Genomic DNA, 53213 nt, shown 5'->3' on the forward strand with positions numbered 1-53213 from the left:
GGTGTAATTTTATTCACACTCTCGTGAAAAAATTATGATTTTGAAAAAGCGCTTTGGAGAACCTGAGTTGTCACAAAGGATTATATAATTATAGACTATATGCAATCTAATTCAAAAGGATTTAGCATCAGATGTATAAAGAACTAAATTTAATAAGAATATCGGTTGCTAATACGTTATTATAGCATACGCTATCGCACAGTTCCATATAACGATGCGGTTGTATAGCCAAAGATTGGCAAGCGATCAAAGGTGCTATGTTACAAAGCTATGGTACTGAGTTTTTGCGGTAAGAAGCGTTATCGACCATACGCTTACTGCCTTAATAACTTCTCAGATAAAACAGCAGGAGCGCATAGGTGCTTCGGTAGTAAATGCTCATGACTCACCCTGACAGGGCAGATGTCAATCCCTCCGCGGCGTGTGTAAATACAGCTGACAGCCAACTCTTCCGGTTCGAAAATGTCCCATAAGCGCTTGTAAATCATCTCGCATATTTCTTCGTGGAAATGATTCTCATTACGAATGGATATCAGGTATTTGAGTAAGTCACTCGTGTTGGGTAGTGACTCGCTTTTAAGGTGAATAAAGCAGCTTCCCCAATCGGGCTGATTGGTTATTTTGCAATTGCTGCGTAATAGGTGAGAGGCTATTTTTATTTCACCCGAATGGCCTGTTTTGCTTAGTAATTCGGGTGCTTCGTTATAATGCGTGAATTCAATAGTGTCGGTGTTTATTGAATTTTCAAGGACTGTATACTCAGAAAAATCATATGCAGCTGCCTGTTTTTCGTGTTTAAAGAAGCCTATGCGAACATCTGTTTCTAACAGTTTGTGTAAGTCGCTTTTTATCACTTTCAGTACTTCATTCAGGCCTTCTTCGGCAGTATTGCCAAAGCGATGCATGTTGAAAGAATTTAGGTAGAGTTTTAATGATTTGCTTTCGACTATCGAATAATTGGTAGCCGGGTAAACAATCTTTAATAAGCCGGTAACGGGTAAGCCCTTATTACTTAGAAAGCTTAACTCGTAGGCATGCCATACATCGTAGCCAATAAAAGGTAAATCGCTTGCATCGAGCTGATATTGCTCACGATTGAAGTGACGTGGCACAGCCACTAACATTTCCGGTGCATATTGTTGTGGATAATCAACTTGTTTGCCTAAGAATCTATCTTCCAAAATAATGGTGATTTAAATGGTTAATGATGAATTGTTAATGATTAAATGTGAATTGTTAATTATAAGTTGTTAATGATGAAATGTGAATGGTTAATTATAAGTTGTAAATGGTTAATTATCTCAGGTTTGCCTTACTGCTTTTGATGATGGAGGTGATGAGTTTTAGTAGTTCTATGGCATCATGTTCTAGCTTGTTAAAGGCAGTTTCTGAGATGTATTTTGTAGCAATAAGTAATTGCAGCCAATATAGCGTTTCGTTACATTCCTTTTGAGCAATAGCGAATTTATGGATAAAGTCTTTTTTGCTTTCAGCATGTTCAGCTTCACGAATAAGCGCCCCAACTGCCGTTCCGGAACGAATCAATTGTTTTGATATTGCAAATTCTTTCTGCTCTTGTAATTCGCGACATAAATTGACTATCTCAACGGCAAATGCAAAGCTCTTTTCTTTGACAATGTTTTTCATAGTAAATGATTTATCAGAGTTAAGATATTCAAATTAAGAAAAATTAATTTACCGCTAACCGCCAACCATTAATAATTACTCACTAACAATTTATCCCTAACAATTAACCATTCACAATTAATCATTAACCACTAACCTTTAACAATTTATCCCTAACAATTAACCATTTATCATTAGCCATTAACCATTAATAATTACTCATTAACCATTAAACACCTGATTTAGATCCAAACAATTCAATATGAACCCGTGGGCTAAAACGCCAACCATTTTCAATAGCCATTTTCAACACCATTGGTGAAGAGCGTGATATTTCAACTTTTGTTGCCCCAAGTGGCATGAGTAATATGTCACTCGCTTTGCAATTATTTAATTGGCCAATAAAATCAGCTTGAATCTCTTTGTAATCCTCTTTTCGTCCAACTACAAACTTTAACTGAAGCTCTTTGTCGCTAGTATTACATAGGTCAATGTAGGATTGTAGGGCTTCTATGTTTAAGCGTGTTTGATTGTGCTTGCGAAAAACGACACCTTCTTTTAAACCAAACATTGCTAGTTTATCGGCGTTTGGCACCGAGTTGCTTAGTTTTGGTGATATACTGAATAAATCAACCCAGGCAGCCACATCTGCATCATAAATAGAACCATTAGATTCAATAGTGATGTGTACCTGAAGCTGTTCTTTTAACTTTTGACACAACTGGCTGAGTGCTCTTTTTTGTAGCAAAGGTTCTCCACCGGTAATCACCACATGTTTGGTGTTGCCGAGGTTATGCCTAACCCAGTCAACAACTTTGTCAACTTCCAGTTCAATGGTTTCATTGGGTTGGAATGAAGCATAGCGCGTATCGCAGCGCGAATATGTGCCATCTTCCATTTGCCATATGCAACGTAAATTACATCCTGAAAATCGTATAAATAAAGATGGGACACCGGCCAGCTTGCCTTCGCCCTGAATGGTGCCGGGGATTTGCAAACCTGTTTTGGGAGTATCTTCCAATAGCTCGCCATTCCAATCTTTTACAACCGGGAAAACACCTTCTTTAGCTAATATCAACTTCTCCATTTTCAACTACGCTCTTTATGATTATAATGAGGTATCAATTACGCCTGCTTCGGCAAATGCTTTAGCTCTTAACAGGCAACTATCGCACGTGCCACATGGTTTATCACCACCACGATAACAGCTCCATGTTAAACCAAAGTCAACACCCAACTCTTCGCCAAGCTTAATTTCTTCCGCTTTCGTTTTGTTTACAAAAGGTGCGTGAATTTTAATGGGTTGATTCTTTTCAGCACCCATAACTGTTCCAAGGTTAATGGCTTTTTCCATGCCATCGATAAACTCCTGGCGGCAATCGACATAGCCTGAGTAATCAACCTGACTAACACCTATGAAAATGTCCTGAGCACCTATGGCTTCGGCTAATGAGGCAGCAACAGATAGAAATACCATATTTCGTGCAGGTACATAAGTAACCGGGATATCAGTTCGCTCAACATTACCATCTTCAACCTCGAGCTTTGAATCGGTTAACGATGAACCGCCCCATTTGTCAAGTTTTAGGGTGACAATTTGGTGATTAGAAACCTTAACTTTTTTAGCGATTGATTTAGCAGCTTCTAGCTCCCGATTGTGTCTTTGTCCATAATCAAAAGAAATGGCATGTACATCAAAGCCTTGGCTTTGTGCCAAATATAAAGCGACTGCTGAATCTAATCCTCCGGATAATAATACGACTGCTTTTTTCATTAATTAAATGATTTAACAGTTGTTCATCGTATTGAAACAAAATAGGAAGCACGCGAATAAGAAAAACTATCGCGATTAAAAATTGAAAAACGTCTCCTAGTTTTGTTTTACAACAGGATGGTTACGAACTGTTGGTATTAAAATACGGGGCAAAGATACAACAGTTCGTTAGTTTATAGACTGAATGAAGAGATTTTTTTAATGTTTCGAACAATAGCGTCCTAAAAGTTTTTGTTCGTGCCTCGATAGTTCTTTTTGCGAACTGGCCTCAGCAGATGAGTCAAAAAACAAGGTTGAAATGACGCTTAAGAATTGTTTTCTGTTTGAGTTTTTTGGAGGCACGGAAAAAGGCGAGTTTAAAACAATTACAGTCATCAACCGTAGTTTTTTTGAACGAAGCTGATGCAGCCTTGATGTTTTTTCCTTAGTTTTTGACATTATCGGAACGATTGAGAATTGAGTATTCTTAATTGTTTCAGTGGTAAGTCGGGTTTGGGCGGAAAGCCCAATTGATAAAATATTTAGGACAACATTTGTTTCGAAAAGCTACATTCTAATTCCCATTACCAATACATCATCGATCTGGTCATTAATGCCTTTCCACATATCGAAAAACTTATTGAAGATATCGCCTTGTTGTGGCATTGGATATTGGTGGTTGTCAAGTAACAAGTTTCTAAAGCCTTTTTGCATCAGTTTCTTATCATTTGGTCCTCCAAATTGTGATGGGTAGCCGTCAGAATATAAATACACACAATCATTGTCTTGATATGGAATCGTATGATTGGTATATGGTTTGTCCGATTCGCCGATGGATACAGGCATGTGATCGGCCTGAAATATTTGCATTTCCTTATTTCGAACCAATAAAAGATCGTTAAAGGCTCCCGCGAATTCAATCACCTTGTTCGTTTTATCAATGCTGATAATGCTGATGTCCATGCCATCTTTTACCTCGCTACCTTCTTCTTGCTTGAGTGATTCTATAACGATACGACGTAGTTTATTAATGATTTCTGCTGGTTGGGTAATACCATTTTTACCAACAATCTCATGTAGGTATGCCACACCATACATACTCATAAATGCGCCCGGAACACCATGTCCGGTGCAGTCTGCTGCCACAATTATTAGTTTGTTATTAGTTTCTTCCACCCAGTAAAAATCGCCACTTACGATATCACGAGGTCTAAGCATGATAAAATGCTCAGGCATTATTTTGTTTAGGAAATCTTCATGAGGTAAGCTTGCATTTTGTATTTTTTGTGCATACTCAATGCTGTCGGTCAATTTCTTATTTACTGTGCGTATTTTCTGTATTAATCGCTGGTTTTGGTCGCGAGCCATTTTAATTGAAAGCTGTGTTTTAACCCTGGCTTTTAATTCCATGATGTTAAAAGGCTTTGTAATATAATCTATCGCACCAGCTTCAAAACCCTTAAGAATGCTCTCTGAATCATTTTGTCCGGTTATGAAAATGATAGGAATATCTTTCGATAAGTCATTGTTTTTTAATATTCGGCACACTTCATAGCCATTCATGCCCGGCATAACTATGTCAAGCAGTATTAAATCTGGTTTCTCTCGCGAAAATGCAATTTCCATTGCTTCATCACCGTTACTGGCAGTAATAGTATTGTAACGTGCCAGAGCCTCTTTTAAAATCTCCAGATTTACCGCAGAATCATCCACTAATAATATGCTAGGGTCGAGCTGTGTCATTTTTTAAAATTACCAAAAAAATGTTTCTATAGGTTTAATTACGTAGAAAATGTGTTAAGGTTGTCTTTTATTGCCAATCAATCTTTCCATTTGAGAGAATTGAACAAAGAATCAATCATAATTAGAAATACGTGGTGAGTTTAAGGTTAATGCGTCGCGAAGTAAGGTAGTTAGGTACAGCGTATTGTCTGTTATGAATGTCTCTAACCCAATAATAGGAAATTGTGTTGCTGATGTCAAATAGGTTAAAAACTTCGAGCCCTATCCAGCAATCTTTCACGATAGTATTTTTCTTATTAATCCATTTTGTCAGATCTTTTGAAAAGCCAATGTCAACTCTTCTGTAGGCCGGCATTCGGTTTGTAGCCAGATACCTTGGTGATTGTGGCGGACCAAATGGAAGTCCGGTTGCAAATAACAGGTTGAGGTTTACCCTGAAACTGGGGTTGTTAGGGAGGTAATCCTGAAAAAAGAGTGAAAACGAAACACGTTGGTCCGATGGTCGTGGTATGTAACCTGGGTATACAATATTCTCATTTCCTTCTTCGTCGGTTTCGATATAATAATCATCCAGAATATCTTCTTCCGTTTTCATAATTGACAAATTGGCCCAGGACTCAACACCCTTTACAAATTCGCCATGTAGTTTGAAGTCAATACCAGTGGCATATCCTTTTGCATTGTTCTCGCCCGAATAACGAATACGCACATTATCGACCTGATAGGGGTTTAAGTTGGTCATGTGCTTATAATAAGCCTCACTGGTAAATTTAAATTCCCGATTCATCGCTTCAAACAGGTGGTCGATACCCGCAACGAGTTGAATCGATTTTTGCGATTTTATATTTTCATTAATGCTGCCTTCAGGCGTTCGCATTTCACGATATAAAGGACTTTGGTAATAGACGCCTCCTGCCAAACGGTAACGCGTTGTTTTGTTGGTGTTAGGGTAAAATAAGAGGTTAACGCGCGGACTAATTAACAGCTCATTGTTGAAATCCCAGTAATTGGCTCTGATACCTGCGTTTATAAGTATGTAACCGTTTGTGGTATTAAGTTTAAACTCATCTTGTAAATAAGAGGTCAGGCGATTGCTGGAAGTTTTCAAATCGGCATTGTATGAGTATACAAATTTCACTTCTTTATCGGAGTATGGGAGTGAATAACCGGCCGAATCACGCATTTCCCATTCGTTTATATAGTCCTTAAAGTATTCATGCTGATACTTTACTTGCCATGAAAGCAAATGTTTATTAAGCTGATGCTTACCTTGAAATGATACGTTCTGGATAATGCCAAATAAATCATTTCTAGCATGTTCCAGATTGGTTCCAACGCCAATGTTCTGGACGCCATCTTCTTGTGGGTTTGATGTTGTGCCATCTGGATTTTCAATATTTTGCAGCCAATACTGGCCCATAATGTCATACGTTACTTCTTCGTAGGTGCGATAACCCATCGCAGTAATCTTGTATTGGTTGTTGCTGTTGGGCATAAACTTTAATGATACAGCACCTAAGCCAGTCTGAAAAAGGTCTTTTTCCTGTCCTTCAAAATAGATTTTTAACTTCTTAGCTTCGTTAATGGTTCCAAAAGAAGTTTCGCGATCGACTGGTTCAAAACTATAATTGTTTTGAGAATAATAGCCGAGAGCTTCTAATTGCCATTTATCGCTTAAACGATACGTTAAAAATGTTTGAGCATCAAAAAAACTCGGGTTGTAATCGCCGCTAACATCCAGAGTCCCTAATAAATATTGGTTGGTTTTGTAACGAACACCGCTAATAGCTGTAAAGCGTTCATCTTTAGAGCGACCTTCAATATGACCTGAGGCTCCGAGAAAACTAGCACTAACACTTCCCTGAACAGCCTTAGGTTTTTTATATCTTACATCTAATACTGAGGACATTTTATCTCCGTATTGAGCTTCAAAACCACCTGGTGAGAATTTTAATGAAGAAATCAGATTGGGGTTCACAAAACTTAGTCCCTCTTGCTGTCCAGAGCGGATAAGAAAAGGGCGGTAAATTTCAATGTCATTGACATATACGAGGTTTTCATCATAATTACCACCCCGCACTCGATATTGAGAGCTGAGTTCATTATTGGAGGAAACACCCATCTGACTTTTGACCAAGCCTTCAATGTTACCACCCCCTGCATCTGGCAGTCGATCGATTAGTTTGTGGTCTATTTTATTGAATGACTGATCAGTGATTTGTCCTTCAACATCAACTTGGCCCAGACTCTCTTGTTTTTCGCTAAGCTTAAAATGGATGTTCTTAGCTTGCTGTTCATTTTTAACTGTAATAGTGATGGTTTGATAACCAATGGATGAAGCTTGTAATTGAAAAGGTAATGCCTGAGTGGCTGAAAAGGAGAATTGCCCCTTGTTATCACTCACACTACCTGCTCTGCCATCAACAATACTAATGTTGGCAAATGGTATTGCCTGGTTAATACTATCTGTTACAATGCCCTCAATTTTAATCTGATTTTGTGCTAATGTTGAACAACTAAGCAATAAGAATAAGAGAGTATATAATTGATTAAGATTGTTTTTCACGTGTAAGTTGTTTTTCTGTCACTGTCAGCAAAAATGCCAATTAGGGCTTTGTAATGAATTCGTAAAATTAGAAAGAAAAATGTATCTGAAAAATAATGGAATGAAACATAAATCCCCTTGTTAAGTATTAACGAAAACAATTGATTTTTCGTATCTTTATAACACTATGGAGACAAAAATTATTGATACCCATCCTTCCTTAAAAAATAAAGATAAACGATTTGAATTAATGCTTGAGTCCCTGCTTGATTCTTTCCAAATAGAGGGTATTTGTTTCTCGAAGGAAGAATTACTACAAATTGTTAATGTTGTGGAAGCCGAAATTAAAAAATAGCTTCAATTATTTGTGTCATTGGTTTGTAGTTTTGATCGGCCGCAGCCTGAACGGCAATGATGTATTCTTTAAATTGACGTTGAGTAATTTTATAAAAACCCAAAAAATCATAACCTTGTTTAATGGCCATCATATTGGCCAGCACGCGGGCTGCACGCCCATTGGCTTCTCTAAAGGGATGGATAAAAAGTAGTTCGGCATGTACTTTAGCGATATCTCTAATTAAGGCCGCTTTGTCTTTGTAATAATTAGGTAGCTGGGAGAGAATGCTTTGATCGAAATCGTGACTTATTTTAGGTAAAAACTTAGCGGTTGGAAAGAGAAAGCCTCCTTTGGTCATATTTACTGTTCTGAACTGGCCGGCAAAATCATATACTTTATTGAGTGAAAGCTGATGGATACGTTGTATGTATGAGAAATTAAATTTAGTATGTGTTGTTAACTCTTCCAGAAGTTGGTGTTGAGCCTTTAAAAAACCTTCAAATTCGACCTTGTGAATTTCCTTAATACTTGTAATATCCAAGAGGTTTGGCAACACTTCATGTTGTCCATCATCGCCAGGTATTTCATATTTTGAATGTAAATAAGGCATTGAATTAAAGTTTGTAACGAAAAGGATGATCAAATTAGCCCTAAAAAAGCGAATTGGCAAGTTTTAATCATCTATTGGCTTTGCAATAGAATGATTTTATCTTTACGCATCACATAATTAAAAACTAAGTGATGAAAAAAACAAGTAAAATTGATTCAACAGATTAACACCTATTGAAGAATTATAGTTACTTAAGAGTTTTACATGACTATAAAAATATATAGCAAGAGATGAAAAAAGTACTAATCATGTTGGGTGTTCCTCGCCAGCAATTTGAGCATATATTAAAAGGTTGGGAAATTGTATATCCTGTAAGTGGTTCATTTACAGACGAAGAGTTAATTGAAAAAGTATCTGATGTAGATGCCATTGTTACTGTTTACGGTAATAAACTAAGTAATGAGGTAATTGATGCAGCACCAAATCTAAAGATGATCGCCAACTTCGGAGCGGGGTACGATAATATAGACATGGCTTATGTCGGAAAAAGAGGGATTGTTGTCACTAATAGCCCGGATCCTGTTACAGAGCCAACGGCTGAATTAGCCATGGGATTAATGATTTCGGTAGCACGCAGAATGGGAGAGATGAACAATATTCTTAAGAATAAAGAGGAGCTGCAATGGGGGGTAATGCGTAATTTAAGTACAACCCTTGTAGGCAAACAGCTTGGTATAGTCGGAATGGGTGCTATAGGTAAGGCTTTAGCTCGCCGCGCAGTAGCTTCAGGAATGTCAATTGTATATCATAACCGTAATGAAGTAGATGAGCAAACAGCAAATGCGCTAGATGCTAAATACGTTTCCTTAGAAGAGTTATTAAAAACTTCAGACGTGGTATCGCTAAATATGCCACTTACGGCCGATACGAAAGCAATGATTGGTCAAGAGCAATTGCACCAAATGAAATCAACATCTTATTTAATTAATACGGCACGTGGGCCTGTTGTTGATGAAGAGGCATTGATTAAAGCCCTAGAAGAAAACGTGATTGCAGGTGCAGGTTTAGACGTATTCGAAAATGAACCAAATATACCAGATGCTTTAAAAGAGTTACCGAATGTTGTGCTAATGCCGCATTTGGGAACTGCCACGCACGAAACGCGAGGTGAAATGTCAGCCTTGGTTGCTCAAAATATCAAAGCATACTTTGAGGGTATGACACCTCCAAATCAGGTTAACTAATTTGGAGAAGTGCATGACGTTGCTTACGATTTGATACTAAAGAGATGCTAAATTGTTATTGGTCATAAAGTATTGTTATTGTGATTGAACAGGTTGAATTAAGGTTGAGAGAATACTCAAGAGGTTTCCATTTGATAACAAGGGAGGTGGAATCTGCATTATCGAAATTACCTAAAACGGGTTTGTTGAATGTTTTTATTAAACATTCTTCCGCAGGATTAACTTTGAATGAAAATGCGGATTATACGGTGCGCGAAGATTTTGAAACGGTTTTTAATAAGATGGTGCCCGAAAATGATCCTGATTATGAGCATACTCTCGAAGGAGATGATGATATGCCGGCTCATATAAAATCATCTTTGGTAGGAGCATCACTGACTATTCCTATAACAAATGGTCGATTAAATCTGGGTACGTGGCAAGGTATTTACCTATGTGAATTTCGAAATTATGGGGGCTCCAGAAAGCTTGTGCTGACACTTTATTATTAAGAATGGTTTCAAATTGTAACCGTTGATAAATGTCATTATTAAAGGGTTTAGATATTTGTTACTTAGCGAACCGAAGCAAATAAGTAATAATATAAAACCAAATAAGCACAATGCAAAAGTTATTATTGTTAGGAGATGAGGCTATTGCTCAGGGAGCCATCGATGCCGGATTATCAGGCGTTTATGCCTACCCAGGTACGCCCTCGACTGAAATTACTGAGTATATTCAGGATTCAAAGATTGCTAATGAACGTAGGATTCACAGCAAATGGTCGAGTAATGAGAAGACGGCTATGGAATCGGCTTTAGGTATGGCTTATGCCGGTAAGCGTGCCATGACTTGTATGAAACATGTAGGTTTGAACGTTGCTGCTGATGCCTTTATTAATGCCGCTATTACTGGTGTAAATGGTGGATTCGTAGTAGTTGCTGCTGATGACCCATCAATGCACTCAAGCCAGAATGAGCAGGATAGTCGGGTGTATGGTAAGTTTGCCATGATTCCAATTTTGGAGCCTGTAAATCAACAGGAAGCTTACGATATGACATATGCCGCTTTTGAAATGTCAGAAAGGTTCAATGTACCGGTAATGATTCGTATAACCACTCGTTTAGCGCACTCTCGCGCTGGTGTTGTTCGAAAAGAATTATTGGCTGAGAAAGAAGTGAGCCTGCCAAAAGATCCAACGCAGTTTGTGTTGCTTCCATCTATCGCTCGTCGTAATTATAAAAAACTAATTGAGACGCGTCCTGATTTGGAGAAAATCTCAATGGAATCACCATATAATACATATACCGATGCACCTGACCGTTCATTGGGTATTATTGCCTGTGGTATTGCTCACAATTACCTGATGGAGAATTTCCAGGACAGAGAGTTAAATCATCCTGTTTTAAAATTATCACAATACCCAATGCCGCGTAAAGATATTGAACGCATGGTTGAAGAATGTGATAAGATACTGGTATTAGAAGATGGTTATCCGGTTATTGAAGAATTATTGAAAGGCTATCAAGAAGCAGGTACTCCAGTTACTGGTCGTTTAGACGGAACACTGCCACGTGATGGTGAATTAACGCCAAATATTGTAGCCAATTCTTTAGGTTTTCCTTTCGAAGAAGGTGCTGATGTGCCTGACTTAATGGTTGGTCGTCCGCCGGCAATGTGTAAAGGTTGTGGGCATATTGATGCTTACCAGGCGCTTAATATTGCACTTGAAGAACATGGTCCGGGTCGCGTATTTGCTGATATTGGATGTTACACATTAGGTGCATTGCCTCCGTATAATGCAGTAAACTCTTGTGTTGATATGGGTGCTTCAATTACCATGGCTAAAGGTGCTGCTGACGCTGGCTTGCTACCTGCTGTGGCGGTTATTGGTGACTCTACGTTTACCCACTCTGGGATGACAGGCTTATTGGATGCAGTTAACGAAAAAACGCCAATCACGGTTATTCTTTCTGATAATTATACCACTGGTATGACCGGAGGGCAAGATTCACAGGCATTAGGTCATTTAGAACAAATCATAGAAGGACTAGGCGTTGAGCCAGAGCACATTCGTGTATTTAAGCCTACTGCTGCTAATCTTGATGACATGGTCAATATTATTAAAGAAGAATTTGCTTACGAAGGTGTATCGGTAATTATTCCTCGTCGCCAGTGTATTCAAACGCTTCGTAATAAGAGTTTGGTCATGAAAGTTAAAGAGTTAGGATTGTAAAATATTAGTGCTTGGTATTCAGTGCACTGTGCATTGACTTTGGGCACAATTAAAATAAACTTAAACAGATGAAATCAGATATAATTTTAGCAGGAGTTGGCGGACAGGGTATCTTGTCGATTGCTGCAACCATTGGCATGGCAGCTGTTGATAAAGATTTAAATCTTAAACAGGCTGAGGTGCATGGTATGAGTCAGCGCGGTGGTGATGTGCAATCGCACCTACGTGTTAGTAGCAAGCCGATTGCATCAGATCTAATTCCTAAAGGAAAAGCCGATATTATTCTGTCGGTAGAGCCAATGGAATCATTACGTTACCTGCCATATTTGTCGAAAACCGGATGGGTGGTGACCAATACAACGCCGTTTGTCAATATTCCTAATTATCCAGAGATGGATACAGTGATGGCTAAAATTGCTGAGCAGCCTAATCACATTGCTATTGATGCTGATAAAATTGCAGCTGAAGTGGCGACGAAACGTTCTTCTAATATTGTGATGTTAGGTGCAGCTTCTCAATTTATTGATATTGAGTTCGAAGCTTTGGAAGAAGGTTTGCGCAAGATTTTTGAGCGTAAGGGTGATGCAATTGTAGAATCAAATATTAATGCTTTGCGTGCCGGGCGCGCAGCAGCTGAGGAGATTTTAGCAAGTCGAAATTAAGCTCACACAATCAATAATTATAAACTTAAGAACCGGTTGCAGTAATGTAACCGGTTTTTTTATCAAATAGCTTCTTTACTTTTACAAAAATGACAAGATAGACATAAGGGGAAAAACTGGCATAAGTGTCTTTTAATTGCAGTTTTGAGTTCATAACATGGGCTATACAATTAGTACCGAAAAAGACGATTTCAGTTTGTATCTATCGGACGATGGTGTTAATGGGTACTTTGCATCCAATCGTGAAGGAAGTAAAGGCGAAGATGATTTTTATCGCTTTAAGATATTTAACGCCGTGAGTTTTTAAAAGCATCTCAATAATGAATCGGGAATGGAAAGTGTAGAGCCTGAGAGTTGTTTTTCAGGCTCTTTTTTATAATTGTATTTTTTATTGCTTAAAAGATTGTACAGTAGACGATACAATTTCTGTTAATTCCACCAAAGTTTCATGTTGATAAAACAATGTGTCGTTCAACGATGCAGTATTTTAATGCTTAAGCCTTTTTGTGTTGACCAGCCTTCATGGTCTGTCAGACTGATGAAAAAATGATAATCGCCCTCGTCATACAAACCATCATTATTACCACTTGGGATAGTGACTAAGTCGCTGGTTGTATATCTTCTTAAATTGTCAGGAATCGTGTAGTCCTCAGTCAGTATAAAAGGATTTACAGCTTCTTTTACTTCATCAAATTCACATTGCGTTACTTCTGTGCTATGCGAGTGTTGATTAAAGTTATGATGGATATTGACGCTGTACGAGCCCAGCTCAACATTATCCGTGAGCAACATTTTTAACTCAAAAGCTTCACCAAAATACAGTGTTTCACAGTTAATGGGTTTAGCTCCTTCAAAACTTATATCAATAACAGGCTTCTCTGTGTCAATATCTTTGTCAGTTTCGCAAGCATTAAAAACCATACTTAATGCTAATGATACGAGTAAATAAATTTGAATCTTCATAATAATTATTTTAAAAGAAGGCAGCCTAATTGTAGGTAATACAATCAGGCAGCCTCAATACATTTTTTAGTGATTGTGTTCTTCACCATCGCCTTATTCGATGTCAACGTGTTCTTCCATTATTGCTTGATTGCCTTCCATGTCGGTAACGACAAGATGAAAATGGTACTCCCCAGTCATAAATGTTTCCGGAATTTCAACATGCTCATGAAATTCTGCATTTTTTAGTCCTTCATATCCATCAACAAATTCAACTTCTATTTCATTATCAGAACTTTCAGAATGTAGTTCAATAACAATTTTGGCAATCTTTCCTTCTGCTACAATTTCAGCATCAATGTGTAAATCTCCGCCTATATGTGCTTCGTGGCTATTGTCAATGCCAAGTTCATGAAGAACAATTACTGGTTTGGCCGTTGTTTCATCATCTTCACATGCTGTTAAAAATCCGATGCTTGCAATACTTACAAGAAGAAAAAGAGGATTTAAAATAGTTTTCATAAGTGTCATGTTTGAATGTTCTTGTTATTATCTTTTTGCTATATGGCTCCAGAAAATGGTATGGAAATATTGACTATAAAGTTCCGCCCCGCTTCTGGCACATTTATCAAACGGTAAAAACTGGTATGATCTAAGTACTCTCTATTCAATAAGTTTTGTACTTGCATGCTCAGCATTACTTTTTGCCTACCCAACTTTATTTCGCCTCCCATGCCAAGGTTAACCAGTTGGTATCCGGGGGTGACCTCTTCTGGAGGCACAATGTTGTTTTGGGTGGCCGTAAGCCTGTAATCTATTGTTAGGTACGGATTGTCGATAACAGAAATGCGGGTTCTATGGTATTTAAGGTTTATTAGTGCTGAGGCCGGAGGCGAAAATGGAATGGTAAAACCTTCTTTTTTACCAGAAAGTTGCAAAGAGTATACATATTCGGCCATTATGCCTAACTGTAGATGCTTAATTGGTTCATAATGCGCATGAATTTCTCCACCGTACCTGAATACCTCGCTTTGTGTATATTCAAATATTTGGAAGCCGGCACCTTGTTCCCTGTTGTGATAGGGGGTCGGATTCAGATAAATGTAGTTCGGAAAATAGTTAATGAAAGGTGTTGTGCCAATGGCGAATGTCTGATTGGCAAATTCTATTCCGGCATCTAACTGATATGATGTTTCGGGCGAAAGATTTGAATTACCAACTTCATATCTGAAATAGTGATAATTGACACCGTTGGCTCCCAACTCTTTGGCTGTTGGCATTCGATAGCTTTTGCCAACATTAAATTTATACGACCACTTCCCAGGATTGTAATTGTAGCCAACAGACCAGGAAATGTTTGAGTATTGGCGATCCATGTAGTCTGCTCTTTGCAGATACTGCATTGTTGTATCATTACCTTCAACGACTTGTGTTTGATACCAATCGGTATATTCGTTTATTTGGATACGACCATAATCGTAACGAATACCGGCCTGAATCATACTTTTTTTCGAAATAGCATGTTTGGCAATTGCATACCCGCCCATTGTCAATTGTTGGTAGGCAGGCATTAGAAATCCCCTGCCATCTATTTGATTATCCTGAAATTCACTGTTAAACCCTACAATAAGTTGCGTTTTCTCATTTAATGCGTAGAAGGCTTTTGCATTACCCGAGTAGACTTTTTTATCAAATTCACGTTCAATATTCTTGTGAAAATCCAGAGTATCTGGAAAAACCGGAGGCATCCAGCCGTGGCTACCATAACGACTCCATTCTTGCCTGAAGTTATGTTGGTAACCAATATCAAGCATAAGCTTTAATTTATCGAAGGTGTATGAGCTGGTATTTGTCACCTTAAAATGATTGACCTGTTGATAAGGTAATAAGATATCTCTGTTAGATTTATCATGCATCGCGGTATCAACCTGCTGTGGCTCTAAACCATGTGCATTGGCGAAGAAGCCACTTTTAGTATGCACATTACTAACATTGAACCGACTCTTAAATTTATCCTTAATAATGCCAAAGTTTAAATGTAGGTTCTGTTCTTTTCCTGCCGTATTACGTAACTCGTTGTTGTATAATGGTACCTTGTATCCGTATACATCCACATAGTCGGCTGGCACTTTGTAATCGGCATAATCAAGTAATGTTGCTCGTATGCTTCCAAATAAGGTGTTTTTCCGACCGTAAACCATCACTGAGCTACCCAATAAGTTATTATTAGATTTGCCTGTTATATCAACGACCCCACCATACCTGTTATTGATTGGTGTTTTGCGATTTTTAATGTCAATAACTCCACCAATAGCATCGGCTCCATACATCAATGATGAAGGACCTTTTATCACTTCAATGTTTTCAACAGCATACTGGTCAATTTCCAGACCATGATCAGCTCCCCATTGCTGTGCTTCATGCTTGATATTGTTTTCAACCACCACCACACGGTTAAATCCAAGTCCTCTAATAACCGGTTTAGACTGACCAGAGCCAATATCTATTGTTGTAACACCAGGTAACCTTTCCAGGGAATTCATCAAACTCCCGCCAAGGTTTTGCTTCAGGTACTGGTCGTTTACTATTTCTATATTAAGTGATTCTTCTTTTTTGCGTTTTTCAGCATAATTATCGGTAATGGTTACTTCCTGTAAATTAAGGTATGCAACACTAAGTTTTGCTTTGTAAGTCGTATTGCCATTAAGTTTCACTGTTTCTTCATAAGGCTTGTAGCCAATAAACGAAATGTGAATTGTATATTCACCAGCCTGTAAGTTGGTAAAATGAAAATGTCCAACACTATCGGTAATAGTGCCCTTGTTTGAAGGGTGTAAAACAACTGCCACACTTGTTAAAGCCACATTGTTTTCATCAACCACAATGCCTTTAAGGGTATAACTATCTTGACTGTACGATAGCTTGTAAAAAAGAACCATGCACAGTACGAGCATTAGGGATTTGCTCATATATTTTAAATGAGATTATACTTAAAACTGTTAAAAAAATGTTTTAAGATTGTGCAGGTGGTGCACGTGGAGATTTTTCAGAGTTGACTTGTTCAAGATATAAGCAAGCGGTAAGCTCTGTGTTAGAGCTTTCGGATAACTTATTTTTACTATGAGTGTTTTGCGCTGTAGGTAATATGTTTAATGAAAAGTGAAATTCGCAAATAGGACATGTTTCTTCCTTTTCAGAACCATCATTAATGCCCGGCTTTATATTGTATGTTTTTTCTGATTTTTTTGAATGACAGCAGCCAGAATCGCAATGTGAAACAGGCGAATGCTCTTTAATCAAATGCCAGGACTGATAGGCAATTGGAAAAAAGAAAGTTCCAAATAAAAGGATTGCAATATGTTTTTTTAATGCCGGCATTTCTTACTTTGAATCTTTACAATTTCATTCTCTCACTGCAAGTTCATTATTTTAATAGGTGATGCTTAAATGGGCAACAAGTCGTTTTACCTTAATAACATTTCTAAATGCAACAATGTTGCAAATGTACACTAAATGCAACAATGTTGCAATATGAACGTATTAAAATTCTGTTTGAAATAAAAGATGTAGCAATACAGTCTTAAAAGGTGCAGGAATTTGGAGTCTGTAGCAAGGGAATTATATGAGAAACAAGTTATAGGACAGTCGTATGCTTGTTAATTTTAGAACAAGGAGAATTGGGCAATTGGTATTTCTATTGAAATCGTTAGTCAGTTTTATATGAATTATAGGATTATAAAACCAATCGGCCAATCTTATCTCTGGTCATTCCATGATAGTCAGATAGTGGGTTATCCAGCAATATCAATTCTTCCAATTGGTTGTTTTTCACTTTATCAAACGGGAAGTTTGTCAGTTGATTATTATTCAGATATATGTTCTTTAGTTTTGGTGCACTTAGTAAGGCATCGCATCCGGCATTGATTTGATTGTCACTAAAGTCAATCAGTTCAAGTGCTTTTAATTCACTAATAATCTCGGGAACACTTTTGTAGTCATTCTGCCCAAGGTATAGTCTTTCAAGGTCTTTTAAGTAGCTAATCGATTGAGGTAAATCTGATAACTTATTTATTCTAATGTCAATGTATTTGAGTGATTTTAAACGACTTATATCCTCAGGAATTTTCGTTATTTCATTGTCGCGAATATCGATGTATTTAAGCTTTGTTAGTTCAAATAATTCTTGAGGAATATGACCTTTTAACCTGCTTTTGAATATACTGAGATGTGTGACCTCACTATTGTCATTCAATACATAGCCTTTTGTAATCCAACTAATTTTTTTTAATTGTTTGAGAGGCCTGGTTAAGTGTTTGTTTAATTCTTTTATAAGCTCAATGTCCGACATGGAAATTAATTTTATTCGAAGTTAAGAAACAGCGATAAATAAATCCCTAACAAAGCTTAAAGAAAGGCTTTAAAGTGACGAAAAACAGTACTAAAGTATTGATTTTGCAATGCTCATCATGCCTTTTTATCGTTTTTGCATCCCCACATAAGTCTTTGTCATATTTGATGGCACACAAATAATATAGTCTGCTTTTCCAATATAATCTTCATCCAGCTTGTTGATGTGATCTTGTGAAAAAGTAGTTGTGGTTTTATAGTACTTCTTTAATAACTATGTTTTGTTTATTGAAGTGAATAGTATCGCCAGCTTTAGCTCCTTTCAATGCCTGACCTATGGGCGATGCCATTGAAAGAGCATAGTAATCAATACCTTCAACGTTTAACTTGCCGTGTGCAATGGCCATTAAGTAAATGCCTTTGTTGGTTTGAACCAGACTGCCAAATTCCACTGTCGAATAGGTTTTGTTCAGGTTAATTTGTTTTAAATCCTTCTGTAAGTGTAGCTGTTTGCCAAGTTGCACTTGCTGTTTGTTCAGCTCAATCTGCATCATTTCACGACCCGTTTCAAACTTATCACCGGCACTGCTTTTTGTATCATTTTTCATTGATTCAGAAGTGTCTGAAATTGCAGCTTTAATACGCTTAATTTTAGAACCTATCAGTTGGACGAGTTCCGTGATTAGTCTGATTTTAATATTCAAGTCATTCATATTTATCGACTTAAAGAGTTGTGTAAGTCTACTGTATTACCAAATAACTCATTAGCTCCGGCATTTTGTAGAACACTATCATTTAGTTTTCCTGTATTCACAGCAACAGTATAAATACCTGCTGCTTTAGCGGCTTCAACTCCCATAGGTGCATTTTCAACAACCAAACAATTTTTCTTTTCTATACCTGATTTTTTCCAGGCCATCAGATATGGCTCGGGGTGTGGTTTGCCTTGTTTAACATCTGCACCGCTTACAATGTTACTTTTCCTTACCCCAAAGTTGGCACTTAACTTTTCAACCAACGAGGGTTGTTTGGAGCCAGTAACTACAAAAACCTGAACGCCATTGTTTCTTAGGTTCTGAACAAGCTCTTGCATTTTAGGCAGAAGCGGCGCTTTTGGGCGTTTGCTCATCAGTTTGGTCTTGAGTGCATATACTGCTTCTTGCTCCTCTTTACTAGCCGTTCGATTGAGGTATTTCTCGAAGGCCATACGGATAGTGGAAAATCCAGTTCGCCCTTCATTCATATAGGCTTGCTCTGGCGGAAAGTCAATACCGTATTCTTTCAGACTGTGAATCCAGGTATATTCATGGTTTGGCATCGAATCGTAAAGAACGCCATCCATGTCAAAAAAGACAGCTTGTATGTTGTTTGGTCTTGGCATAGCAGAAATTTCCGGCTAAAGTAATGTAATTTTATTCAGATTGAAATTACTGTAATATTACAGTAAGTGTTAAGTATTTGCTAGTTAGAGGTTAGTGTTTGTTCTTGGTTGTTTGTTTCGTACTGTTTTAGTGCCTAAGCGTTAGCAATTTTAGATGAAAACAAGAAAAATGACCTATAATGAAGCATGTTTTAGATTTTTGTCTAAAACTTTTAAATTATTCGGGTTATCAACGATACTTCATCGTATCAGCATCGATACATCATCGTGTTGCGTTCGTATCTATAGTAACCGAAGAACTATCGAAGAAGATACGATGCTGCTACCTTTATGAATCGATACACAATCGATGCTAGGGCATTGCTAAATGCATTAACAACATTCTGAAAATATATCATTATGTGATTAATAGCGGTTTAAAGATGATTATAAAAAAGTAACAAGGTATTTTTTTATTTATTTTGCAAATTCAAAATCGTGACAATGACCATTACAATTGATCAAAAATTAAAAGAGCATTTACCTGACCTTTTGCTGGGAGGTATTATCATTGATGTTAAAGTTAATGAGCCTCAATCTGAATTATTAACCATACTAAATGATGAGGTGAAAAAGCTAGAAGCGATTCATACCCCAGAAACAATTCGGGAGATGGCAACAGTGAAGGCTAATAAGAATGCTTATCGAAGCCTGGGCAAGGACCCTAATCGTTATCGCCCGGCAGCAGAAGCTCTGTTAAGGCGTGTTGCTAATGGTAAAGGCTTGTATCATATCAATAATGTTGTAGATATTCTTAATCTGATATCTGTTAAAACCGGATACTCCATATGCGGATATAATTACAATGCTATTCAAGGCGATGTGAAAATGGGAATCGGAGAAGAGAAAGAGCCTTACCAGGGAATTGGTCGAGGTGATGTTAATATTGAGAAGTTACCCGTATTTCGGGATGATAAAGGTGCTTTTGGAAATCCTACCAGTGATTCAACGCGTACGATGGTAACTGATGAAACCACTCAATTCCTGATGATAATTATTGGATTTGAAGGCAAAGAGCCGATTAATACTGCTTTAGATGAAGCCAGCGAGTTACTTTCTAAGTTTGCTGAGGGAAGGGAAGCAGAACGGTTTTTTGTTTGATAGTCAGAAGAGAAAAGAGAAGAGTGAATGTTGGGTGAGACGAGGCGAGGGCGCGTCGCATTGTTTTGTGTATTCGATGCTTGTAAAGGCTCTGAAACCCTTGAGAGGACGACATAAATAGTGAGAGGACAAGGTATTTTGTGAGAGGACGAGTCAATCTTTGAGAAGAATAGGTGAAAACTTGAGATGAGCGGGTGAAAACTTGAGAAGGACGACTAAAGTTATGAGACGAACGGGGAGAAATACTGAGAAGATTGGGTAAAATATTGAGAAGAATCCTATAAAGCCTGAGAGGACGGGGGTAATAATTGAGAGGACGGTGTTAGAAGGTGAGAGGGGTGTTGCTGTCTGTTATAATTGTTGATCTTTTTGAGTTGTAACTGTCATTATCTTTAAGCAGTAATGATTATTTTTGTGCCCTTTATTGACTATGGAGGATAAGTGGGTTTAATGAAGGTTACACTTCCAATACTCTTTCTGTCAGGATGAACAGCTTAAAGCTAGAAAGAAATGATTAAAGTTTGTGCCATCGCTTCGGGAAGCAACGGCAATTGTTATTATATCGGAACTGAGAAGGAAGCTATTTTGGTTGATGCCGGTATTTCGCGTCGGCAGGTGATGAAGCGAATGAAGGAATTACGCCTCGACATTAATAAGGTGAAGGCCGTGTTTATTTCGCATGAGCATGCCGATCATATTAGAGGCATGAGAGTGCTGTGTGATACTCATGGTATCGATGCCTATTTAACCAGGGCAACATTGAATAAGGCACATCCTAAGCATCATCCACAAACCGCTCACGTATTTAATGCTGGGGATACTGTATTAGTTGGTGGATTCAAAGTGCACTCTTTTACCAAAGAGCATGATGCCATTGACCCTACGAGTTTCAGGGTGGAAGTAAATGGAAAGAGCGTTGGAGTGATGACCGATATTGGTGTGGCTTGTGTTAATACCAGAGAGCATCTGGCATTGTGTGATATGGTCTTTTTAGAAAGTAATTACGATGAGCAATTACTTGAAGATGGCCCTTATCCATACCATTTAAAACAACGGGTTAAATCAGATAAAGGTCATTTAAGCAATAAGCAAGCAGTAGATTTGGTAGAAGAACTGGATACTACAAGTTTAAAAACCATTTTTTTATCACATATTTCGGCTGATAATAATAGGGTTGAGATAGCTATGAAGGCTTTTGAGCATTTAAAACCTAAGTACCAAATATTGCCAACCAACCGTTATGCACCTTCCGAAATTGTAACGGTGGGAGAAGAGCAGTTGGCATTGTTTGGGCATTAACTAATTGACAGTAGACAGGAGCGTTTATAAGTTTTTTCTTAGTGAATTGCTAAACTGTTGCATTACATTTACAGAGCTAGAACTACGAGCTTCAGACTTTTAATAATATCAATCAAGCTGCTAACACAATTGACGAATGACTAGTAGCTAAAAGCTTTAAATATGAATTCAATAATACAGGCTGATCAACATTTTATAGTATTAACCATGGTGCTAGCTGCTGCTGCTTTTGGCATTTGGTCGGAGCATAAAAAGTGGTTTGGAAAGGTATCAGGCATTTTAGTTACCATGATTTCCATGTCGATTTTAGCCATGGTTGGATTTGTGCCTGTAGGTTCAGGTACTGGTGTTTCAGTGCCGGTTTATGATATGGTATTTGATTATTTTATTCCTATCTCAATTCCTCTCTTGTTATTCAGTTCTAATATTGTAAAGATTATAAAAGAGAGTGGTAAGCTACTGATTGCTTTTGTAATTGGAGCCATAGGAGTGGTGATAGGCTGTTTTATTGCCTTCTACTTTATTGATTTAGGCGATGATGCCGGAAATACAGCTGGTGTAATTGCAGCCACCTTAGTGGGAGGAAGTATCAACTTTGTTGCCACAGGCGAAACGCTGAATTTCAGCACTAACCCTTATTTCTCAGCAACCATTGCAGTGGATAATTTTGCTGCCAACCTATATGTTTTATTTCTGTTTTTGGTACCTGCACTTACCTTTCTTAATCGTTTCTGGAGTAAAAAAGGAAAAATTGATGTTGTCAATACAGAAGTGGCAAGTGAACAAAAAGCAATCTCGATTGAACGCATTGCAGTGGCGCTGTTTTTGGCTGTATTTATTGCAGCGGCAGGAGGGTTTTTTGCGCCATATTTACAGCGTGCAATAGGTACCGATTTGAACCTTAGTATTTTGCTGATAACTGTTTTTTCTCTGGTTGTCGCTAATCTGTTTCCTAAAAAGCTACAAGCATTGGAAAGTACTTCTTTCAGTATTGGCTTATGGATGATGTATGCTTTTTTGGCCGTTATTGGAGCCTCAACCAATATTTATGAAGTTTTAAAGGTTGGGCCCTCATTATTGTTATTCTATATGATTATTATGGCGTTTCACTTTCTGTTCTTAACGCTTACAGCACGTTTCTTTAAGCTCAATGTGTACGAAGTGATAATTTCCTCCGCGGCGAATATCATGGGACCATCTGTTGCAGCGCCAATGGCTGCGTCATTGGGGCAAAAAAGAATGGTAACACCAGCGATTCTTGTTGGTATTCTAGGCTATGTCATTGGCACCTTTATAGGGGTTAGTATTGCCATGGTACTTGGTTAAATTTGTGATTGCTATTGGTATGAAATTCTTATCAATCAATAATTCGAGAAGTTATTATTCCCTTTAATTGATTTAAATTGTAAGGATACAAAAGTATTTTAGATAACTTTCAAAAGGGTTTTATATATTTGAAGTGATGATTGGTGGAATAGCCATCATCAAGAGAGAAAACCAATAAACTAAAATGTTCTTACAATGATTAAAAAAACAATTACAGCCCTTACTTTGGGCATGTTGATGCAATTGGGCGTTTCCTGCCAAAAGCCTATTCCTGCTCAATTAAGCTCAGATAATTTGATTCCTTTACCAGTTCAAATCCAGGCTGATGGAAGCTCTTATTTAATCAATGAAAAAACGATTATTTATATTGATGACACTGAGTTAACTGAGGTGGCGAATCTTTTATCTCAACAGATAAAAGGACGTACAGGTATTACTCCAAAGGTCATGACAACTGAGCAAGCACCTTCAAAAGGCATCTACCTTTCAGCTTCTGGTATCGAAACCAAAGGGGAGGAAGCTTATCAAATAAAAATAGGTGAAAAAGCCATTCAGATTTTAGCTAACCACCCGGCAGGTATTTTCAGGGCAAGTCAAACCATTGAGCAATTGATTAGTAAGCATGTGGCTGAAACAGTCAGTTGGATTATTCCTTCAGGAGCAATATCAGATTATCCTCAATTTGAATATCGTGGAATGATGCTTGATGTATCACGTCATTTTTTTGGCGTTAAGGACGTTAAGCGCGTAATTGATTTAGCAGCTAGTTATAAAATTAATGTTCTTCACATGCATTTAAGCGACGACCAGGGTTGGCGTATTGAAATTAAGTCGTGGCCTAAGTTAACATCAGTAGGTGGTCAAACACAAGTTGGTGGTGGTAAAGGAGGTTTTTATACTCAAGAACAGTTTAAAGACATCGTAGCATATGCCAAACAACGCTATATCACTATCGTTCCTGAAATTGATATGCCAGGTCATACCAACGCTGCAGTGGTGGCTTACCCTGAGTTAAACGGAACAAAAAAGAAGGCTGAGTTATACACTGGTACAAAGGTTGGATTTAGCACATTAGCTACGCGCAAAGAAGTGACTTATCAGTTTGTAGATGATGTGGTACGTGAATTAGCTGCAATAACTGATGGACCATATATTCATATTGGTGGTGATGAATCGCATGTAACCAAGCTCGATGATTATATCTATTTTATCAATCGCACTAAGGAGATTGTAAAGAAATATAATAAAACCATGATTGGCTGGGATGAAATTGCACATGCTGATATAGATGAGACGGATATTGTTCAGTATTGGTCGAGAGAAACCAAGAATGTAAAAATGGGTGTTAATAAAGGTGCTAAAGTATTGTTGTCGCCTAATAAACACACCTATCTGGATATGAAGTATAATAAAGACTCGCGTATTGGTCTTGATTGGGCAGGCTTAGTTGAGGTAGATCAGGCTTATAACTGGAATCCTGAAACACTGGTGGAAGGAGTCGGTAAAGAGAATATTTTGGGCATTGAATCACCTCTATGGACCGAAACTGTTGAAACAATGGATGATATCGAGTATTTAGTATTTCCACGCTTATTGGGGCATGCCGAGCTAGGTTGGTCGCCAGTGGAGAAGCAAAACTGGGAATCATACAAAGTACGCTTAGTTAAACATGGCAAGCGATTAGAAGAGCTTGGAGTTGATTTTTATAAATCGAAGTTGATTCCATGGGATTCGGAATAGCAAGATAGATAACATTAGAATTAGGGGCCTGTAATGAATCGTTACAGGCCTTTTTTTATTACGAACTAAATAACTCATCACTTGTTCTATAAAAAAGTCACAATGATGAAACATAAAATTCTCGCATTTGGTGCGAGCTCAAGTCGACAGTCTATAAACAAGCAATTTGCTGCTTATGTCGCATCTCAATTGGATGATGTGCAAATTAATTTAATTGATTTAAATGATTTTGAAATGCCACTGTTTAGTGTTGATAAGGAGGCGGATATTGGTATTCCTGAATTAGCACATGCTTTTAAGAGGCTAATAAAGGATGCTGATGGAGTAATCATCTCATTGGCTGAGCATAATGGTTCCTATTCGGCGGCATATAAAAATATTTTCGATTGGGTATCACGCATTGAAAAGGAGTTTTGGTACGATAAACCCTTGCTATTATTGGCGACATCACCAGGTCCTCGGGGAGGTATGAGAGTGCTTGACCATGCTTCTAAAGCTTATGGATATGCTAATAAAAGCCTGGTAGGTAGTTTATCACTTCCTATATTTCATAAAAACTTTGATGTGACTAAAGGCATCCTAAATGAAGGGTTAGCCAAAGAGCTACAAGAGTTGTTAATTAAGTTTCATGAGAAAGTGCTTACTACATGAAAAACGAAAAATGAACTTTACCATACTTTTTTACCTCAGTAAATCTGGAGTGTTGCTCAAAACTCATTTTATCTGAATGCTCAAGAATAAAAGTTCCATCAGTTTTTAATAAGGTATTTTCAAAAAAGCGATCGGGAATAGACTCAAAATCTTTTAAATCAAATGGAGGATCGGCAAATACAAGATCGTACTGCAAATTACATTTCTTAATGTATTTAAAAGCATCAGCTTTAATAACTTGAATGTCATCGTCCAAACCAAACTCCTTAATCATTGACTTGATAAAGCTAAAATGCTTGTAGTTCAGCTCAACTGTGGTCACATTAGTGCATCCGCGAGAAGCAAATTCATAGGATATGCTACCAGTGCCACCAAATAAATCCAGTACACTTAATTCATCGAAATCAACCCGATTATTGAGTACATTAAACAAGCTTTCGCGGGCAATATCAGTTGTTGGGCGTGCCGAAAAGCTTTTGGGTGGAGAAAAACGTCTGCCTTTTAATGTGCCACTGATTATACGCATAATGCCAGATTAAATAAATTATGAAACTGTAGAATGTCACCCTCTTTAATACGCATGTTATTGCTGAATTTGAAGTGAGGAGTTGGCGATGTTAGTTTTGTTTGTCTGATGTAATTCTTTAGTTCTTTAAAGATTTCTTTTTGCTTATCAGGCAATCCATGAAGCAGTACATTAGTACTATCAGCTTCAAGTTTTAGTTGCTCAAATGTGAATAAAACAAAATACAGGAAATCATTGATGTTGTCGTACGCATATGAGTTGCATAAGGCCATTTTTCGATCTTTAATGATCAGCAAATCAAAAAACGTATTATGAACCCCAATGTGCATTACCACTTCCTGTTTCTTAAGCTGACTTGCAATTAAACAGCCTTCAACAAAGGGCGAGTAATGCTGGTAAAACTGCACGTTTTCAAACTGCGTTTTTACCAGGTGATACATAAATTGCGGGATGCTAAAAATGTTCCAGGCATCCGCCATTTTTATTTTCTGTGATACTAACTCATAGGGCTCCTCACTTTCTGAATGATTAAATTTATACAATTCAGAAAGTTTAGTCGGATCATACAAAGCTGACGGAACTAAAGTGTTTTTTGTCGATTCATACAAGAAGAATACTTTTTTATAAGGTAGCTGCAACAGTTCTTCCTTTAGAAGCACTTCCTGTGTTTTTATATTGTCTTTGCTATGGTCGCTAAATGGGATATTAGCAAATGCAATATAGGTATTAGTAACCGGGTCTAATACACAAAAAGAAAGTCCACCCGAAGAAGATCGGATGGACAGAAAATAAGATGTTGTAATACTTGCGTCAAACGACTGATCTACAACGTATGTCTTGGTCATAAAAATACTATTCCCAGTTACCTGCGTTATTGTTCGCAGCGTCTAATGAACCTACTTTTAGTCCTGGATATCTCTCCAACTTCCCAGTCTTATCGTTCAGGTTAATAACTTCCTGAGCTTCTAATCCTGCCAAGTAAATGTTGTTATGAACTTTAGCTTCGAAAACCTGTACTTTAACACCAGATCCTGTAACTACTACACCAGCACCCATTTCATACATTTTTCCACCTTCAACAAATGGAACAAACTTTAAAGAATCAACCGGGTAATTAACAGGAAATAACGAATCTTTCACACTCACACGAATTGTATCACGGCTAATGATACCTAATGCAAGAGCTTTAATTTCAGTAATACCAGCTTCTCTCATACTATCGGTTAAACTACCTTCTTTCCTAACCAATGGTAAAGAATCGTTAAGGATGAAGTTAATTAAAGTGTCGTAGCTTCCCGTGTACTTGTTGTGAACCGATTTGTAAGCAACCTGAGCATCTCTGGTATAGATTAACTTTTCAACGTTTGCTTCTTCTCTTAATGCTTGCTGCTCTTGAAAGCGAATTGGTTTATTAATACTCTCAACACAGAACCAGCCTAGCGCAATAATTGCAATAGTAAGAACAATCTGAATAACTGTTTTCATTATCTTCGGAATTTTGTTTTAGTTTGAATGCACAAATTTAAAAAAAAAATCAAATTACAGATTTTAAAAAGCTTTTATCTACACTAAAAATGCTAAATAATCATATATCCAGTCTAATTACGCAAAAGTTTGCTTTTAAACCAACAGATTCACAACAATCACTCATCGATGGTTTGGGCGAATTTATTATGCAAGAAGGATCTCGAAATATATGCCTTATCAAAGGGTACGCAGGTACAGGGAAAACATCCTTGATGAAGGCTTTTACGGATGTATTGGAAGAGTTGAAATTACCAAGCCAATTAATGGCACCAACAGGTAGAGCTGCTAAAGTTTTAAGTAGTTATACTCAAAAACCAGCATATACAATTCATAAGCTCATTTACCGTCGTCAGTCTTCAAACGATGATTTTGGCTCTTTTAACCTTAATTACAATAAGGCCAAAGATGCTATTTTCATTGTGGATGAGGCATCTATGATATCCAATAATAGTATAGATTATACCATGTTTGGCAGTGGCCGACTGCTTGAAGATTTGCTAAATTTTGTTTTTAGAAATGACCGTTGTAAGCTTGTAATAATTGGAGATGTGGCACAGTTACCACCTGTTGGTTTTGACGAGAGTCCGGCACTGGATAAGCTTTATCTTGAGAGTTTAGGGATGCAGGTGAAAGATTATTTCTTGAGTGAGGTTGTGCGTCAGGAAGAAGATAGTGGAATCTTATACAATGCCACCAAGCTACGATTTATGCTTGATGAGGGCTTGTTTGAACCAACTTATCCTGCGCTAGAAGCAAAAGGATATCCTGACTTTAAAAGGCTCTCAGGAGAGGAGCTGATTGATGAACTTAACTGGTGTCAGGAAAATTATGGATTAGATGAAACGCTCGTGGTTTGTCGCTCAAATAAGCGTGCCAACCTTTTTAATCGTGGTATACGTGCGAGTATTTTGTATCGCGAAGAGGAATTGACTGTAACCGACCATTTGTTAATTATGAAAAATAATTACCATTGGTTGAAAGATAGTAAAGAAGCCGATTTTATTGCCAATGGTGATATTGCTGAGGTCGTTCGAATAAATGGCTATGAGGAATTGTACGATCGTCGTTTTGCTAACGTGACTTTGCGATTAACGGATTATGAACATCTGGAGATTGATGTGAAAATTATATTGGATGCTTTGCATACTGACACGGCCGGATTTTCGAAGGAGGAACAAGAGGCTTTTTTTAAGAATGTAATGGAAGATTATGAAGAAGAAAAGTCACAACGAAAGAAGTATGAGAAGGTAAAAGAGAATCCTTACTACAATGCTTTGCAAGTGAAATATGCTTATGCGATGACCTGTCATAAATCTCAAGGTGGTCAGTGGAAAGCCGTGTTTGTTGACCAAGGATATATTCCTGAAGAACAAATGGGAACAGGTTATTTTCGATGGTTATATACTGCTTTGACACGTGCCACCGAACGGGTGTATTTGGTTAATTTCAAAGATGAGTTTTTTGAAGAATAAAATGTTTTTTAGCATGAGAAATCTTGACTTTTCTATGCTGAAAAATATGATGAAAGCTTTGTGTTGATTACCAGATACATCAAGAATAATAACGTTTATTTGACAATAGTAGATGTAACAAAAAATGCTTTTTCTAGTATATTCAGTTGGGGAATATGAATCAAAGTCACATTGACCTGCTACTGGAAATATGTGGGAAGAATGAATTGTAAAAGGAAGTGGGGAGTGACGTTAATGTCAGTATGAATGTTGAATAAAAAATCGGGAAGGAAAGAGGCCGATAGGTACTTTTTTCTGTCAAAAGAAATGAAATGTAAGCTATACCACAGTTTGCTCATGGGGTTTCCAATTGTCGAATCTTGGAAAGAAAATCGAAACTCCTTTTATGAATGTACATATTGTGGCCGAATTTGGAAAGGTAAGGAAGGTGAAAATACAAAGTTAAAGTATCGATTGTTCCGAGGGTAAAATATAAGACAAGAAAAAAGCGAAGCTCACTGATGAACTTCGCTTTTATTGTTTTAAATCGATATTCTATATTCCTAAATCTTTAGCGATGTTGTCAATGATAGCATCTGCCTTTTCATTAGCTGGATAAAACTCATCCTTGCTATTCATTGGAACTTTTACTTCAAAGTAGAATTTAATTTTAGGTTCGGTACCTGACGGGCGAACTGATACTTTGTAACCATTTTCAGTAAAGAACTGAAGTACATTTGACTCACCAGGTAAATCAATGGCTTCGTGTTTATTCTCCAGTACATGGAAGGCATCTAACTTAGAATAGTCTTTGATAATACTTACCTTATCGCCAGCCAATGTTTGAGGTGGAGTACTGCGGAAATTAGCCATTAATTGCTTAATTTCATCAGCGCCTGATTTTCCTTCACGAACAATATAAATCATCTTTTCTTTTGAAAAACCATATTCCATGTAAATGTCTTGTAATACATCAAACAATGTTTTACCATTATCTTTAGCCCAGGCGGCTATTTCGGCTGTGATGGTAATGGCTGCAACAGCATCTTTATCGCGCACGTAGTCACCAGGTAAGAAGCCGTATGACTCTTCGCCACCGCAAATGTATTTTTTCTTTCCTTCAAGCTCCCTGATGACTTTAGCAATCCACTTAAAACCAGTGTAAACATCAAAATATTCAACACCATTTTTAATGGCTATTTCTTTAAGTAATTCAGATGTAACAATGGTTTTTACAATGTATTCTTTACCGGTAAGTAAGCCACGTTCTTTCCATTTTTTAAGCATGTACCAGGTTAAAAGAGTAGCTGTTTGGTTACCGTTAACCAATACAAATTCGTCTTTCTCATTTCTCACAGCAATTCCAAGGCGATCACTGTCCGGATCCGATGCCATCACAATGTCAGCATTCGTCTCACGTGCTTTGTTTAATGCCATTTCAAGCGCAGCAGGCTCTTCCGGATTTGGAGACACAACCGTAGGGAATTCACCACTAACAACATCTTGTTCAGGTACGTTTATCACGTTTTCAAAACCACACTTGCGTAAAGCAGCAGGGATGATTTCAACACCGGTTCCGTGGATAGGAGAATACACAACCTTAAGGTCCTTGTTGCGATCAATTAAATCCTGATCTAACACAAGACTTTTAACGACATCAAGGTATTGGTTATCCATGTCCTTACCAAGTACTTCAATCAGTTCCTTATTGCCCTCAAATTTGATGTCGTCAACCGATGCAATATTCTTAACTTCATCGATAACATTTGTATCGTGCGGAGCGGTTAATTGTGCACCATCATTCCAATAAGCCTTATATCCGTTATATGCTTTGGGGTTGTGAGAAGCGGTGATGATAACACCACTTTGACAGCCTAACTGGCGGATGGCATATGAAACTTCCGGTGTTGGACGTAAATCTTCAAACATGTATGCTTTAATACCGTTGGCGCTAAAAATGTCAGCGACTACTTCAGAAAACAAGCGACTGTTATTACGGCAATCGTGACCGATAACCACACCAATCTGGTCTACATCCGTGAAGTTTTTAAGCAGATAGTTGGCTAAGCCTTGAGTAGCCGCACCTACAGTGTAGATATTCATTCGGTTTGAGCCAGCTCCCATGATGCCACGTAAGCCACCTGTTCCAAACTCCAAATCTTTATAAAATGAGTCGATTAAATCTGTCTTATCCTCGTTGTCCATCATTGCTTTGATGGATGCTTTCGTTTCTGCATCATAGTTGCCATCAAGCCACTCTTGTGCTTTTTTAACAACTGCATTTAATACATCCTGATTTTGCATTTTTCTGTTATTTGTGGTGTTAGATAATCTTCGTTATTTTAAAAGTAACAGGCATTTATCTAAACTATCTTTCCAATAAGGGATAGATACATTATATACCTGTTTAATTTTAGCCTTATTAAGAACACTATAATGCGGTCTTGGTGCTGGCGTTGGATAATCCTTCGTTTCGATCGGATTAACTCTGCAAGATATGTTCATTTTTTGATGAATTGCAAGTGTAAAATCATACCAGCTTGCTACTCCTTCATTGCTATAGTGATAGATACCAGGTTCGAATGTTGTTACTTTAGATATGTCAGCATCTACTATATGCAAAATGATATCGGCCAAATCACCAGCGTAGGTAGGTGTGCCCACCTGATCGAAGATAACGCCTAGTTCATCTCTTTCGTTTCCGAGGCGAATCATCGTTTTAACAAAGTTATTGCCATGTATTGAATAAAGCCACGATGTTCGGATAACCATTGACTCTTTGTTATGAGATAAAAGGGCTCGTTCTCCATTTAACTTGGTTGATCCGTATACTGAATTAGGGTTTGTAGTATCTGTTTCAACATATGGCCGGTGATTACTGCCATCAAATACATAATCTGTTGAAACGTGTATCACCTTCGCGCCAATTTCATTGGCTGATTGACCAATTGTGGCTAAGGCGCTTGTATTTATTTTTGTGGCCAGTTCTACTTCCTCTTCAGCTTTATCAACGGCAGTATACGCTGTGCAATTAACGATGTAATCAAAATTTTTACTTTTGATAGTGTCAACTAATTGTTGTGTATTGGTGACATCAAGTGATTGCAGGCTGGTAAATGTAAAGTTAACTTTATTTAAAACCTTACATTGTTTCTTGATTTCAAGGCCTAATTGTCCTTCTGAACCTATGATGAGTATTTCTTTCATTAAATGCTAAAAACAAAGTTGTGTTCTGCCTCTTTGAATGATGGTAAAATGCTGTCCTTTGATGATATAATAGCTTTGTCGGCTGGAATTTGCCAATTAATATTCAACTTTGCATCGTTATAGACAATCCCTCTTTCAGCCTCCTGACTGTAGTAATTGTCACATTTATAGCTGACAATTGCGGTTTCACTTAAAACTGAAAAGCCATGGGCAAATCCCTGTGGAATAAAAAATTGCAACTTGTTTTCTGCTGATAATTCTACAGCATAATGTTGACCAAATGTTGGTGAATTTTTTCTTAAATCAACTGCCACATCCAGAATTTTACCTTCAAGTGCGTGTATTAATTTTGATTGCGAGTAAGGTGCTAACTGGTAATGTAATCCACGTATAACACCATAGCTTGATTTAGATATATTGTCCTGAACGAAATTTGAGCTTATGCCGGCTTCTTTGTATCTGTTCTCGGCAAACACTTCCAGAAAGAAACCTCTGGGATCGCTAAATACTTCAGGTTTGATGATTAATAAGTTAGGAATGCTGGTTTTAATAATTTCCATATAAAACGATTTATGTGCAAATATAGAAAGATAATAAGTGTATTTATTAATAGTTTAACAAATTAAAAGTAAAACTGTGTTAATATTGTTTAACTGTCAATTGTCCTTATTTCTCATTCGAAATTCTTAATAAGTATTGGCCGTATTCATTCTTTATTAGAGGCTCGGCTAGTTTTAATAATTGTTGTTTGTTGATGAAGCCCATGGTGTAGGCTATTTCTTCAATACAAGCGACCTTTAACCCTTGGCGATTTTCGATGGTTGATATAAAGTTAGAGGCTTGAAGTAAACTATCGTGAGTTCCCGTATCAAGCCAGGCAGCTCCACGCCCAAGGATTGACATCTTTAAGCGTTGTTCATTTAAATAGAGAACATTCAAATCAGTAATTTCAAGTTCACCTCGTTTTGATGGCTTCAAGCTTTTAGCTTTCTGAACAACATCATTACTATAAAAATATAAACCTGTTACTGCATAATGACTTTTGGGTTTTTCTGGTTTTTCTTCCAAGGATAGTACATTACCTGTTGAATCAAACTCAGCAACGCCATAACGTTCGGGATCATTTACATAATAGCCAAAAACAACAGCTCCGTCTTTTGTTTGGGCTGCATCCATTAGGGTGTTGGTAAAATCAAAAGCGTAAAAGATATTATCACCCAAGACCAATGCCACGTCATCATTTCCTATAAATTCTTCACCAATAATAAAGGCTTGTGCCAGTCCATCGGGCGAAGGTTGTTCGGCATAAGAAATGGCTAGTCCTAAATCAGAGCCATCACCAAATAATTCTTTATAAAGAGGTAAATCATGAGGTGTGCTAATAATTAATATCTCCCTTATGCCAGCAAGCATCAAAACTGATAAAGGATAATAAATCATTGGTTTATTATACACCGGTATAATTTGTTTGGATATGCTTTTGGTTATGGGATAAAGGCGTGTGCCTGAACCTCCTGCTAAAATGATACCTTTTCTTTTTGTCATTTTTAGAATGCTGAGTTGGTAAATGATATTTAAGCTTCTTCTCTTTTTAAGAGCTCATCAAAATAATTGATGGTATGAGTTAAACCTTCTTTTAGTTGAACGTTTGGTTCCCAGTTGTTTAGTTTTTCTTTTGCCAATGTGATGTCTGGTTGTCTTTGTAGTGGATCATCAGCTGGCAACGGCATGTAAGTAACTTTAGAATTAGAGTTTGTTAAGTCAATAACTGCTTGAGCAAGTTCAAGCATTGTAAACTCATTAGGGTTACCAATATTAACCGGACCAATAAAATTGTCAGTATTCATCATTCGAATCATCCCTTCTACCAGGTCATCGACATATTGGAAGCTACGTGTTTGTTTTCCATCGCCAAAAATCGTGATGTCTTTGCCTTTTAATGCCTGAACGATAAAATTAGAAACAACACGTCCATCATTCGGGTTCATACGAGGTCCGTAAGTATTAAATATTCGAATGATGCGGATGTCAACACCATTTTGCTCATGATAATTAACAAACAAGCTTTCGGCGCATCGTTTACCTTCATCGTAACAAGAGCGGATTCCTATAGGATTAACATTACCCCAATAGTCTTCTTGTTGCGGATGAACCAGCGGATCACCGTATACTTCGCTGGTTGATGCTTGTAGTATTCTGGCATTGATGCGTTTGGCCAGGCCAAGCATGTTGATGGCACCCATTACCGAGGTTTTAATCGTTTTAATAGAATTGTACTGGTAGTGCACGGGTGAAGCAGGACAAGCCAGGTTATAGATTTGATCAACTTCAACAAAATAAGGATGCGTAACGTCGTGCCTGATGAGCTCAAAATATGGATTATCCATTAGATGAATAACATTGTCTTTACAACCTGTAAAGTAGTTGTCCATACAAATTACTTCGTTACCTTCTTTTAAAAGACGTTCACACAAATGAGATCCAATAAATCCGGCACCTCCTGTTACAAGAATCCTTTTTTTCATTATATATATTCTTTGTAATAAATAAGCTTAAAAATTATTCCCTGATAAATGATAAAGCCTGAAAGGGTAAATAGTCTTTCAGGCTTTAAAGTGTTATTGTAATTATTTAATGACAGGTCGGCCTATGCTGTAATATGTATAACCAAACTCTTTCATTTCCTCAGGATCGTATATGTTTCGCCCATCAAAAACAATTTTGTTTTTCATCAGCTTATCCATCACTTTGTAGTTAGGTACTCTAAACTCTGGCCACTCGGTAATCAAGATTAGCGCATCGGCGTCGATTAATACATCATATTGGTCTTCGCCATAAACAACGGTATCACCAAGTTGATGTTTTGCTTCATCCATTGCTACCGGATCATATGCCTTTACTTTGGCTCCAAGTTCGGTTAATGCTTTAGCAATGACTACTGCAGGAGCTTCTCGCATATCATCGGTGTGTGGCTTGAATGATAAGCCCCACATAGCAAATGTTTTTCCCTTAATATCAGGAAAATGAGCTTTAATTTTCTTAACCACCACCTTCTTCTGATCGTCGTTCACATTTTCAACTGCCTCAAGAATTCGAAGGTTGTAATTGTTTAATTGAGCTGTTTTGATGATTGCCTTTACGTCTTTAGGGAAACATGAGCCGCCGTAACCAGCTCCGGCATAGATGAATTTATTGCCAATTCTTGAGTCAGAACCAATACCCCGTCGAACATTGTTGACATCAGCACCAACAATTTCACACAAGTTGGCAACGTCATTCATAAAGCTAATTTTTGTTGCTAGCATGGCATTGGCTGCATATTTTGTCATTTCGGCCGATGGGATATCCATAAACAATATTGGATGTCCATTTAATACAAATGGTTTGTATAAGCGGTTCATTATCTTTTCGGCACGTTCCGATTCGACTCCAACCACAATTCTATCGGGTTTTAGGAAATCTTCAATGGCATTTCCTTCTTTTAAGAACTCAGGGTTAGACGCCACATCAAAATCCATATCAATGCCACGCTTTTCAATTTCATCCTGAATAGCAGCTTTAACTTTTTTAGCCGTCCCGATTGGTACAGTGCTTTTGGTTACCACTACCATGTAATGGTTCATATGCCTACCAATTTGACGAGCTACTTCAAGTACATGACTCAGATCAGCGCTGCCATCTTCGCCCGGAGGTGTGCCAACAGCAATAAAAATGGCCTCAGAGTGTTCCAGACTTTCTTTTAAGCTGGTGGTGAAATGAAGTCTGTCTTTTTCAACATTATTAAGAACCATTTGATCGAGACCAGGCTCGTAGATAGGAATGACTCCTTCCGAAAGTTTTTTGATTTTTTCCTTGTCAATATCAACGCATGTTACATTAATTCCTGTATCAGCAAAGCATGTGCCCGAAACAAGTCCAACATACCCGGTTCCAACAATTGAAATTTTCATAAGCGATTGTATTTGTGATTTGGCTTATTTTATTAAAAATTAAAGTACGATATTATATAATATATAACAAAAGCCAAAAGTATAATTTTTATTGCTTCTTTAACTTAAAAAAATGATGTTCATTAACATGATTTTAATTGGCTTTTAAGTTAGCCTGCCTAATAGGTTCATCTGTTCTAAAAATATTTAATTTTTGTTTATGTGAACAAGGATTAATGTGACTTGACGTAATCTTTTATCCGCCTTATTTTTAAGAGTTGCTGATTATTTAGTTAGATGCTTTTTTACATCGAAAAAAGTTTCTACTTTTGCAGCGATTTTTTCAATATAATGTCTAACTACTAGATTTTAAACATTTAAACAAAAATGGCAGAAGAAAAAGTAAATGCTGAGGAGCAAGAAAAGGCTCCTGAAGTAAAGGAAACGGTAGCTAACGTACCAATGGAAGATTTTGATTGGGATAGCTATGAAGCAGGTGACGTCTTAGGCGGTGGTGCTTCTAAAGAAGAATTAGCTGAAATGTATGACAAAACATTGTCGACAATTTCAGAAAAAGAAGTTATCGAAGGTGAAGTTATTACTTTAACTAAGCGTGAGGTAGTAATTAACATCGGTTTCAAATCAGATGGTATTGTAAGTCGTAACGAATTCCGTTACAATCCTGAGTTAGCAGTAGGCGACAAAGTTGAAGTTTACGTTGAAAGTCAGGAAGACAAAAAAGGACAGTTAGTACTTTCTCACAAGAAAGCACGTGCATTACGTTCTTGGGACAGAGTAAATGAAGCGTTGGATAACGACGAAGTTATCAAAGGTTACATCAAGTGTCGTACTAAAGGTGGTATGATCGTTGACGTATTTGGTATCGAAGCTTTCTTACCAGGTTCTCAAATTGATGTTAAGCCTATCCGCGATTACGATATGTATGTAGGTAAAACAATGGAATTCAAAGTGGTTAAAATTAACCCTGAGTTCAAAAATGTTGTTGTATCTCACAAAGCGCTTATCGAGGCTGAGCTTGAGCAGCAGAAGAAAGATATCATTTCTAAGCTTGAAAAAGGTCAGGTTCTTGAAGGAACAGTTAAGAATATCACTTCTTACGGTGTATTCATCGACCTTGGTGGCGTAGACGGATTAATTCACATTACTGACCTTTCTTGGGGTCGCGTGAATCATCCTGAAGAAATCGTTCAGTTAGATCAGAAATTGAACGTTGTAATCCTTGATTTTGATGATGAGAAGAAGCGTATTGCTCTTGGATTGAAGCAATTAACGGCTCATCCATGGGATTCATTGGATTCAGAAATGAAAGTTGGTGACATTGTTAAAGGTAAAGTGGTTGTAATGGCTGACTATGGTGCATTCGTTGAGATTGCAGCTGGTGTTGAAGGTCTTATTCATGTATCTGAAATGTCATGGTCGCAGCACTTAAGAAGCGCTCAAGACTTCTTAAAAGTAGGCGACGAAGTAGAAGCTATGGTATTGACATTAGATCGCGACGAGCGTAAGATGTCACTTGGCATCAAGCAGCTTAAGGCTGATCCATGGGAGAAAATTGAAGAGAAGTATGCCGTTGGTAGCAAGCATTCTGCTACTGTTCGTAACTTCACTAACTTCGGTGTTTTCGTAGAAATTGAAGAGGGAATTGACGGATTAATCCACATTTCTGACCTTTCATGGACTAAGAAAATCAAGCATCCTGCAGAATTTACTGCAATTGGAGAAGCTATCGAAGTTGTTGTTCTTGAAATCGACAAAGAAAACCGTCGCTTAAGCCTTGGTCACAAGCAGCTTGAGGAGAATCCATGGGATGTGTTCGAAGGAATCTTTACTGTTGATTCAATTCACGAAGGAACAATTGTTGACATTTTCGACAAAGGTGCCGTAATTGCATTACAGTATGGTGTTGAAGGATTCGCAACGCCTCGTCACTTAACTAAAGAAGATAATTCTCCTGCTAAAGTTGATGAGAAGCTTGATTTTAAAGTAATTGAGTTTAATAAGGCTGCGAAGCGTATTATCCTTTCTCACTCACGAACTTTTGAAGATGCTAATAAGTCTGAAGAAGTAGCTGCTAAGAAAGCTGCCTCAAAAGCAACTAAAAAAGGTGTGAAGAAGTTGAATGATAACTTAGAAAAGACTACTTTAGGTGATATTTCTGAATTAGCAGCACTGAAAAATCAGTTAGAAGCTAACGAAGGAAAACCTGAAGGGGATAAGTAATAAGTTTTAAAACAGCGATTTATGGACTTCAAGATTGATAAATTAGATGATTTTACACTGGTTCAGGTTCTGAAAGAGAAAATGGATACACATGTGGCTCCAACCCTTAAGTCAGAATTGGTACTTTTATCTGGTAACGGCGAAAAGAATATTTTGCTTGACCTGGGTAAGTGCAACTATTGTGACTCGTCTGGTTTGAGTGCGATTTTGGTAGCCAATCGCTTGTGTAAAAATGCTGATGGTGTATTTGTTTTAGCAGGATTGCAGCCGGCAGTTGAAAGACTAATATCGGTATCGCAATTAGATTCTGTATTGAATATTGCACCATCATTAGAGGATGGTATTCAAATGATACGTAAAGCTATTGAAACAGTTTAATGGCATTATCATTAACCATTCTTGGTAGTAATTCAGCATTACCAACATCGGATAGATATCCTACCGCTCAGATACTTAATGTATCTGAGCGTTTTTTTTTAATAGATTGTGGAGAAGGAACGCAAATGCAGTTGCGTCGAAACAAGGTTAACTTCTCTAAAATCAATCATATATTTATTTCTCATCTACATGGCGATCATGTATTTGGCTTAATAGGTTTAATTTCTACATTTGGTCTGTTAGGAAGGCGTAAGGTGTTAACTATTCATGCTCATCAGGATTTAAAAGTTTTGTTGAAGCCGCATCTCGAGTACTTTGTTGCTGATTTGCCATATAGAATTGAATTTAACGATTTAACGTTTGATGAACCTCGTGTTGTATATGAGGATAAAAAAGTAATGGTTGAATCAATCCCATTGTCGCATCGCGTGCCAACCTGTGGCTTTATTTTTAAAGAGAAACCGTTGCAACCGAATATTCAGAAACAGGCAATCGAAAGATTTAAACTTACTGTGCCAGAGATTGTGGCAATTAAGAATGGTGAAGAGTTTATAGGTGTAGATGGTTTACCTGTTAAGCGTAGTGAGCTGCTTCATGAGCCCAGAAAGCCATTGTCTTATGCTTTTTGTTCTGATACACGTTATTATCGGCGGATTATTCCTTTTATCACTAATGTAGATTTGTTATATCATGAAGCAACATTTCTTCATGAATTAAAAGATTTGGCAAAGAGGACCAGTCACACAACGGCTAAGCAAGCAGCAATAATTGCTAAAGATGCCAACATAGGCAAGCTTATACTTGGTCATTTCTCCAGTCGATATAAAGATAAAATGCCATTTCTATCAGAAGCTAAAGCTGTATTTGATAATGTAGAACTTGTTTCTGATAATCAGGTTTATCATCTTGAATAATACTTCTTTAATCTATTATTTAACAGTGCTTACTCTTGCTACCAGAATATAAAATGCTCTTTTTTTGATAGTGTATGAGGTGGAGTTGTAAAAACACCATTCGTAATTGCACTGTGTGAAAAAGAAATGCAAACGCACGTGGTACCTTGTTAACTCTGGAGGATGGTTTAAATGATAAGTTCGGGAATGGTAATCTTATTTATGAAACTACGTTTGCTGGAGATACATTAGTGAAGTTAGAGTATGGTCAGAATGGTTTTGATCGTATGGTGCATCATGATGTTGTTTTGACCCAGCGAGGCACCTGTGCTTTCATTACTAATGTTCATGTTGATGGGCTTATTGTTGATGGAATTACTGAGTTAATCGCTTATGGTAATAAAGTATGGGAATGGGATATGACTAGCCATGTTTTACCAATAAAGCCTGGTACTGAATTTAGTCAGCCATGGGGTAATTCTATTGAAGAAGATGGGAATGGAAATTATTTACTTAGTTTTCGAAATTTATGTCAGATTTGGAAAGTTGATGCTTTGTCTGGTGAAGTAATTATGAAGTTTGGGCAAGGAGAGGGTCTGGGGTTGTCTGATGTGGATTTGCCTTTGTATCAGCATCACGCACAGTGTCTTGGGTGTGATAATTATTTGTTGTATGATAATGGTGATATTGAAAAGCGTAGTTATAGTCGTTTGATAAAATACCATATTGATAGTGAAAATCGATTAGCTAATGTTGATCATGTGGTAGAGTTGCCATCTTCATTATTTTCGCCTTTTATGAGCTCGGTTGAACAATATAATGACGGGTATATAAGTACCTCATCTATTGCTAAAAAAGTAGCTTTTATAAATAAGGATGGACAAGTTAAGTGGACTATGCAATTTGGTGATCGAATGTTTAGAGCTCAGTTAGTCAATGTGTCAAATGTTAGTTGAGTATTATTTTTGTTTCTTTGTATGAAATTAAATACTGACCCAATGGCATTAAAAGAACAAAAGCGCGAGATTACCATAAATGATATTGCAAAAGAGTTAAACATATCACCGTCAACTGTATCGCGTGCTTTAAATGATAATGCTAAAATCAGTGAGGCCACAAAAGAAAAAGTTAAAGCTGTAGCCCAAGATTTAGGTTATGAGCTTAATCTGGTGGCTTCAAGCTTGTCAAAGAATAAAACGAATGTTATTGGAGTGATTATTCCCAACATTGGTTCTCAATTTTTTGCAAAGGCATTAAGTGGCATACAGGAAGTTGCTCGTGCCAATGGTTACAATGTGATTATTTGCCAGACAAATGAAAGTGTTCAGCAGGAAGTGGATATGACACGAGTGATGAATTCGGCCAGGGTAGATGGTCTTGTTTGTTGTTTAACAATGGAGACGAAAGATGTTGGTCATTTTGATGTGTTTACAAAGAAAGGTATTCCGGTTGCTATGTTCGATAGAGTTAGTTATGCTGTGCCTGGTCCAAAAATTGTTGTCGATAATTACGAAGCAGCCTATACTGCTACCGAACATTTGATAAATTTGGGGTGTAAGCGAGTAGCACATTTGGCAGGAACCACGTCTTCCAAGGTCTTTTGTGATAGAACTGAAGGGTTTAAAGATGCTTTGCAGAAGAATGATTTACCGTTGCTTCCTCAATACCTTTTGTCTAGCGATTTAACAGAGCAGGATGCTCGTGATGCAGTTCGTATATGGATGAATTTACCAGATAAACCTGATGGAATTGTTGCGGCTAGTGCGTCTTCTGGTTTAATTATTTCGGCAGCTGCTAAAAGTGCAGGTGTACGATTGCCCGAAGATTTGTCGATTATATCACTAGGAAATGAGCGTTGTAATGAGTTTGTAACGCCATCCTTATCTGCTGTAGATATGCCAGGTTATGATATGGGAAAGTCTGCAGTTGAGCAGCTTATAAAATGTATTAAAAGCGAAAAAGTAGATAGCTCTATTACGCTCAAGCCTATACAATTGCTAATTCGCAATTCTTCATTTAAACATTAATACCAAAATGCTAGCTGATTAGGTGCCTTTGGCAACAATGCTTTACATTACAAATGCAAGCGCTTGCATAAAATAAATACTTTGTGCATCTTTGCTCGAAACCAAAAGATATAACAATGAAACTATCTGTAGAAAATAATTGGTTCCTTGTCGTTTTTGCGATTGCAATGTTGGCTTGTCAACCAGCTGTAAAAACGGATTATGTGAGTAATTTAAACGAGAATTGGCATATTCAATCAGAGGATAAAATTAATGTTGGTGGAGCTGAATTGAGCTTGCCATCGTTTCAAAGTACAAATTGGACCGAAGGTGATATTCCCGCAACGATTATGACGATGTTGATGGAAAACGGTGAGTACCCTGATTTATTTATGGGTGATAACATGGATAAGGTGGATGATGAACGCTTCAAGCAGCCTTGGTGGTATCGCAAAGCTTTTGAGCTTAATAGTTTTGATGCAAAAGCTACTTATCAGTTGCGATTCGAAGGTTTAAATTACAAGGCAAATGTTTGGGTCAATGGAAAGCAAATTGCTGATGAAAAAACAGTTGAAGGACCTTTTAGCAGATGGACATTCAATGCAAGCGAGTATTTAGTCAAAGGTCTAAATGTTATTGCTGTTGAAGTAATTCCTCCTGTACGTGGTGATTTAACTATTGGTTTTGTTGATTGGAATCCGGCAGCGCCTGACCAAAATATGGGATTGTGGCGCGGCGTGGAATTAATCAAAAGTGGTGTTGTTTCAATTGAATCACATTTTGTGTCAACCAAACTTGACCGAAGTAATTGGAGTGATGCAGAATTAACTATTACAACTCTTGTAACTAACTATTCTGATAAAACAGAAAAGGCCTTAGTTGTAGCTAATATTGCTGGTTTAGGAACAGTTAAAAAAGAAGTTGAATTGCAAGCAGGTGAAAGCCGTGATGTATCAATCAGCGCTGTAGATGATTCGCTACTGAAAATTAAAGAAGCAAAGCTGTGGTGGCCTAATAATCTTGGCGATCCGCATATGTACGATATGACTGTTTCTGTAAAAGTTAACGGGGTAGAGTCGCAAAGTATTGATACCCGCTTTGGTATTCGCGAAATTGAGCAATTTATTAATGCTGATGGACATAAAGGTTGGAAGGTAAATGGACAACCATTAACCATTAAAGGTGCTGGCTGGGTAGATGATATGTTTCTGGCCGATAGTAAAGATAAGGTGATTGCTCAGGTTGAGTATGTAAAACATATGAATTTAAACTGCATTCGACTTGAGGGTTTTTGGGGAAGAGATAAGACAATATATGATGCTGCTGATGAAAATGGTTTGTTGGTGATGATTGGTTGGAGCTGTCACTGGGAGTGGGAAGCCTACTGTGGTCGTCCTGAAACTCATTATATGGCTATTACTGGGAAAGAAGAGATTGAGCGCCATGCGCAATCGTACCGCGATCAAGTGTTATACCTGCGTAATCATCCAAGTGTATTTCTTTGGGTGTTTGGAAGCGATAAGTTACCTGTGCCCGAATTGGAAGCAAAACTAAACGACTATATAACAAGTGTTGATGATTCAAGACCTATTTTAGCAGCCTGCAAGTATCAGGATTTTGGTACTGATCACTATAATCACAGTGAGGTGAGTGGTTCTACAGGCGTTAAAATGTTAGGACCTTATGGCTACGTTCCACCAGTTTACTGGTATATTGATACGATCGCAGGTGGTGCATACGGATTTAATACCGAGACAGGTCCCGGACCACAGGTACCACCTGTTGAGAGTATCAAAAAAATGATTCCGGAAGATAAGCTGTGGCCAATTAACGATATGTGGAATTTCCATTGTGGTCGCCACCAGTTTGGTTCATTAGACAGGTATTTAAACTCGTTTAACAAACGTTATGGTGCTGCAAATACCTTGGAAGAGTTCGCATTTAAATCTCAAATAAGTAACTACGAAGCCATCCGCCCGATGTTTGAAGCTTTTCAGTCAAATAAGTTTCATGCAACAGGTGTTATTCAATGGATGTTAAATTCTGCCTGGCCTGAAATGTTCTGGCAGGTGTATGACTATTATTTATTGCCTAATGGTGCATTTTATGGTACAAAAAAAGCTTGTCAGCCTTTGAGTGCAGTTTATAATTACAAAGACAATAACATCTATTGGGTAAACGATTACAATACCAATGTTAATAAACAGGTACTGAGCATTGAGGTGTATGATATCCATTCGAAACTCATTCATCAAAACACGCTTTCATTAAATTTAGCTGCGCATTCATCAGGTTTAGCATACAAAATGCCAAAACTTGAAGGTCTTACTGATACCTATTTTGTTAATCTGGAATTAACAAATAAGGGTGGCGAATTAGTAGCTGATAATTTTTATTGGTTATCAACTAAAGCTGATGAAATGGCCTTTGAGGAAACTACATGGGTTTATACGCCAGCTAAAGATTTTGCCAATTTAAATGCATTGAATGACATTGCCAAAGTGGATGTTGAAGCAAACTGGAGCCAGAAAGTCGAAGGCGATTACACCATCTTTATATGTGAGTTGAAGAACCAAGCATCACAAATAGCGTTCTTTATCGAAGCATCTGTTCTAAATAAGAAGACCAATGAAACAATTGTTCCTGTGTTTTGGGACGATAATTATGTGAGCATCATGCCTGACGAAACAAAAGTTTTAAGAGCAAAAATTGCCACTAAACTATTGCCAAAGACTCTTGATTTCAGAGTTAAGGGCTGGAATATGAAGTAAATTAAAGAAAAAGAAGTCGGCCAATCATTAAGTAATCTAAACCCAACCAAAACAGATGCCGGCTTCTTTTCAGCTAAGTAAGAAATACTGAGAGATAAACTTTTCGCATTTTCATTGAGAGATTAAAAATGCAGAATTGCCAAATAGTTGGCTTACAAAGTGTAAAATTAAAGAATGGAACAAATAAGAACTATAATTGGAGTAGACTTGGGGGGAACTAACATGAGGGCCGGACTTGTTGTGGGAGATAAGATTCAGGAAGTGTCTTCTTGTTTGGTTCCAAAAACGGATGTCGCTGACGAAGTAACGGAGGCTCTGATCAATACCATTAAGGATGTACTAACAAAGGATGTAGAAGGGATTGGTATTGGTGTTCCAAGTCTTGTAAAAGCAAGCAGTGGTATCGTTTATGACGTTCAAAACATCCCATCATGGAATAAAATACCACTTAAGGGAATTCTGGAAAAAGAGTTTAAGCTGCCTGTTTACATAAACAATGATGCCAATTGTTTTGCCGTTGGAGAAAGGGTTTATGGAGCAGGACAGGATTATACCGATTTCGTAGGACTCATAACCGGAACTGGTTTAGGAGGTGGAATAATCAAGAAGGGCCATCTGTTAAGTGATCAGAATTGTGGTGCCGGGGAGTTTGGTATGATGCCTTACCTTGAGCATGATTACGAATATTATTGCAGCGGGCAATTTTTCGAAAATGTACACCAGGTAAATGGTGGCGAATTGGCACAGAGGGCTTCAGAAGGTGATAAAAATGCCTTAGCCATTTTTGCGGAGTATGGAACGCACTTAGGAAAAGCCATTAAGAATATTTTGTTTGCAGTTGATCCAAACGCTATTGTCTTAGGAGGTTCGGTTTCCAAATCATACGCGTATTATAAGGATGCTATGTGGAAAGAAATCTCTACTTTCCCATATCAGTTTGTACTTGAAAATTTCGTAATTGTACCATCTGTCGTTAAGGAAATTGCTATTTTAGGAGCCGCAGCTTTATATGTAGATGCTGCTACTGAAGAATAACCGATAAAGACCAGATATGTTACAGGATATGACTGTTCAGAACCAATGTGCTGTTGGTGTTTACCTTGGAGGAAAGCATCTTCGCGTTGGTCGTGTACGAAATAATGTAGTTGAAGCCTCACTTGCACTAGAGATTGATAACCATAACTCCGAAGAAATAATATTAAAGGAGATTATGGACGCTATTGATCAGGTATTTAATAGTGATGTGGGAGGCATTGGTATTGGTGTGCCAAGTCTTGTTGATATATCAAAAGGTATCGTGTATAATGTAGAGCATATGCCGGCCTGGCGCGAAGTACACCTTGGTGACTTATTGTCCGAGAGATACAAAGTTGGCGTATACGTCAATAACGATGCTAACTGTTTTGCCATTGGTGAAAAGTATTTTGGTAAGGCTAAGAAATATGCTAATGTAGTGGGTGTTGTTGCTGGTGTAGGCTTGGGTTGTGGTGTTATAACCGATAATCATTTGTACTCGGGTACTAATTGTGGAGCTGGTGAATTTGGTTGTATACCTTATCGCGATCATAATTATGAGCATTACTGTACGACACAGTATTTTCAAATAAAATATGGTTTAAAGCCCGATGTACTATTTCGTAGGGCAAAGAAACAGGACAAAATTGCTTTGGCTATTCTAGAGCAATTTGGTTTTGACTTTGGTCAGGCTATGAAAACCATTTTGTATGCTTATGATCCGGAATGCATTGTCATTGGAGGTGATGTGAGTCGATTCTTTCCTTATTTTGAGGAGTTTATGTGGAAAGTCGTTAAGAAGTTTCAGTATGAAAAAACGGTTGAGAAGCTTAAAATTGAGGTGAGCGAACAACCGGATATTGCAGTGTTAGGAGCTGCAGCATTGTATTATGATGCTATTTCTAAATAATAGAGATTAACATTATTCAATTAGCTTGATGATAAGCTACTTAAGTGGCTTAAATGGGAGAGGTACACCCTGCTTCAAAACCACTAAATAATGCAAGAACGTCATATTAATGTGTTAATTGGAAACGTAAATTTTAAAATATGAACAAAACCGTTATTTTATCAATTTTAGTCGGAATGCTTGTGGCTTGTCAGACTAATAAAAAAATTGATGGGGTGTTACTAATCAATCACCTAGGCTATCAAAAAGATGCCTATAAAAGTGCTGTTTATCAATCAAAGGATTTAAGGGCACCTGCTAAATATGTGATAGTTAATGAGCAAAATGAAGACGTTTATTCAGGTGTTTTTGAGTCAGGTGGACAGGTTGATAACTGGCATACCGGTCGTGCATATCGCGCAGTTTTTACAGCGTTTAATAAAGTTGGCACATATGCACTTATTGCGTTAGTTGATGGTCAAAAAGTTGCATCCCATCCATTTGAGATTATGGCTGAACCAATGGGAACGAATGTTCTGCCACTTCTGACCAAGGCTTTTCAATTACAGCGATGTAAGCCGCCTTATGATGATAAAGATAAGAAGATGTCATTTTTTGGAGAGCGTGATGATATCGTTGATGTAAGTGGAGGTTGGTACGATGCATCTGGTGAAAAGGGGAAGTATTTAAGTCATCTTAGTTTCTCAAATTACATGACGCCACAACAATTACCAATGATGGTTTGGAATATGCTTGAGGCTATTGATGTGCTTAATAAAACGCCAGTTAAGAATAAAGCTCAAATCTCTGATGAATTAGGTGTCGAGGCAGCTTTTGGTGCTGATTACCTTGTCCGTATTCAAGATGATAAGGGTTATTTTTATGCAACCGTTTTTGCCGGATGGACCAAAGATCCGGAACAACGTCAGATTTGTGCTTATGAAGGACAGGATGGTCAACGAAATGATAAATACCAGGCTGCTTTTCGCGAAGGTGGTGGAATGGCTATTGCAGCATTAGCACGCAGTTTCTCCAAAGGAATAAGTGGTGAGTTTTCGTCAAAAACATACTTGGAAGTTGCGGAAAAAGCCTTTGCGCATTTAAAAGCGAATAATCTGAAATACTGCGATGATGAAAAAGAAAACATCATTGATGATTATTGTGCCTTAATGGCAGCAACGGAATTGTATAAAGCCACCAATAATGAAAATTACCTTGCGGATGCACGTCAAAGAGCAAGAGCTTTGGAAGGACGTAGTATGAATCAAGGTGCAGTTAAAGGTTGGTTAAGGGTTGATGATTCAGGTCAACGGCCATATTTTCATGGTGCAGAAGCGGGTTTACCGGTTATCGCCATGGGGCGTTATTTATCCATCGAGTCTGAAGAGGAACGAACTAAATCAGTTAAGGCCTTTATTAATCAATCAATTTGTTTTGAAATAGCAGTTACCAATGAAGTGACTAATCCTTTTGGTTATGCACGCCAATACGTTAAAGCTGTTGATGAAGAGCAGTCGCGAACAGCTTTTTTCTTGCCACATGCTAATGAAACGGGATATTGGTGGCAAGGTGAGAATGCTAGGTTGGCATCCTTAGCTACCGCTATGTTTATGGCTCAAGACGTATTAGAAGAAGATTTACAAGCTAAGGCGAAAGCATATGCAGCTGAGCAAATTAATTGGGTGTTTGGTCTTAATCCATATAATGTGTGTATGCTTCATGGAGCCGGCCGAAATAATCCTGATTACAAAGAAGATGGCAAGTCAATGAATTATCTGGGCGGTATTTGTAATGGCATAACCGGCGGTTTCGATGACGAAAGCGATATTGCTTTTCGTCCATTACCATATGATAAGGACCCGGCACAGCGCTGGCGTTGGTCTGAGCAATGGCTTCAGCATGGAGGGTGGATGATTCCGGCAATTGCTTATTCTGCAGTTTATAATTAATACCAACCTTAAGTATGAGAAATGGGGGCAATTCACCGGTAATTGTTCCCTCTTTTTTAAAACCCTATAATTATGCGATATCTACTTTTAATCTATATTTTATGTATTACAGTCACCTCATGCCAAAGTAGTGAAGATGTAAAGCGACCTGAAATTAAAAAAGAATTCACACATGAAGCTTTAGAGGCTAAAATGCCATTTCCTCAAGAGCTTAAAGACTCACATTGTATTGGGCCTAATCATGTTATTCAGAGTGTTTAAAATCAGGATGTGCTCGATTATTATAACTATTGGGTAAAAAAGTATGTGAGAGAATCTAATGGTACAACACCTGGTGGTGGGTATTACGTCAAAATGCAGGGAACAGGTGGTGATGGCAGCGAAATAACCACTTCTGAAGCGCATGGATATGGCATGATTATTTTTGCTTTGATGGCTGGTGAAATTGATGATGCTCAATACTATTTTGATGGCATGCTTAATATGTTTGATGGTCATCGTAGTACAGGCAACCCTGAATGTATGTCGTGGGTGATACATGAAACCGAGTTAAAGCAATATGATCAGGGGAGCGCAACCGATGGCGATATGGATATAGCATATGCATTGCTTTTGGCCGATAAACAATGGGGATCGGATGGTGCTATCAATTATAGAGAAAAGGGCGTTACCATGATTAATGATGGTTTAAAAATGAGTTTGGTGTCGCCATCATCAAAGCGCATTATGTTGGGCGATTGGGATTCGAACCAATATTCAACCCGTTCATCTGATTGGATGACAGGGCACTTTAGGTGTTTCTATAATGTAACAAACGATCAAGTTTGGATGGAGGCTGTTAGCGAGGTTTATAAGCTTATTGAATTGATAAGCGAAAACTATAGTCAGACAACAGGTCTGATGCCTGATTTTGTGGTGAATCACTCTCCAAAACCTGCTGCAGAGTATTATCTGGACGAATACAAAGAAACAGACGAATATAGCTGGAATGCATGTCGGTACCCATGGCGTTTAACATTTGATTACGTGCATTTTCAGTCATCAGAAGCTAAGCAGTCGATGTTAAAATTGATGGATTTTATGGTTGCCGAATGTGAAAATACCCCTGACAATATAAAAGCTGGTTACCGTTTAAATGGTCATCCTTTGGTTGACTATTCAAGTGGTGCCTTTGTCGCCCCTTTGGTAGCAGCTTCAATTGTCGATGAGAAGCATCAGGCTTTCTTAAATAAGGGTTGGGAAACAATAAAATCCAATCGTGAATCTTATTATGGCGATACCATTTGTTTTTTGAATATGATATTGATTTCAGGAAACTGGTGGAATCCTTCAGAATAATTCAATACACAAACACAATGAAAAAGGTGTCTGAAAAGATGGTAGCTTTCAGACACCTTTTTATTTAAAATATTTGGTTTACAATCAATTATTATATTATCCAATTGAATAAATAGCCAAGAATAATTATAAAGATGGTGATGGTGCCAAAGAAGATGCCAATTAGCTTCCATTGCATTACTTTTTTTATCAAGGTTGCTTCAGGTAATGATAGACCTACTACGGCCATCATAAAAGCAATAGCAGTGCCCAGAGGTACGCCTTTGGCGACAAACACCTGAATAACTGGTACAATACCCGCTGCATTAGCATACATTGGTACAGCTAATATTACTGCCAGTGGAATGGCATACCATTTATCTTCCGATAAATACTCCGTAAAGAAATCTTCGGGTACATATCCATGCATGGCCGCACCAATGGCGATTCCGATAATCACATAAAGTAGTACCTTTTTAACAATGCCCCATCCATCGGCAATTATTGCTGGTAATCGGTCAATAAATGGTGTTTTTTCATTATCCCACTGATTGGCTTCCATCTGCGAATTCTGCTGAATCTGCTTTACCCAATCACTCAAATACTTATCAAGCTTAAATTTACCAAGTATGTAGCCTCCAATCATTCCCAATAATATTCCGCTACCTGCATAAATGAGTGTTGCTTTCCAGCCAAATAGACCCAGAAACATGGCTACTGCCACCTCGTTCACTAAAGGGGACGTTATCAAATAAGCGAAGGTAACGCCTAATGGAATGCCTCCTTGTACAAAGCCAATAAACAAAGGAATGGATGAGCAAGAGCAAAATGGCGTGACTGCACCAAAAAATGAGGCAAAGAAATATTGAAGCCCAAACATTTTCTTGGTTGTTAGAAAAACCCGAAGCCTTTCGACCGGAAAGTAGGCATTTACCAAGCCCATTAATGAACTAATGAGAAATAGCAGGATCACAATCTTAATGGTATCGTAAAAGAAGAAGTTAATGGCTTCTCCCAGATGTGTTTCTTGCTTTAAGGGTAATAACTGGTAGGTGAAATAATTGACTAAAGGCTGCAGATAGGTATAAAGTGCCACCATGGCAGGTAAGACAATTGCAATGGTAGCAATTAGTCTGAATTTCTTTTTTTGTTCCATTTTATATTGTTCGTAAAAAGACGAATTAATAAATCAAAAAAATAGTGTTTGCTATTGCCTATTTACAATAGCAAAGTCACTACAAAATATACGCCGATACCAATGAATAAAGTTGCTATCACACGGCGAAACCAGATTTCGAAATTCTTCATCTTATTATAGAAATTGCCAAGTGAACCCACACTGTAGGCTAAAAGCCAGGCAAAAATGATGACAGGAATGCCGGTAGCAATTGCAAATATTATTGGTAAATAAAGTCCACTGGCGCTGGCAACTGTTATTGGTATTAACATGCCAAAATAAAGTACACCGCTATATGGGCAAAAAGCCAATGCAAAAACAATTCCTAATAATAGTGCCCCCCAATAACCATTGCTGGCTTTTTTCTCAAGCTTTTCGTTCAAATAATTAAGGCCTGGAATCGCTATTTTGATAAGGCCAAGCATAAATAGCCCAATGATAATTAATAGTGGTCCCAGTAGTTTTTCACCCCATTCTTGAAAAAAGCCGGATAGCTGAAACTGACTCAATCCAAAAAAGAAGATTAGTCCTAAACCTGTATAGGATATGGCACGCCCAAGAGTGTATACGATCCCATTGACAAAAACACGCTTCTTACTCTTAATATCCTTACTAATAAATCCAATGGCTGTTATATTGGTTGCCATTGGGCATGGGCTAACGGCAGTCATCAGCCCCAATAAAAATGCTGATAGAATCGGAATTTGCGTGCTTTCCAGTAAATTCTGTAATATTTCCATGTTACAACATTGATTCAATGGTTGATTTAATCAATGCCTCAAGCTTTTCTGGCTTTGTGCGTGCATTTAAAAAGGCTTCGTTTGTAATGTTTTTTACATTATCACCTTTCATTATCATTAAAGTTTGCCACTCGATCTTATACTTCTTAGCTAATTCTTTCTCTTCTTCACGGTTGATGGAATGGAATGGAACTGAACCATCAAAGTGTTTGGCCAGGGTTTCTTTCGTTACTTTTTCAACAGCTTCGCAAGTGGCACAGCGACGGGTAGCATGAAAATAAACAACGCTAACTTTACTGGCATCTATTGCAGGTATTTCTGATTTTGAGCTGCAGCAACTTTTTGTTTCATTAGAACAGCATTCTGTGTTCGTTTCGCTCTTCTGCTTGTTTGAATTGCATCCTGTTGTTATTGCCATTGTGGCAACCACAAAAAGTGTGTAAATTAATTTGTTCATAATGTGTTGTTATTGAAAAGGTTATTTAGTGAATTATAAAAGATCTTTAATTTCATCTATGGAAGGAACGCGTCCTTTAATAGCTACTTTACCATCAATTACTAGCGCAGGAGTGGTCATCACACCATATGTCATTATTTGCATAATGTCTTCCACTTTTTCAACAGTTGCATCAACACCTTTTTCTTCAACGGCTTTACGCGTGATGTCTTCCAATGTTTTACATTTGGTACAGCCGGTTCCTAATACTTTAATTTCCATGTCTTATAAATTTAGTTGCGTTTTATTCGTAAAGGGACAAATGATAATATCTGATAGTTTAAAGCTCAATCAGTTCTTTAAGGAGGTTTTGAGCTTCTTTCCAATTCTCTTTGTTAATGCAGTACTTAATTCTTGGCGCTTCTGTTTCGCCTTGAATGAGCCCGGCATCTTTTAATTCTTTTAAATGTTGCGATAAAGTAGACTTTGCGATGGGTAAAACTTCGGTAAGGTCACCACTGTAGCAACAGGCCTGTTTAGCTAATGTTTGCATCACATATATGCGTATAGGATGGCCGAGAGCTTTGGCAAATCGGGCTAAACGCTTATGCTTGTCTTCTATAATTGGTTTTATTTCCATATGTACTGTTCGTAGTTCGTAAAAACACGAACAAAGGTAGTGCATGATTTTATTCTACCAAATAATTAAGTTATTTTCTTGTGTATTTTAAATCGAAATGGATATGACTAATCACTATTTGACTAAACACATTGCAAAAGCACTCAATTCATCTGATATAGAGCAAAGCATGGGCGCTTTGAATTTAAATTCAGGATAAACTTTGTTTTTAAACGGGGCAATGATTGAATCACGATTAACACCATCTTTTCGACCTTTATTAAAAAATACAATGGTGTGATTGTCTTTTGGGAGCTTAAGCGAATGTGCCATCCTTATAAATTTTTCTGTGTCATCCAGTTCGTTAATGAAATAGAAAAGAACTTCAGGTGTTTCGGTTTGTGGTAAATTAAAAACAACTTCTTTGGGAAAATTTACAATTTTAATAGTCCAGGTCACTAGCCTCCGAAAGTCGGAATTTTAAATAGCCCTCAGAATCCTATATTTTTGTTTCGACAAAAAAACTTAAATAATATGGGACTCTTCAGGCGAAATAAAAATACCAATAAACCAATAATCCGACAAATACTGGATTTAGTACCACCTTGGCTGTTTAAAAGTTGTACCAATACTTACAAAACC

General features: G+C 37.6%; 51 protein-coding genes. 22 read left to right on the forward strand and 29 right to left on the reverse strand.

What is annotated here, in order from left to right:
- Positions 1 to 314: 314 nt before the first annotated feature.
- The 7 genes from JIV24_RS13870 to JIV24_RS13900 form a co-directional block, all read right to left on the reverse strand.
- On the reverse strand, positions 315 to 1181 hold the full coding sequence (locus JIV24_RS13870; RefSeq protein ID WP_234445835.1) for an NADPH-dependent 7-cyano-7-deazaguanine reductase QueF: 867 nt from the start codon (positions 1179 to 1181) through the stop codon (positions 315 to 317).
- 115 nt (positions 1182 to 1296) lie between these two features.
- Positions 1297 to 1647 (reverse strand): four helix bundle protein, encoded by a 351-nt coding sequence (locus tag JIV24_RS13875; RefSeq protein ID WP_200465654.1) that lies wholly within the window; start codon positions 1645 to 1647, stop codon positions 1297 to 1299.
- A 208-nt stretch (positions 1648 to 1855) separates the two neighbouring features.
- Positions 1856 to 2713 carry a 7-carboxy-7-deazaguanine synthase QueE gene (locus JIV24_RS13880; protein WP_200465655.1) on the reverse strand — a complete coding sequence of 286 codons (858 nt, stop codon included), beginning with the start codon at positions 2711 to 2713 and terminating at the stop codon, positions 1856 to 1858.
- Between the two features lie 21 nt (positions 2714 to 2734).
- Positions 2735 to 3400, reverse strand: coding sequence for a 7-cyano-7-deazaguanine synthase QueC (queC, locus tag JIV24_RS13885; RefSeq protein ID WP_200465656.1), 666 nt, complete (start codon positions 3398 to 3400; stop codon positions 2735 to 2737).
- A gap of 546 nt (positions 3401 to 3946) precedes the next feature.
- Positions 3947 to 5122 carry a PP2C family protein-serine/threonine phosphatase gene (locus JIV24_RS13890; protein ID WP_200465657.1) on the reverse strand — a complete coding sequence of 392 codons (1176 nt, stop codon included), beginning with the start codon at positions 5120 to 5122 and terminating at the stop codon, positions 3947 to 3949.
- A gap of 121 nt (positions 5123 to 5243) precedes the next feature.
- On the reverse strand, positions 5244 to 7688 hold the full coding sequence (locus JIV24_RS13895; protein ID WP_200465658.1) for a TonB-dependent receptor: 2445 nt from the start codon (positions 7686 to 7688) through the stop codon (positions 5244 to 5246).
- Positions 7689 to 8011: 323 nt separating this feature from the next.
- Entirely contained in the window at positions 8012 to 8614 is a 603-nt protein-coding gene (locus JIV24_RS13900) for a Fic/DOC family protein (protein WP_200465659.1), read from the reverse strand.
- A gap of 230 nt (positions 8615 to 8844) precedes the next feature.
- Here JIV24_RS13900 and JIV24_RS13905 point away from each other — a divergent pair, with 230 nt between their 5' ends.
- The 5 genes from JIV24_RS13905 to JIV24_RS13925 all read left to right on the forward strand — a co-directional run bounded on the left by JIV24_RS13905 (position 8845) and on the right by JIV24_RS13925 (position 12982).
- Positions 8845 to 9798, forward strand: a complete 954-nt coding sequence (locus tag JIV24_RS13905) for an NAD(P)-dependent oxidoreductase (protein ID WP_200465660.1) — start codon at positions 8845 to 8847, stop codon at positions 9796 to 9798.
- 80 nt (positions 9799 to 9878) lie between these two features.
- Positions 9879 to 10289: a secondary thiamine-phosphate synthase enzyme YjbQ gene (locus tag JIV24_RS13910; protein ID WP_200465661.1), complete on the forward strand. Its 411-nt coding sequence runs from the start codon at positions 9879 to 9881 to the stop codon at positions 10287 to 10289.
- A 110-nt stretch (positions 10290 to 10399) separates the two neighbouring features.
- Positions 10400 to 12013, forward strand: coding sequence for a thiamine pyrophosphate-dependent enzyme (locus JIV24_RS13915; RefSeq protein WP_200465662.1), 1614 nt, complete (start codon positions 10400 to 10402; stop codon positions 12011 to 12013).
- A 68-nt stretch (positions 12014 to 12081) separates the two neighbouring features.
- Complete coding sequence (locus JIV24_RS13920) at positions 12082 to 12675, forward strand: indolepyruvate oxidoreductase subunit beta (protein ID WP_200465663.1); 594 nt, start codon at positions 12082 to 12084, stop codon at positions 12673 to 12675.
- A 157-nt stretch (positions 12676 to 12832) separates the two neighbouring features.
- Complete coding sequence (locus JIV24_RS13925; RefSeq protein WP_200465664.1) at positions 12833 to 12982, forward strand: hypothetical protein; 150 nt, start codon at positions 12833 to 12835, stop codon at positions 12980 to 12982.
- A 164-nt stretch (positions 12983 to 13146) separates the two neighbouring features.
- On the opposite strand, the gene JIV24_RS13930 is transcribed toward JIV24_RS13925, so the two are convergent.
- From JIV24_RS13930 to JIV24_RS13960, 7 genes are all read right to left on the reverse strand, one after another.
- Complete coding sequence (locus JIV24_RS13930; protein WP_200465665.1) at positions 13147 to 13638, reverse strand: DUF4625 domain-containing protein; 492 nt, start codon at positions 13636 to 13638, stop codon at positions 13147 to 13149.
- Positions 13639 to 13731: 93 nt separating this feature from the next.
- Complete coding sequence (locus JIV24_RS13935) at positions 13732 to 14139, reverse strand: DUF4625 domain-containing protein (RefSeq protein WP_200465666.1); 408 nt, start codon at positions 14137 to 14139, stop codon at positions 13732 to 13734.
- A 38-nt stretch (positions 14140 to 14177) separates the two neighbouring features.
- Positions 14178 to 16586, reverse strand: a complete 2409-nt coding sequence (locus JIV24_RS13940; protein WP_200465667.1) for a TonB-dependent receptor — start codon at positions 16584 to 16586, stop codon at positions 14178 to 14180.
- A 43-nt stretch (positions 16587 to 16629) separates the two neighbouring features.
- Positions 16630 to 16995 (reverse strand): hypothetical protein, encoded by a 366-nt coding sequence (locus JIV24_RS13945; RefSeq protein WP_200465668.1) that lies wholly within the window; start codon positions 16993 to 16995, stop codon positions 16630 to 16632.
- A 355-nt stretch (positions 16996 to 17350) separates the two neighbouring features.
- Positions 17351 to 17965, reverse strand: coding sequence for a leucine-rich repeat domain-containing protein (locus tag JIV24_RS13950; RefSeq protein WP_200465669.1), 615 nt, complete (start codon positions 17963 to 17965; stop codon positions 17351 to 17353).
- 253 nt (positions 17966 to 18218) lie between these two features.
- A complete protein-coding gene (locus tag JIV24_RS13955) occupies positions 18219 to 18677 on the reverse strand; it encodes a hypothetical protein (protein WP_200465670.1) in 459 nt (152 codons plus the stop codon).
- Between the two features lie 2 nt (positions 18678 to 18679).
- A complete protein-coding gene (locus JIV24_RS13960; RefSeq protein WP_200465671.1) occupies positions 18680 to 19345 on the reverse strand; it encodes an HAD family hydrolase in 666 nt (221 codons plus the stop codon).
- Between the two features lie 483 nt (positions 19346 to 19828).
- On the opposite strand from JIV24_RS13960, the gene JIV24_RS13965 reads away from it, so the two are divergent.
- The 5 genes from JIV24_RS13965 (at position 19829) to JIV24_RS13985 (ending at position 25501) form a co-directional block, all read left to right on the forward strand.
- Positions 19829 to 20485 (forward strand): B3/B4 domain-containing protein, encoded by a 657-nt coding sequence (locus JIV24_RS13965; RefSeq protein WP_200465672.1) that lies wholly within the window; start codon positions 19829 to 19831, stop codon positions 20483 to 20485.
- 510 nt (positions 20486 to 20995) lie between these two features.
- Entirely contained in the window at positions 20996 to 21784 is a 789-nt protein-coding gene (locus tag JIV24_RS13970) for an MBL fold metallo-hydrolase (RefSeq protein ID WP_200465673.1), read from the forward strand.
- A 162-nt stretch (positions 21785 to 21946) separates the two neighbouring features.
- On the forward strand, positions 21947 to 23110 hold the full coding sequence (locus JIV24_RS13975; RefSeq protein ID WP_200465674.1) for a DUF819 family protein: 1164 nt from the start codon (positions 21947 to 21949) through the stop codon (positions 23108 to 23110).
- 195 nt (positions 23111 to 23305) lie between these two features.
- Entirely contained in the window at positions 23306 to 24850 is a 1545-nt protein-coding gene (locus JIV24_RS13980; protein WP_200465675.1) for a beta-N-acetylhexosaminidase, read from the forward strand.
- 102 nt (positions 24851 to 24952) lie between these two features.
- A complete protein-coding gene (locus JIV24_RS13985; RefSeq protein ID WP_200465676.1) occupies positions 24953 to 25501 on the forward strand; it encodes an NADPH-dependent FMN reductase in 549 nt (182 codons plus the stop codon).
- On the opposite strand, the gene JIV24_RS13990 is transcribed toward JIV24_RS13985, so the two are convergent.
- The 3 genes from JIV24_RS13990 to JIV24_RS14000 are packed head-to-tail and all read right to left on the reverse strand — an operon-like array spanning position 25494 to position 27512.
- Positions 25494 to 26027 (reverse strand): RsmD family RNA methyltransferase, encoded by a 534-nt coding sequence (locus tag JIV24_RS13990; protein ID WP_200465677.1) that lies wholly within the window; start codon positions 26025 to 26027, stop codon positions 25494 to 25496. The two genes, JIV24_RS13985 and JIV24_RS13990, sit on opposite strands and share 8 nt — an antisense overlap.
- Positions 26018 to 26872, reverse strand: a complete 855-nt coding sequence (locus tag JIV24_RS13995) for a DUF3822 family protein (protein WP_200465678.1) — start codon at positions 26870 to 26872, stop codon at positions 26018 to 26020. Before JIV24_RS13995 ends, JIV24_RS13990 begins: the two co-directional genes overlap by 10 nt.
- Positions 26873 to 26879: 7 nt before the next feature.
- A complete protein-coding gene (locus tag JIV24_RS14000) occupies positions 26880 to 27512 on the reverse strand; it encodes a hypothetical protein (RefSeq protein ID WP_200465679.1) in 633 nt (210 codons plus the stop codon).
- Between the two features lie 89 nt (positions 27513 to 27601).
- Between JIV24_RS14000 and JIV24_RS14005 the strand changes: the two genes are divergently transcribed.
- Positions 27602 to 29026 (forward strand): ATP-dependent DNA helicase, encoded by a 1425-nt coding sequence (locus tag JIV24_RS14005; RefSeq protein WP_200465680.1) that lies wholly within the window; start codon positions 27602 to 27604, stop codon positions 29024 to 29026.
- Between the two features lie 534 nt (positions 29027 to 29560).
- Here JIV24_RS14005 and JIV24_RS14010 read toward each other — a convergent pair.
- From JIV24_RS14010 to JIV24_RS14035, 6 genes are all read right to left on the reverse strand, one after another.
- Entirely contained in the window at positions 29561 to 31309 is a 1749-nt protein-coding gene (locus JIV24_RS14010) for a phospho-sugar mutase (RefSeq protein WP_200465681.1), read from the reverse strand.
- 33 nt (positions 31310 to 31342) lie between these two features.
- Positions 31343 to 32212, reverse strand: coding sequence for a dTDP-4-dehydrorhamnose reductase (gene rfbD / locus JIV24_RS14015; RefSeq protein WP_200465682.1), 870 nt, complete (start codon positions 32210 to 32212; stop codon positions 31343 to 31345).
- On the reverse strand, positions 32212 to 32772 hold the full coding sequence (gene rfbC / locus JIV24_RS14020; protein ID WP_200465683.1) for a dTDP-4-dehydrorhamnose 3,5-epimerase: 561 nt from the start codon (positions 32770 to 32772) through the stop codon (positions 32212 to 32214). The genes rfbD and rfbC overlap by 1 nt, the downstream gene beginning before the upstream one ends.
- A gap of 106 nt (positions 32773 to 32878) precedes the next feature.
- Positions 32879 to 33757 carry a glucose-1-phosphate thymidylyltransferase RfbA gene (rfbA, locus tag JIV24_RS14025; RefSeq protein WP_200465684.1) on the reverse strand — a complete coding sequence of 293 codons (879 nt, stop codon included), beginning with the start codon at positions 33755 to 33757 and terminating at the stop codon, positions 32879 to 32881.
- A gap of 29 nt (positions 33758 to 33786) precedes the next feature.
- Positions 33787 to 34737: a UDP-glucuronic acid decarboxylase family protein gene (locus JIV24_RS14030; RefSeq protein ID WP_200465685.1), complete on the reverse strand. Its 951-nt coding sequence runs from the start codon at positions 34735 to 34737 to the stop codon at positions 33787 to 33789.
- 102 nt (positions 34738 to 34839) lie between these two features.
- Positions 34840 to 36162, reverse strand: coding sequence for a UDP-glucose dehydrogenase family protein (locus tag JIV24_RS14035; protein ID WP_200465686.1), 1323 nt, complete (start codon positions 36160 to 36162; stop codon positions 34840 to 34842).
- A 366-nt stretch (positions 36163 to 36528) separates the two neighbouring features.
- On the opposite strand from JIV24_RS14035, the gene rpsA reads away from it, so the two are divergent.
- The 11 genes from rpsA (at position 36529) to JIV24_RS14090 (ending at position 49620) form a co-directional block, all read left to right on the forward strand.
- Positions 36529 to 38382: a 30S ribosomal protein S1 gene (rpsA, locus tag JIV24_RS14040; protein WP_200465687.1), complete on the forward strand. Its 1854-nt coding sequence runs from the start codon at positions 36529 to 36531 to the stop codon at positions 38380 to 38382.
- A gap of 21 nt (positions 38383 to 38403) precedes the next feature.
- A complete protein-coding gene (locus JIV24_RS14045; protein WP_200465688.1) occupies positions 38404 to 38760 on the forward strand; it encodes an STAS domain-containing protein in 357 nt (118 codons plus the stop codon).
- Positions 38760 to 39674 carry a ribonuclease Z gene (locus tag JIV24_RS14050; protein WP_200465689.1) on the forward strand — a complete coding sequence of 305 codons (915 nt, stop codon included), beginning with the start codon at positions 38760 to 38762 and terminating at the stop codon, positions 39672 to 39674. The genes JIV24_RS14045 and JIV24_RS14050 overlap by 1 nt, the downstream gene beginning before the upstream one ends.
- Before the next feature lie 146 nt (positions 39675 to 39820).
- Positions 39821 to 40609, forward strand: a complete 789-nt coding sequence (locus tag JIV24_RS14055) for an aryl-sulfate sulfotransferase (protein ID WP_200465690.1) — start codon at positions 39821 to 39823, stop codon at positions 40607 to 40609.
- A gap of 42 nt (positions 40610 to 40651) precedes the next feature.
- Entirely contained in the window at positions 40652 to 41680 is a 1029-nt protein-coding gene (locus JIV24_RS14060) for a LacI family DNA-binding transcriptional regulator (protein ID WP_200465691.1), read from the forward strand.
- Between the two features lie 116 nt (positions 41681 to 41796).
- Entirely contained in the window at positions 41797 to 44430 is a 2634-nt protein-coding gene (locus JIV24_RS14065) for a glycosyl hydrolase 2 galactose-binding domain-containing protein (protein WP_200465692.1), read from the forward strand.
- Positions 44431 to 44604: 174 nt separating this feature from the next.
- Positions 44605 to 45465: an ROK family protein gene (locus tag JIV24_RS14070; RefSeq protein ID WP_200465693.1), complete on the forward strand. Its 861-nt coding sequence runs from the start codon at positions 44605 to 44607 to the stop codon at positions 45463 to 45465.
- 16 nt (positions 45466 to 45481) lie between these two features.
- Entirely contained in the window at positions 45482 to 46354 is an 873-nt protein-coding gene (locus JIV24_RS14075) for an ROK family protein (protein WP_200465694.1), read from the forward strand.
- Positions 46355 to 46494: 140 nt separating this feature from the next.
- Entirely contained in the window at positions 46495 to 48282 is a 1788-nt protein-coding gene (locus JIV24_RS14080; RefSeq protein WP_200465695.1) for a glycoside hydrolase family 9 protein, read from the forward strand.
- 72 nt (positions 48283 to 48354) lie between these two features.
- Complete coding sequence (locus JIV24_RS14085; protein WP_200465696.1) at positions 48355 to 48543, forward strand: hypothetical protein; 189 nt, start codon at positions 48355 to 48357, stop codon at positions 48541 to 48543.
- Between the two features lie 9 nt (positions 48544 to 48552).
- On the forward strand, positions 48553 to 49620 hold the full coding sequence (locus tag JIV24_RS14090) for a glycosyl hydrolase family 8 (protein WP_200465697.1): 1068 nt from the start codon (positions 48553 to 48555) through the stop codon (positions 49618 to 49620).
- A 91-nt stretch (positions 49621 to 49711) separates the two neighbouring features.
- On the opposite strand, the gene JIV24_RS14095 is transcribed toward JIV24_RS14090, so the two are convergent.
- The 6 genes from JIV24_RS14095 to JIV24_RS14120 all read right to left on the reverse strand — a co-directional run bounded on the left by JIV24_RS14095 (position 49712) and on the right by JIV24_RS14120 (position 53030).
- Complete coding sequence (locus JIV24_RS14095) at positions 49712 to 50755, reverse strand: permease (protein ID WP_200465698.1); 1044 nt, start codon at positions 50753 to 50755, stop codon at positions 49712 to 49714.
- Positions 50756 to 50817: 62 nt separating this feature from the next.
- Positions 50818 to 51516, reverse strand: a complete 699-nt coding sequence (locus tag JIV24_RS14100) for an aromatic aminobenezylarsenical efflux permease ArsG family transporter (RefSeq protein WP_200465699.1) — start codon at positions 51514 to 51516, stop codon at positions 50818 to 50820.
- A gap of 1 nt (position 51517) precedes the next feature.
- Positions 51518 to 51973 (reverse strand): nitrophenyl compound nitroreductase subunit ArsF family protein, encoded by a 456-nt coding sequence (locus JIV24_RS14105; protein ID WP_200465700.1) that lies wholly within the window; start codon positions 51971 to 51973, stop codon positions 51518 to 51520.
- A gap of 33 nt (positions 51974 to 52006) precedes the next feature.
- On the reverse strand, positions 52007 to 52234 hold the full coding sequence (locus JIV24_RS14110; protein ID WP_200465701.1) for a thioredoxin family protein: 228 nt from the start codon (positions 52232 to 52234) through the stop codon (positions 52007 to 52009).
- Between the two features lie 58 nt (positions 52235 to 52292).
- Positions 52293 to 52592 (reverse strand): ArsR/SmtB family transcription factor, encoded by a 300-nt coding sequence (locus JIV24_RS14115; RefSeq protein ID WP_200465702.1) that lies wholly within the window; start codon positions 52590 to 52592, stop codon positions 52293 to 52295.
- Between the two features lie 114 nt (positions 52593 to 52706).
- Complete coding sequence (locus tag JIV24_RS14120; RefSeq protein WP_200465703.1) at positions 52707 to 53030, reverse strand: hypothetical protein; 324 nt, start codon at positions 53028 to 53030, stop codon at positions 52707 to 52709.
- Between the last annotated feature and the right edge of the window lie 183 nt (positions 53031 to 53213).

Source organism: Carboxylicivirga marina, from assembly GCF_016612505.1.
GTDB lineage: Bacteria > Bacteroidota > Bacteroidia > Bacteroidales > Marinilabiliaceae > Carboxylicivirga > Carboxylicivirga marina.

Excerpts from the sequence above, each read along its gene's own strand:
- JIV24_RS13875 (WP_200465654.1), bottom strand. The coding sequence starts at position 1,647 with ATGAAAAACATTGTCAAAGAAAAGAGCTTTGCATTTGCCGTTGAGATA.
- JIV24_RS13880 (WP_200465655.1), bottom strand. The coding sequence starts at position 2,713 with ATGGAGAAGTTGATATTAGCTAAAGAAGGTGTTTTCCCGGTTGTAAAA.
- queC (WP_200465656.1), bottom strand. The coding sequence starts at position 3,400 with ATGAAAAAAGCAGTCGTATTATTATCCGGAGGATTAGATTCAGCAGTC.
- JIV24_RS13890 (WP_200465657.1), bottom strand. The coding sequence starts at position 5,122 with ATGACACAGCTCGACCCTAGCATATTATTAGTGGATGATTCTGCGGTA.
- JIV24_RS13900 (WP_200465659.1), bottom strand. The coding sequence starts at position 8,614 with ATGCCTTATTTACATTCAAAATATGAAATACCTGGCGATGATGGACAA.
- JIV24_RS13905 (WP_200465660.1), top strand. The coding sequence starts at position 8,845 with ATGAAAAAAGTACTAATCATGTTGGGTGTTCCTCGCCAGCAATTTGAG.
- JIV24_RS13915 (WP_200465662.1), top strand. The coding sequence starts at position 10,400 with ATGCAAAAGTTATTATTGTTAGGAGATGAGGCTATTGCTCAGGGAGCC.
- JIV24_RS13920 (WP_200465663.1), top strand. The coding sequence starts at position 12,082 with ATGAAATCAGATATAATTTTAGCAGGAGTTGGCGGACAGGGTATCTTG.
- JIV24_RS13925 (WP_200465664.1), top strand. The coding sequence starts at position 12,833 with ATGGGCTATACAATTAGTACCGAAAAAGACGATTTCAGTTTGTATCTA.
- JIV24_RS13930 (WP_200465665.1), bottom strand. The coding sequence starts at position 13,638 with ATGAAGATTCAAATTTATTTACTCGTATCATTAGCATTAAGTATGGTT.
- JIV24_RS13935 (WP_200465666.1), bottom strand. The coding sequence starts at position 14,139 with ATGAAAACTATTTTAAATCCTCTTTTTCTTCTTGTAAGTATTGCAAGC.
- JIV24_RS13940 (WP_200465667.1), bottom strand. The coding sequence starts at position 16,586 with ATGAGCAAATCCCTAATGCTCGTACTGTGCATGGTTCTTTTTTACAAG.
- JIV24_RS13945 (WP_200465668.1), bottom strand. The coding sequence starts at position 16,995 with ATGCCGGCATTAAAAAAACATATTGCAATCCTTTTATTTGGAACTTTC.
- JIV24_RS13950 (WP_200465669.1), bottom strand. The coding sequence starts at position 17,965 with ATGTCGGACATTGAGCTTATAAAAGAATTAAACAAACACTTAACCAGG.
- JIV24_RS13955 (WP_200465670.1), bottom strand. The coding sequence starts at position 18,677 with ATGAATGACTTGAATATTAAAATCAGACTAATCACGGAACTCGTCCAA.
- JIV24_RS13960 (WP_200465671.1), bottom strand. The coding sequence starts at position 19,345 with ATGCCAAGACCAAACAACATACAAGCTGTCTTTTTTGACATGGATGGC.
- JIV24_RS13965 (WP_200465672.1), top strand. The coding sequence starts at position 19,829 with ATGACCATTACAATTGATCAAAAATTAAAAGAGCATTTACCTGACCTT.
- JIV24_RS13970 (WP_200465673.1), top strand. The coding sequence starts at position 20,996 with ATGATTAAAGTTTGTGCCATCGCTTCGGGAAGCAACGGCAATTGTTAT.
- JIV24_RS13975 (WP_200465674.1), top strand. The coding sequence starts at position 21,947 with ATGAATTCAATAATACAGGCTGATCAACATTTTATAGTATTAACCATG.
- JIV24_RS13980 (WP_200465675.1), top strand. The coding sequence starts at position 23,306 with ATGATTAAAAAAACAATTACAGCCCTTACTTTGGGCATGTTGATGCAA.
- JIV24_RS13985 (WP_200465676.1), top strand. The coding sequence starts at position 24,953 with ATGATGAAACATAAAATTCTCGCATTTGGTGCGAGCTCAAGTCGACAG.
- JIV24_RS13990 (WP_200465677.1), bottom strand. The coding sequence starts at position 26,027 with ATGCGTATAATCAGTGGCACATTAAAAGGCAGACGTTTTTCTCCACCC.
- JIV24_RS13995 (WP_200465678.1), bottom strand. The coding sequence starts at position 26,872 with ATGACCAAGACATACGTTGTAGATCAGTCGTTTGACGCAAGTATTACA.
- JIV24_RS14000 (WP_200465679.1), bottom strand. The coding sequence starts at position 27,512 with ATGAAAACAGTTATTCAGATTGTTCTTACTATTGCAATTATTGCGCTA.
- JIV24_RS14005 (WP_200465680.1), top strand. The coding sequence starts at position 27,602 with ATGCTAAATAATCATATATCCAGTCTAATTACGCAAAAGTTTGCTTTT.
- JIV24_RS14010 (WP_200465681.1), bottom strand. The coding sequence starts at position 31,309 with ATGCAAAATCAGGATGTATTAAATGCAGTTGTTAAAAAAGCACAAGAG.
- rfbD (WP_200465682.1), bottom strand. The coding sequence starts at position 32,212 with ATGAAAGAAATACTCATCATAGGTTCAGAAGGACAATTAGGCCTTGAA.
- rfbC (WP_200465683.1), bottom strand. The coding sequence starts at position 32,772 with ATGGAAATTATTAAAACCAGCATTCCTAACTTATTAATCATCAAACCT.
- rfbA (WP_200465684.1), bottom strand. The coding sequence starts at position 33,757 with ATGACAAAAAGAAAAGGTATCATTTTAGCAGGAGGTTCAGGCACACGC.
- JIV24_RS14030 (WP_200465685.1), bottom strand. The coding sequence starts at position 34,737 with ATGAAAAAAAGGATTCTTGTAACAGGAGGTGCCGGATTTATTGGATCT.
- JIV24_RS14035 (WP_200465686.1), bottom strand. The coding sequence starts at position 36,162 with ATGAAAATTTCAATTGTTGGAACCGGGTATGTTGGACTTGTTTCGGGC.
- rpsA (WP_200465687.1), top strand. The coding sequence starts at position 36,529 with ATGGCAGAAGAAAAAGTAAATGCTGAGGAGCAAGAAAAGGCTCCTGAA.
- JIV24_RS14045 (WP_200465688.1), top strand. The coding sequence starts at position 38,404 with ATGGACTTCAAGATTGATAAATTAGATGATTTTACACTGGTTCAGGTT.
- JIV24_RS14050 (WP_200465689.1), top strand. The coding sequence starts at position 38,760 with ATGGCATTATCATTAACCATTCTTGGTAGTAATTCAGCATTACCAACA.
- JIV24_RS14060 (WP_200465691.1), top strand. The coding sequence starts at position 40,652 with ATGGCATTAAAAGAACAAAAGCGCGAGATTACCATAAATGATATTGCA.
- JIV24_RS14065 (WP_200465692.1), top strand. The coding sequence starts at position 41,797 with ATGAAACTATCTGTAGAAAATAATTGGTTCCTTGTCGTTTTTGCGATT.
- JIV24_RS14070 (WP_200465693.1), top strand. The coding sequence starts at position 44,605 with ATGGAACAAATAAGAACTATAATTGGAGTAGACTTGGGGGGAACTAAC.
- JIV24_RS14075 (WP_200465694.1), top strand. The coding sequence starts at position 45,482 with ATGTTACAGGATATGACTGTTCAGAACCAATGTGCTGTTGGTGTTTAC.
- JIV24_RS14080 (WP_200465695.1), top strand. The coding sequence starts at position 46,495 with ATGAACAAAACCGTTATTTTATCAATTTTAGTCGGAATGCTTGTGGCT.
- JIV24_RS14085 (WP_200465696.1), top strand. The coding sequence starts at position 48,355 with ATGCGATATCTACTTTTAATCTATATTTTATGTATTACAGTCACCTCA.
- JIV24_RS14095 (WP_200465698.1), bottom strand. The coding sequence starts at position 50,755 with ATGGAACAAAAAAAGAAATTCAGACTAATTGCTACCATTGCAATTGTC.
- JIV24_RS14100 (WP_200465699.1), bottom strand. The coding sequence starts at position 51,516 with ATGGAAATATTACAGAATTTACTGGAAAGCACGCAAATTCCGATTCTA.
- JIV24_RS14105 (WP_200465700.1), bottom strand. The coding sequence starts at position 51,973 with ATGAACAAATTAATTTACACACTTTTTGTGGTTGCCACAATGGCAATA.
- JIV24_RS14110 (WP_200465701.1), bottom strand. The coding sequence starts at position 52,234 with ATGGAAATTAAAGTATTAGGAACCGGCTGTACCAAATGTAAAACATTG.
- JIV24_RS14115 (WP_200465702.1), bottom strand. The coding sequence starts at position 52,592 with ATGGAAATAAAACCAATTATAGAAGACAAGCATAAGCGTTTAGCCCGA.